Annotated in this window: 42 protein-coding genes (1 of these 42 running past the window's edge); 14 read left to right on the forward strand and 28 right to left on the reverse strand. The window is 31.3% G+C overall.

Features of this window, described 5'->3' with window-relative positions:
- From H0I28_RS09975 to H0I28_RS10025, 11 genes are all read right to left on the reverse strand, one after another.
- On the reverse strand, window positions 1-1,051 hold the 5' portion of the coding sequence (locus H0I28_RS09975; protein WP_218759011.1) for a T9SS type A sorting domain-containing protein. 953 nt of this gene lie to the left of the window's left edge; only the first 1,051 of its 2,004 coding nucleotides appear in the window; the start codon lies at window positions 1,049-1,051; its stop codon lies beyond the left edge, outside the window.
- A 19-nt stretch (window positions 1,052-1,070) separates the two neighbouring features.
- Window positions 1,071-2,624, reverse strand: coding sequence for an arylsulfatase (locus H0I28_RS09980; protein ID WP_218731319.1), 1,554 nt, complete (start codon window positions 2,622-2,624; stop codon window positions 1,071-1,073).
- 193 nt (window positions 2,625-2,817) lie between these two features.
- Window positions 2,818-3,957 carry an alpha/beta hydrolase fold domain-containing protein gene (locus H0I28_RS09985; protein ID WP_218759012.1) on the reverse strand — a complete coding sequence of 380 codons (1,140 nt, stop codon included), beginning with the start codon at window positions 3,955-3,957 and terminating at the stop codon, window positions 2,818-2,820.
- A 15-nt stretch (window positions 3,958-3,972) separates the two neighbouring features.
- On the reverse strand, window positions 3,973-5,469 hold the full coding sequence (locus tag H0I28_RS09990) for a sulfatase-like hydrolase/transferase (protein WP_218759013.1): 1,497 nt from the start codon (window positions 5,467-5,469) through the stop codon (window positions 3,973-3,975).
- A 32-nt stretch (window positions 5,470-5,501) separates the two neighbouring features.
- Window positions 5,502-7,109 carry an arylsulfatase gene (locus H0I28_RS09995; protein WP_218759014.1) on the reverse strand — a complete coding sequence of 536 codons (1,608 nt, stop codon included), beginning with the start codon at window positions 7,107-7,109 and terminating at the stop codon, window positions 5,502-5,504.
- Between the two features lie 13 nt (window positions 7,110-7,122).
- Window positions 7,123-9,003, reverse strand: coding sequence for an alpha-L-fucosidase (locus H0I28_RS10000; protein WP_218759015.1), 1,881 nt, complete (start codon window positions 9,001-9,003; stop codon window positions 7,123-7,125).
- A gap of 12 nt (window positions 9,004-9,015) precedes the next feature.
- Window positions 9,016-10,494 (reverse strand): arylsulfatase, encoded by a 1,479-nt coding sequence (locus H0I28_RS10005; protein WP_218759016.1) that lies wholly within the window; start codon window positions 10,492-10,494, stop codon window positions 9,016-9,018.
- Window positions 10,495-10,596: 102 nt separating this feature from the next.
- The gene (locus H0I28_RS10010) at window positions 10,597-12,525 is read right to left on the reverse strand and encodes a sulfatase (RefSeq protein ID WP_218759017.1); all 1,929 of its coding nucleotides are present in this window, start codon (window positions 12,523-12,525) and stop codon (window positions 10,597-10,599) included.
- 26 nt (window positions 12,526-12,551) lie between these two features.
- Complete coding sequence (locus tag H0I28_RS10015) at window positions 12,552-14,471, reverse strand: sulfatase (protein WP_218759018.1); 1,920 nt, start codon at window positions 14,469-14,471, stop codon at window positions 12,552-12,554.
- A gap of 39 nt (window positions 14,472-14,510) precedes the next feature.
- A complete protein-coding gene (locus H0I28_RS10020) occupies window positions 14,511-15,704 on the reverse strand; it encodes a putative glycoside hydrolase (protein WP_218759019.1) in 1,194 nt (397 codons plus the stop codon).
- A 12-nt stretch (window positions 15,705-15,716) separates the two neighbouring features.
- Entirely contained in the window at window positions 15,717-17,234 is a 1,518-nt protein-coding gene (locus H0I28_RS10025; protein WP_218759020.1) for an alpha-L-fucosidase, read from the reverse strand.
- A 304-nt stretch (window positions 17,235-17,538) separates the two neighbouring features.
- Here H0I28_RS10025 and H0I28_RS10030 point away from each other — a divergent pair, with 304 nt between their 5' ends.
- From H0I28_RS10030 to H0I28_RS10055, 6 genes are read left to right on the forward strand one after another with little or no spacing between them, the layout of a single operon-like run.
- Window positions 17,539-20,658: a TonB-dependent receptor gene (locus H0I28_RS10030; RefSeq protein ID WP_218759021.1), complete on the forward strand. Its 3,120-nt coding sequence runs from the start codon at window positions 17,539-17,541 to the stop codon at window positions 20,656-20,658.
- Window positions 20,659-20,705: 47 nt separating this feature from the next.
- Window positions 20,706-22,511 (forward strand): alpha-L-fucosidase, encoded by a 1,806-nt coding sequence (locus tag H0I28_RS10035; protein ID WP_218759022.1) that lies wholly within the window; start codon window positions 20,706-20,708, stop codon window positions 22,509-22,511.
- Window positions 22,512-22,522: 11 nt separating this feature from the next.
- Window positions 22,523-23,671, forward strand: a complete 1,149-nt coding sequence (locus H0I28_RS10040) for a putative glycoside hydrolase (RefSeq protein WP_218759023.1) — start codon at window positions 22,523-22,525, stop codon at window positions 23,669-23,671.
- Between the two features lie 4 nt (window positions 23,672-23,675).
- Complete coding sequence (locus tag H0I28_RS10045; protein WP_218759024.1) at window positions 23,676-25,217, forward strand: arylsulfatase; 1,542 nt, start codon at window positions 23,676-23,678, stop codon at window positions 25,215-25,217.
- Window positions 25,218-25,224: 7 nt separating this feature from the next.
- Window positions 25,225-26,613: a sulfatase gene (locus H0I28_RS10050; RefSeq protein WP_218759025.1), complete on the forward strand. Its 1,389-nt coding sequence runs from the start codon at window positions 25,225-25,227 to the stop codon at window positions 26,611-26,613.
- Between the two features lie 57 nt (window positions 26,614-26,670).
- A complete protein-coding gene (locus tag H0I28_RS10055) occupies window positions 26,671-28,509 on the forward strand; it encodes an arylsulfatase (RefSeq protein ID WP_218759026.1) in 1,839 nt (612 codons plus the stop codon).
- A gap of 192 nt (window positions 28,510-28,701) precedes the next feature.
- Here H0I28_RS10055 and H0I28_RS10060 read toward each other — a convergent pair whose 3' ends face one another.
- The 4 genes from H0I28_RS10060 to H0I28_RS10075 form a co-directional block, all read right to left on the reverse strand.
- Complete coding sequence (locus tag H0I28_RS10060) at window positions 28,702-29,178, reverse strand: DUF4625 domain-containing protein (RefSeq protein WP_218759027.1); 477 nt, start codon at window positions 29,176-29,178, stop codon at window positions 28,702-28,704.
- A 59-nt stretch (window positions 29,179-29,237) separates the two neighbouring features.
- Entirely contained in the window at window positions 29,238-30,008 is a 771-nt protein-coding gene (locus H0I28_RS10065) for a DUF4625 domain-containing protein (protein WP_218759028.1), read from the reverse strand.
- A 56-nt stretch (window positions 30,009-30,064) separates the two neighbouring features.
- Window positions 30,065-32,422, reverse strand: a complete 2,358-nt coding sequence (locus H0I28_RS10070) for a TonB-dependent receptor (protein ID WP_218759029.1) — start codon at window positions 32,420-32,422, stop codon at window positions 30,065-30,067.
- A 242-nt stretch (window positions 32,423-32,664) separates the two neighbouring features.
- Entirely contained in the window at window positions 32,665-32,907 is a 243-nt protein-coding gene (locus tag H0I28_RS10075) for a hypothetical protein (RefSeq protein ID WP_218731338.1), read from the reverse strand.
- Between the two features lie 363 nt (window positions 32,908-33,270).
- Between H0I28_RS10075 and H0I28_RS10080 the strand changes: the two genes are divergently transcribed.
- Window positions 33,271-34,155, forward strand: a complete 885-nt coding sequence (locus H0I28_RS10080) for a ChaN family lipoprotein (protein WP_218759030.1) — start codon at window positions 33,271-33,273, stop codon at window positions 34,153-34,155.
- Between the two features lie 126 nt (window positions 34,156-34,281).
- Here H0I28_RS10080 and H0I28_RS10085 read toward each other — a convergent pair whose 3' ends face one another.
- The 6 genes from H0I28_RS10085 to H0I28_RS10110 form a co-directional block, all read right to left on the reverse strand.
- The gene (locus H0I28_RS10085; protein ID WP_218759031.1) at window positions 34,282-34,452 is read right to left on the reverse strand and encodes a hypothetical protein; all 171 of its coding nucleotides are present in this window, start codon (window positions 34,450-34,452) and stop codon (window positions 34,282-34,284) included.
- 128 nt (window positions 34,453-34,580) lie between these two features.
- On the reverse strand, window positions 34,581-34,853 hold the full coding sequence (locus H0I28_RS10090) for a hypothetical protein (RefSeq protein ID WP_218731341.1): 273 nt from the start codon (window positions 34,851-34,853) through the stop codon (window positions 34,581-34,583).
- Window positions 34,854-34,870: 17 nt separating this feature from the next.
- Complete coding sequence (locus H0I28_RS10095) at window positions 34,871-35,146, reverse strand: ATP-dependent Clp protease adaptor ClpS (protein WP_165732346.1); 276 nt, start codon at window positions 35,144-35,146, stop codon at window positions 34,871-34,873.
- A 9-nt stretch (window positions 35,147-35,155) separates the two neighbouring features.
- Window positions 35,156-35,992, reverse strand: coding sequence for a 50S ribosomal protein L11 methyltransferase (gene prmA, locus H0I28_RS10100; protein WP_218759032.1), 837 nt, complete (start codon window positions 35,990-35,992; stop codon window positions 35,156-35,158).
- A gap of 78 nt (window positions 35,993-36,070) precedes the next feature.
- Window positions 36,071-36,829, reverse strand: coding sequence for a triose-phosphate isomerase (tpiA, locus tag H0I28_RS10105; RefSeq protein ID WP_218731343.1), 759 nt, complete (start codon window positions 36,827-36,829; stop codon window positions 36,071-36,073).
- 236 nt (window positions 36,830-37,065) lie between these two features.
- Window positions 37,066-37,557, reverse strand: a complete 492-nt coding sequence (locus H0I28_RS10110) for a TlpA disulfide reductase family protein (protein ID WP_218759033.1) — start codon at window positions 37,555-37,557, stop codon at window positions 37,066-37,068.
- A 103-nt stretch (window positions 37,558-37,660) separates the two neighbouring features.
- On the opposite strand from H0I28_RS10110, the gene pyrF reads away from it, so the two are divergent.
- Both pyrF and H0I28_RS10120 read left to right on the forward strand, forming a co-directional pair.
- Window positions 37,661-38,476 carry an orotidine-5'-phosphate decarboxylase gene (gene pyrF, locus H0I28_RS10115; RefSeq protein WP_218759034.1) on the forward strand — a complete coding sequence of 272 codons (816 nt, stop codon included), beginning with the start codon at window positions 37,661-37,663 and terminating at the stop codon, window positions 38,474-38,476.
- A gap of 4 nt (window positions 38,477-38,480) precedes the next feature.
- Window positions 38,481-39,263: an ABC transporter substrate-binding protein gene (locus H0I28_RS10120; protein ID WP_218759035.1), complete on the forward strand. Its 783-nt coding sequence runs from the start codon at window positions 38,481-38,483 to the stop codon at window positions 39,261-39,263.
- Window positions 39,264-39,362: 99 nt separating this feature from the next.
- Here the strand turns inward: H0I28_RS10120 and H0I28_RS10125 are convergent, their stop codons facing one another.
- The 7 genes from H0I28_RS10125 to H0I28_RS10155 all read right to left on the reverse strand — a co-directional run bounded on the left by H0I28_RS10125 (window position 39,363) and on the right by H0I28_RS10155 (window position 51,184).
- Window positions 39,363-40,718, reverse strand: coding sequence for a RagB/SusD family nutrient uptake outer membrane protein (locus tag H0I28_RS10125; protein WP_218759036.1), 1,356 nt, complete (start codon window positions 40,716-40,718; stop codon window positions 39,363-39,365).
- An 18-nt stretch (window positions 40,719-40,736) separates the two neighbouring features.
- Window positions 40,737-43,748, reverse strand: coding sequence for a TonB-dependent receptor (locus tag H0I28_RS10130; protein ID WP_218759037.1), 3,012 nt, complete (start codon window positions 43,746-43,748; stop codon window positions 40,737-40,739).
- Between the two features lie 427 nt (window positions 43,749-44,175).
- Complete coding sequence (locus tag H0I28_RS10135) at window positions 44,176-45,792, reverse strand: RagB/SusD family nutrient uptake outer membrane protein (protein ID WP_218731349.1); 1,617 nt, start codon at window positions 45,790-45,792, stop codon at window positions 44,176-44,178.
- A 39-nt stretch (window positions 45,793-45,831) separates the two neighbouring features.
- Window positions 45,832-48,957: a TonB-dependent receptor gene (locus H0I28_RS10140; protein ID WP_218754393.1), complete on the reverse strand. Its 3,126-nt coding sequence runs from the start codon at window positions 48,955-48,957 to the stop codon at window positions 45,832-45,834.
- 704 nt (window positions 48,958-49,661) lie between these two features.
- Window positions 49,662-50,366 (reverse strand): DUF4197 domain-containing protein, encoded by a 705-nt coding sequence (locus H0I28_RS10145; RefSeq protein ID WP_218731351.1) that lies wholly within the window; start codon window positions 50,364-50,366, stop codon window positions 49,662-49,664.
- Window positions 50,367-50,421: 55 nt separating this feature from the next.
- Complete coding sequence (locus H0I28_RS10150) at window positions 50,422-50,586, reverse strand: DUF5522 domain-containing protein (RefSeq protein ID WP_165732325.1); 165 nt, start codon at window positions 50,584-50,586, stop codon at window positions 50,422-50,424.
- A 58-nt stretch (window positions 50,587-50,644) separates the two neighbouring features.
- Window positions 50,645-51,184: a DUF4136 domain-containing protein gene (locus tag H0I28_RS10155; protein WP_218759038.1), complete on the reverse strand. Its 540-nt coding sequence runs from the start codon at window positions 51,182-51,184 to the stop codon at window positions 50,645-50,647.
- A 415-nt stretch (window positions 51,185-51,599) separates the two neighbouring features.
- Between H0I28_RS10155 and H0I28_RS10160 the strand changes: the two genes are divergently transcribed.
- The 5 genes from H0I28_RS10160 to H0I28_RS10180 all read left to right on the forward strand — a co-directional run bounded on the left by H0I28_RS10160 (window position 51,600) and on the right by H0I28_RS10180 (window position 57,498).
- Window positions 51,600-51,923, forward strand: coding sequence for a hypothetical protein (locus H0I28_RS10160; RefSeq protein ID WP_218759039.1), 324 nt, complete (start codon window positions 51,600-51,602; stop codon window positions 51,921-51,923).
- The gene (locus H0I28_RS10165; protein ID WP_218759040.1) at window positions 51,899-52,684 is read left to right on the forward strand and encodes a M15 family metallopeptidase; all 786 of its coding nucleotides are present in this window, start codon (window positions 51,899-51,901) and stop codon (window positions 52,682-52,684) included. Before H0I28_RS10160 ends, H0I28_RS10165 begins: the two co-directional genes overlap by 25 nt.
- 74 nt (window positions 52,685-52,758) lie before the next feature.
- Window positions 52,759-56,316: a methylmalonyl-CoA mutase family protein gene (locus H0I28_RS10170; protein ID WP_218759041.1), complete on the forward strand. Its 3,558-nt coding sequence runs from the start codon at window positions 52,759-52,761 to the stop codon at window positions 56,314-56,316.
- A 35-nt stretch (window positions 56,317-56,351) separates the two neighbouring features.
- Entirely contained in the window at window positions 56,352-56,969 is a 618-nt protein-coding gene (locus tag H0I28_RS10175) for a TonB-dependent receptor plug domain-containing protein (protein ID WP_218731356.1), read from the forward strand.
- Between the two features lie 376 nt (window positions 56,970-57,345).
- Complete coding sequence (locus H0I28_RS10180) at window positions 57,346-57,498, forward strand: hypothetical protein (RefSeq protein WP_218731357.1); 153 nt, start codon at window positions 57,346-57,348, stop codon at window positions 57,496-57,498.
- Window positions 57,499-57,671: the final 173 nt, after the last annotated feature.

A 57,671-nucleotide genomic window follows, 5' to 3' on the forward strand; every position in this document is an offset into this window, starting at 1 on the left:
TAAAACGTTTTATATAACCTTCACAATAGTTCATCCATGCTGCATGACCATCACCAGCAAAATATGTATCTACATAATTATTCCAAGCTACTGCTCCTGCTGCTGTCGCTCTATTTGCTGGACTTTGCGTATTTACATATAAAATAACTTTTTTACCTGAATTTTTAAAGATATCAATAACATCAATAATAATTTGCTCTTTGGCTAGACTAGGCACAAATTCTTCATCTACAATAGAATTTTCGGCTCCCATAACCTCATCTACATTAGGATTTGTTCTTAAAGTCCATAATTGTGCATTTGCATTATTGGTAGCATTGGTTAGTACATGCCCCATTGTAGGATAACTGTCTGCAATTTCTTGCGCTCCTGCAATATAATCATAACCTCTATTATCAACATAGTCATCTAAATCTTCACCTGCTCTTACGTAAAAACGACCTCCCCAAGAACCTTTAAGCACTTCTTCAAGGGGTACTTGTGGTATGGATCCGTGAATTTGATCTATATAATAATTTATTGTAGATGTTGATTCTTGTCCGTTTCCAAAACCAATATCTAATTGATTATACCCTCCGCTTCCTAAACCTTCTGTTGTGAAATCAGCTTTATCAAAAACAAAAGAAAACTTTTCCCATGCTTTACCTACTGTAAATTTTTTTGTTATCTGTTTAAAATCTCCAGTAGTGGTATTTCGTAAATAGATACGTAAACGATTGGGTTCAGTCGATAAATCTGAAGTGGCAACATCTATGTAAGCTTTTAAAGTTACTGTATATTTTGAAGCAGTTGTTAGCGGGGTAAACAACTGAAAATAGGTAAATCCTCTAGTAACATTTGCATCTCTAACAAACTTAGAACTTTTTGTATTTGTATTTACTCCACTAACATCTGGATTTGTTTCAGCTGTAGTAAAAGTACCATCTACTGTTCTAGAAAATGTTATATTTTCCGTTTCTGTTTCATTTTCAAACCAAAGATGTTGCGCATGAGTTTTGTTTCCTAACAAAAGGAAAAATGGTGACAGTAATAAAATCTTTAGTTTTGACATTTAATTTTTTTAGATAAAATTATTTTTTAGCCTTCTTCTTTTTATTTTTTGCTTTCTTACTCCTACTAACAGTTCTTTTTTTCCATAAAATTATATTATCAATATCATTTTGAGAAAACTCCCCCGTTGTACTTCTTCCATTTTTAATATCATTTTCTAAAAGCTGTAATAGCTTTTCAGCAATTTCTGGACGCTCTAAATATAAGTTAGTTGTTTCGGCTGCATCGTTTTCCATATCATATAACTGAGCAATAGGCATATTATCTAATGTAGTATCATCTTCTTGTGGTGAACTCCAACCCCCTGACCCTCTAGATAATAACAATTTCCATTTTCCTTGTCTATACCCAAAATGTCCAGAAATTGAATGATGGATTACACCATCTCTCGTGCTATTAATAGCTTCTCCATTTAGTGCTGGTAAAAAACTTACACTATCTTCTCCACTTTTGCTCGGCATAGCAACATCTGTTATCTCCGAAAATGTAGCAAACATATCTGTTAAACAGATTAAATCATTATTTACAGAACCGGCTTCTACTTGTCCAGGCCATCTTACAATAAAAGGCACACGATGTCCACCATCCCATAAATCAGATTTTGAACCACGATATCCCGCACTTACTATATGTCCTTTTTTAGCAAGTCCTTTTATATTTGCTGCTTTAGAAGTACCATTATCACTACTAAAAATTACCAATGTATTTTCAGACAATCCATTATCTTTTAGTGCTTTTGTAATAGCGCCTACTGTTGCATCTGTTTGCATTACAAAATCTGCATAATTCCCAAGTCCACTTTTACCTTGCCATTCTATTGAAGGTACAATTGGCGTGTGTGGCGAACCTAAAGGTACATATAGAAAAAATGGTTTTCCATCTTTATTTTTTGCTTGATTATTAATGTATTCTACAGATTTTGCTGTTAAACGAGGCAGCATATTAATTTCATCTTCATGAAGAATTACTTTGTTGTTTTCTAGAACTGCTTTCATACTACCTGCATGATGAAAACCATGATAATAATCAAATCCTCTATTAATAGGTCCATCTGGTATTGTAGCACCCACAGGTGGTAAGTTTCTTCCTTTTTTTCTTATTATTTCTTTCGAAATAGAATCTACATATTGAAAGTTTAAATGCCATTTACCTATGATTGCAGTGTTATAACCTTGATTACCAAGAAAATTTGCAACCGTTGGGCGATCTTCTTTAATTAAATCTGGAGCAAAACCAGATACCACTCCACTCTGCAATTTTGTACGCCAGCTATAACGCCCTGTCATAATTCCATAACGTGTAGGTGTACAAACAGAAGACCCTGAGTGAGCATCCGTAAAAACCATCCCTTCTTGGGTTAGTTTATCAACATGAGGTGTTTTAATTTTACTTGTTTCTGGAGCTAAACTTTGTATTTCTCCATAACCTAAATCATCACATAATATAAATACGATGTTTGGTTTATTTGATTTGTTTTGTGCAATTGCTGATTTATTTTGTGCACATGAGGACAAAACAGATACCAACGTTACTAAAAAAACTAATTTTACATTAAAAAAACTAAATTTATTCATGATTATTTTACTTTATGTTATACTTTTTAAATAGTTATACTTATGAACAGACTAAACTACTAACGTTAATAGTATTTTAAGAATGCATACACAATCGTGTCATTTATCATAATGTTTACAAGTCTATAAACAAATTTAAAGCTAAACTAAAAACAATAGTTTCTCTAATCAATCGTTTATTTGCTTTAATTAATTATAAATGAGAAACAAAATAATCAATAGTACTTTGTTCAATATTTCCTCTATTAGGATTAATATCCGCACCAACTTTTCGCCAATTATGTCCTGCATTTTTTACAATTAATGTGGTTACAGGTGCTCCAAACTCATTCGCTTTTTCTGCCATATAATAAGCGTGTTTTACTGGAATGGTAGTGTCTTTGTCTCCTTGAATCATTAATAACGGAGCACTGTTTTTATGTAAATAATTAATCGGACTCATTTCTTTATAGAGCAATAATTTGTCTTTCGGTTTGGTATCTGGTTTTGTTATTCTTGCACCAAATCTATCTTTAAAATTTGGGCTATCATCATGATTGAATAAACTAATATCTTCAAAATCGCAAGGCCCATACCAAGAAACTCCTGCAACCATTTTATAAGTATATTTTTCTAATGATTTTGCTCCTTTTAAACTTTCAGGAGCACTTAGTAATAACATTTGTGCTATTTGACCACCTGCAGAATCTCCAAATGAGAAAAAACGATTGGCATCAATTCCTAGTTCTTTGTTATGTTTAGACAAATAGCGCATAGCATCTTTACTATCTATTACACAATCTCTCATGGTAGTATTTCCGCCATTTTTCCAAAGTCTATAACTTACAGAAACCACACAAAATCCTTTTTCTAAAAGTGCTGTATGTACGGTTTTAAAAGAAGCATTCGCTGCTCCATGTCTGCTGCCTGCTGCCCATCCACCTCCATGTGTGTATATCACTACGGGTAATTTCTCTCCTTCTTTTAACGTTTTAGGATAATAAATATCTAAATATAAATCCTCTTCTTTGGTAACTTTGTACAGAACATTTAACTTTCTTTTTCCCTCTGTCTTCAAATACGGAACTTGCTTTTTAGCCGAAAATTCTTCAAAGCTAATTAGGGCATCTTCGTTACTGTCTAATAATTTATTTAAATGTTTCCAGATGCGTTTGTTATCCTCCTCCGTAAATTTACCGTCTTTGTTTTCATCTAACCTTTCCCAAGTTTTGTTAATGTAAACTTCGCGATACGCTCCGTTAGATTGATCTTCTGTTTGCGCAATTCCTTTTAAAAAAGGAAATGTGATACATAGAATTACTAATGAAAAATTAAATTTTCTAGATTGTGTCATAACTCTGCTGTCTTCCTATTTATTACTATACCCTTGTTTTTGATACTTTTCTAAAAGACTACTTAATTCTGCAACTACTTTTGTATTTTCTTTATACAAATTGTTTTTTTCTTCTGGATCATTAATTATATCATATAAAGTTCCTGTAGCTTCATTGGGTTTTGCTTCTACATTTTTTGGTTTTGTAAAACCACCTGAACCTAATTCTGGAGTATATTTCCATTTTCCTTTTCTGATAGAAAACATACCGTACATAGAATGATGTACTACAGCCTCTCTAATGGGTGTTTTTACATTAGAAGTATAAGCAGGCCACATGTTGTAACTATCATCAGCGCCTTTTTCTACTTTTGGTTGATTTAAAATACCTGATAAAGTTGCAAATAAATCGGTTGTACACATCAATTGATTAGATTCCAATCCTGCAGGAATTACACCTGGCCATTTTGCAATATAAGGCACTCTATGACCTCCTTCATAAATATCTGCTTTTTGACCTTTGTAAATATAATTTGCACGATGAGTAAATTTTTCTTTATCTCTTTCTGTCCAATTAGATCCGTTATCAGAAGTAACAATAATTAATGTATTTTCTAATTGACCAGATTTTTCTAACGCAGTAACAACTGCACCTACAGCATCATCTACCATAGTAACATAATCACCATAATCTCCTGCTTTAGATTTACCAACAGCATCACCTACCGGCAACCAAGGAGTATGAGGTGCTGTTAACGCAAAATAAAGAAAGAAAGGTGAATCTGTTTTTTTTTGATCATCAATAAAAGAAACCGATTTTTTTGTAAAATTATCTAATACTTGATCAAAAACAAAACTAGGTGCTTTTTCTCCTGGTCTCCAACTAAGACCTCTACCTTTTCTTTTCTCTGTTGTATATTCTGTAGGTAATTCTACAGCTTTTCCATTTTCGATATAAAGATAAGGAGGGATGTCTAAAGAAGCAGGAATAATGTATGAATAATCAAACCCTAAATAACTTGGATCTTTTATTCTTTTCGAAAAATCTACATTACTCAATCCATCTTTAGCTTTTATAGATTTGTCTCCTTCTTTCGGTTGCATATCTAAACCGATATGCCATTTTCCAATACAAGCGGTTGTATAACCATTGCTTTTAAGATAGGTAGCTACTGTTGGTCTGCTTTCTTCAATTAAAGCTGGTTTATAACCATTTAAAACCCCTTTTTTTAAGGAGCTTCTCCAAGCATAACGTCCTGTAATTATTCCATATCTAGTTGGTGTACAGACAGAAGAGTTTGTATGCGCATCTGTAAAATGAACGCCCTCTTTTAATATTTTATCCATATGAGGTGTTTGAATTCCTGACTCTGAATTTAAAGAGGAAAGGTCTCCATACCCCATATCATCTGCTAAAATATAAACAATATTAGGAGCGGTGTTTTTAACAATAGTATCTTGTTTTTTGATTGTAGCATGAGACTTACAAGAGATTGCTAAAACTAATATGAAAAGAAATTTTAATGTTTTCATTTGTGTTTTTATTTTAGTATTTAGAAGTGAATTTATTTTTTAAATGCAAAATTTGCTTGAGGCCACTCCCCTGTAATAGCATCGTTATCTTGTTTTTTTCCGGGAGTACTTCTTCCGTTTCTAATTTGTTGGCTTAATAGCTCTTTTAATTCTTTTACCTTTTCAGGGAATTGACCTGCAACGTTATTTCTTTCTTTGATATCTGTTTTTAAATTATACAGAATCTCATCTGCTAAAATATCTTTATGTTTTTTAGTTTCACCTGAAGCCGAAATTCCAGAATTTGGCGATACAATTAATTTCCAATCCCCTTTTCTGATGGCAAAAACGCCATATTTATCATGATGTATGGTTGCATCTCTTAGGTAATCTCCTTCATTGGTTAATAAAGGCAACATACTGTAGCTATCTTCTGCTTCATTATCTTTAAAATCATAGTTAATAATATCTGCACAAGTTGCCATAAAATCTGTAGTACAAATGGTTGCATCAGAAACCGAGTTGGGTTTAATTTTTCCTGGCCATTTTACTAAAAACGGAACTCTATGACCACCTTCTAAAAAGCTTCCTTTGTAACCGCTGTAAATATAACTAGGACTGTGTTTTTGCTGTTTTAAAGTTTTTAAATCATTGGTGGTAGCATACCCATTATCACTTGTAAAAATGACTATTGTATTTTCGTCTATTCCTTGTTCTTTTAATGTTTTAAAGATAGTACCCATTAAATCATCAATCATAATTACAAAATCTGCATAAGGACTGCCAATTTCACTTTGTCCTTTCCAAGGAGCAATTGGTAACACAGGATTATGTGGAGAAGGCAATGGAATGTACATAAAAAAAGGTTTTTCTTTATTGGCATTCTCTTTAATAAATGAAATTGATTTATTTACAACGTTGGGAAGTACTTCTTCATGTTTAAAATCATCAGCAACATCTCCTTTTATCCAACTGCTAAAAGGATATTTTTTTCTGCTTCTCTCTGTTATTTTTGTAGGAATCATAGTTGCCTTATTGTTTTCTATATACACAAAAGGAGGCATATTTAAAGAGGCTGAAATCATATAAGAATAATCAAATCCCATATCATTAGGTCCAAATTTTAAGGGTTTACTATAATCTATATTTTTGAAATTTAAACGCTCAGATTTGTCTGAAAAATGATCAAACTCTGGACTGTCATTTTTCATAGTCCAGTTTAAACCTAAATGCCATTTTCCTATACTTGCTGTTTTATAGCCATTATCTTTTAGTAATTGTGCAACGGTTAATCTGTTTTTCTGAATTAAACTCGGTGAATTCCCCCAAGTAACAAATTCTTTTAAAGGTGTTCGCCAATTGTATCGTCCTGTTAAAATACCATATCTGGTTGGTGTACACACAGCAGAAGAGGTATGTGCATCTGTAAATTGCATACCTTCTTTACCCATTTTATCTAAATTGGGCGTTTGTATTTTACTTTTTTCATTATAAAGGCTAACATCACCAATACCTAAATCATCAGCTAAAATGTAGATAATGTTTGGTTTTTTTTGATCTTCCTTTTTTGATGTCTGGCTACTAGCACAATTTGTAGTAATTAGTAATACTGTTAAAAGTAGAAATCGTATTTGAAAAATTTGAGTCAATATACTTTTCATGATGTAATTTAGTTTAATTATTTTTTAAAGTAACTTCTATAACATAACCAAGCGCATTTTTTGGTAATCCGATTACAGTAGTTTTTAATCCGTTTTTATTTTGATTCCATTTAAGGGTTTTGCCACTTCCTAATAACTTTACTTGTTCAATATCTCCCTCACCTTTTCTCAGCGATTTTATAAGAATATCTCCTTCTGTATTGGTTAATGAAATAACATATACTTTATTTTCTTTTGTTGTAAACCAAAAATCTTTGGAAGTGAATTTTCTTTCAAAACCTTTAGCAGCTCTATGACCTGTACCATCTAAAAGTGTTTCTTCTTGACCTTCATTTGGTGTTTTCCAACGAGATGTTCCATAAACAGCATCAGCATTTAGATGAATCCATTTACCCATTTCACGCAAGTTTTTTGCGCTTGTTTCTGGTACATTTCCTTTTCCATCAGGACCAATATTTAATAAATAATTTCCGCCTTTAGATAAAATATCAACAAAGTAATATAACAGTTCTTTTGGGCTTTTCCAGTCTTTATCATAAGATTTGTAACCCCAAGAATTGTTTGTTGTTCCACAAGTTTCCCAATATTTTTCTAACTTTTCTGATGCAGAAGGAATCTTATTATCTCCAGCATCTAAATAATCTCCAAACGCATAACCAACTCTTCTGTTTACTACTACATTTGGATTGATATCATAAACCAATTTATAAAACTGAAATGCTTGTTCTTCGGTGATAAAACCAGTTCCATCAAACCAAATTAAACGCAATTCGGGCAATACATTTAAAAGTTCTTTTACTTGAGGATATGCTTTGTTTTGTAGGTATTCTTTATGTGTGTTTTTACTTGGATCCCATAAGTTTTTACCTGTTGGATGTGTATATATTCCTAAAGAATCATTTACCTTTTTAACGTTGGCATAATTACCATCAGCACCATCCATCCAATCATTTCCATGAGAATAATATACCCCAAAATCGATACCTTCTTTTAAACAGGCGTCATACAATTCTTTAACAATATCTGCTTTATATGGAGTTGCATCAACTATGTCAAATTCTGAACTTTTAGAGTCGAACAAAGCAAATCCATCGTGGTGTTTTGAAGTGATGACGATGTATTTCATGCCAACATCTTTGGCTAGTTTCGCTACATTTTGTGCAAATGATTTATCAGGGTTAAACGTTTTTGCGAGCTCTTTATATTCTTCTCTTGGAATTTGAAACGCATACATTAACCATTCTGCAACTTTTGGACCTGGATAAGGAGAGTTATTAATTTTAGTTCCTTTCCAGATTCCACCAATTTCAGAATATAAACCCCAATGAATAAACATTCCTAACTTTGCTTCTTTAAAACGTTTTAGTGCTTTTTGTTTTTCATCAGAATTATGCATTGATAACCATTCTTGATGATAGTTGCCAGAACCAATTGGTTTTTTATAATGAGGAATAATTCTTACCGTTTTAAAATTTGCATCAGTTGTTATTGAAATCTTCTGTTTTCCTGTATTTTTAAATTGAATTTTGCTTTTGAATTCTGAAACGATCTCATTCGAGTTAATTAGGTAGTTTTCTGAGAGTGATTCTTCAAACTCTTGTTTATCAATCTTTACTTTTACAGATTTTTTATCTTCGGATATTGCTCCACTTGAAACCATTTGAAGTACATATTCAGAAGGATGTTTTACATTAAAGTACCAAGAATATATAGTTTCTTTTTTTTCCGCATTTGTTTTTTCCAATACAATCCAATTATTAGTTTGGTCGAATGGTTTTTCAATCGACACAGTAATATCTTCCTTTTTTTTACAGGATATAGTAACTAAAAACATAGAAAATACAATACTATAGATTCTTAGTTTGGTTTTAGACGGACGCATTATAACATTCATTTTCGTAATTTTTTAATCAACTGTAGGTTTCCATTCTAAAATCCCTTTTTCCTTTAATTGCTTATAATACTTTGCATGAAGCGGTTGCTCCCTTATTCTTTTTCTATTTTCGTTAACCATTAGAGGAATAGAATTACTCCACCATTCATCATAAGGTTGTTTAAAATTCTCTATCACATCAGGATTTTCTGAAGCCACATTTTTACGTTCTCCAGGGTCGTTCATAACATCATACAGTTCTTTATTGTTTACAAAACGCCATTGCTGACTTCTAATAGCCATTTTAGTATATTTAGCTTCTTCTACTTTTCCTGTTTTCCATCTTCCACAATGCGTAAACATCAAACGGTCTTCCCAGGTTGTTGCTGTGTTTTCTAATAATGGAATTAACGATAATCCTTTTAAAGATTGCATTGTTTCTGACAATTTAGCGCCAGCCAATTCTGTAAAGGTTTTGTATAAATCTATATGAGCTGTAAGTTGGTTGATATCTTTTCCTTCGGATAAAACGCCTTTCCAGTAAAAGAAAAGAGGTACGTGATTTCCACCTTCATTAGGCGAATTTTTTCCACCTTTAAGATTGGCATTAAAATGTTTTACTTTTTTCCCATTTAAAGTTCCTCCTAAATGTGTTGCACCATTATCTGTTGTAAAAATTATTAACGTATTATCTAAAACATCCCATTCTTTCAGTTTTTTTATCAACCTTCCAAAATTATCATCAATGTTTTCAATCATTCCATATCTTCCAGCAGTACCTTCATCATAACCCAGTTCTAAGAAACGTTTTTTATAAGATTCTGGAGCAATTAATGGAGCATGAGGCGCATTTAATGATAAATACGTAAAATATGGTTTATTAGCATCGATTTGTTGTTTTGTCCAAGCCAATCCTGCATCAAAAAACACATCCGTACAAAAGCCTTTCGTTTTTACAATCGTTTTATTGTGAAGTAAGACATTGTCAAAATATAAGTTTTCTTTATTCGCAGGGAAATCGCCTAAATTGACTTGACCAATACCTCCAGCACCATGCATCAATACTTCATCAAAACCTCTGTTTTGAGGGAGATATTCATCTCCATCTCCTAAATGCCATTTGCCAAAAAGACCTGTTTTATAACCTGCCGATTGCAACGCTTGTGGAAGTGTGTAAACGTCCAAAGCCATTCTTTCACGTTCTAATATTGTATGCGTTACACCTGCTCTAAATTCATGGTTACCACTCATTAATGCAGCTCTAGTTGGTGCGCAAGTAGGGCTTACATGATATTCTGTAAAACGTGTTGATTTTTGATAAAAAGCATCAATATTTGGCGTTTTTACAACTTGATTCCCCATACAAGAGAAATCTCCCATACCTTGATCATCTGTCATTACAAAGATGATGTTTGGTCTACTGTTTTTTAGCTTTTTTATGTTTTTTTGTGAATACGCTATTTTTGATAAAAATAGGAAACACAAAAAACAAGTAGTAACGATATTTTTCATGTTTCCTGTTTTTTATTATTTGGCTTTATGGAATTCTTTTTTCCATAAAAAATTATAACTCTATGAAAGACCTATTATCTATTTTTAACTTCTTTTAAGGGTTTAATTTTTTTTCTTTTTCTTCTTTTTATTTTTTTTCTTTCCTTTTTTAGGAGCCTTTATTAACTCATGAAATTTACTTTTTACCATAAATCTATTTTCATCAATAAAAATAACTCCACATTCATGTACATCTTTTGGTACATTAAAAGTGTATTCTAATTTGTTTTTACTAGCTTCTAAAGGTACTTTTATGTATGTTGTGTGTAATTTTTTCTTTCCTGTAGCACTTGGTTTATCAGAAATTTTAATAAGCGCATAACTTTCAATCACATTCGATTTTCCTTTTTCTAATTGAATAGTCACTGTACGAGAATTCGCATCAAAAACATCATTCACAATAACCGGAATAGCGGCTGCATCTTCTTCATTTTTAAATTTAGAAGGGTCTTTATATGGCAGCTTAGCATCGTAATCTTTTAGATACTTTTCTAGTTTAGCAGCTAACTTCTTAACAATTTCAGGAGATTCTGCTGCAATATCATGTTGTTCTTCTAAATCATATCGCTTTCCATCTTTATACAACCGATGCAATACATATTTACCAGAATTAAAGTTTTTATACAATTTATAGTCTCCAGATCTAATAGCCGATTGGTTTTTAACATCGTCTCCATAAGGATAGTGCCACCATAAATCTTCTCTAGGGTTTCCTTTGCTATCTTTTACATCCTTTTCGTTATTTAACAAGACCTTAGAAATATCTAATCCGTCTAAATCATCTCTATATTTAGAAGGTATTTCACTATTTGTCAGGTTTAAAATAGTTGGATAAAAGTCTAACTGATTGATTAAAACATCTTTTGTTTTTTCCTTTGGAATACTTGGTCCAGAAATAAGCATTGGAACTCTAATACCACCTTCTTCAGAGTATTTTTTACCTTTATCTAAAGGCGCATTGTCAGACATTACTTCTGCCTTACGAGTTTCCGCTCCACCATTATCCGATGAAAAGAAGATATACGTAGTTTCGTATAATTTTTTACCAGGATTTCTAGGGTCATCTGTTTTCTTTAACAAATCTACCACACGCCCTAAACTCCAATCTAAGGTAGTTACCATAGCACCAAAATAAGGATTGTTCTGACCTTCTTTAGTCCATTCAGCATCTACTTCTGGAAGCTCTACCCCTAATTTATCACAATAATAATCTAATAATGCGCGATTTTTTGTGTGAATAGGATAGTGTACCATCCAATGTGCTAAATATAAAAAGAAAGGTTCTTCTTTACTTTCGGTAATAAATTTAAGTGCATTTTCTGTAACGGCATCCGTTGGATAAGAAATTCCTTCAGGATTTTCCTTTGTAAAAGGAAAATATTTTTCTTTACTTAAACGGTATGGATCATTAGCATCATTTGTTGCAAAATTAGTCAAACGAGTGTCTGGTTTTTTAGGACCTGTGTGTGCCCCTCTAGATTCATGTACAAAATCAAAACCTTGATTGGTTGATTTTTGAATTTTAAGTTCTCCTGCATGCCATTTCCCTACATGAGCTGTTTTATAACCATTCATTTTTAAAGCTTCTGCGATGGTAAAGTTTTCTGGCATTAATCCTGATGGAAAATAAGGACTAATATATTTTTCAGCTCTCTGAGCCTTAGGAACTCCTCCTCCACTTACATTGGTGATGCCTGTTTTAGCAGGATGTAATCCGCTTAAAAGTGCAGAACGAGAAGGCGCACAAGTTGGTGCCGGAGAGTATGCGTTGGTAAAATTGATAGCATCTTCCGCTAATTTGGCAATGTTTGGCGTATCCCAAGCACAAGGCGCATCTAAATCGTTTAATTGTACGTCTTGCCAACCTAAATCATCCGCATAAAAAATGATGACATTTGGTTTTATTAATTTAGAATTCTTTTGACTATTCATTGTATTAGAAACAAATAGTGATAAGAATAATAAACCTAAAAGATTTGTTTTATTTTTCATCGTAAGTATTTTAAATTTTATTTGTTTTAATTATTTCTGTTTTTCTTATTTTTTTTAGATTTTTTTGGTGATTTTAAAGCATGAAATTTACTTTTAACCATAAATCTGTTTTCATCTATAAAAATGATACCCGCTTCTGTTACTCCAACTGGAAGCGTTAAGGTATATTCTGATGTCTTTTTATTAAATTCTCCTTCTAATTTTGTAAAAGGTTCGTGCACTTTTCTTTGTTTTCCATTTTTTGAAACGGCATGTAAATCTTTGTAAGATATCAATCCATAAAACTCAATAACTTTAGAGTTCCCATTTTCTAATGTAACCGTAATTTTACGTGATACAGGATCAAAAGAATCTGATTTAATTTTTGGAATAGCAGCTACATTTTCTGGTTCTCCTTTTATTTTTGAAGGATTTTTATAAGGGAATTTAGCATCGTACTCTTTTAAATACTTTTCTAATCTTGTAGATAAATCTTTAACTATCTCTGGAGACTGTTCTGCAATATCAAATTTCTCTTCTAAATCTGCTCTTTCACCATTTTTGTACAAACGGTATAATTCATAATTACCTTTTACATGGTTTTTATACAATTTATAATCTCCCGCTCTTATTGCAGATTGCATTTGAAATTCACGATTGTGAGGAAAATGCCACCATAAATCTTTTCTTGGTTCTCCATTATTATTCTTGATAACAGTTTCATTATTTAACAAAACTCCAGAAATATCTAATCCATCTAAATCGGAACTGTACTTAGTAGGTATTTTACTATTTGTAAGGTCTAAAATTGTTGGGTAAAAATCTAATTGATTTACCAACCCATCATATACTTTTCCTTTTGGTATACTTGGTCCAGAAATTAGCATTGGTACTCTAATACCTCCTTCTTGAGCATATTTTTTTCCTTCATCTAATGGAAAATTATCTGTAACTATTTCTTTACCTACGTGTTCAACAGCCCCATTATCCGAAGAGAAAAAGATGTATGTAGTTTCGTATAATTTTTTACCAGGATTTCTAGGGTCGTCTGTTTTCTTTAGTAAGTCTACCACACGTCCTAAACTCCAGTCTAAAGTTGTTACCATAGATCCAAAATAAGGATTTGTTTGACCTTCTGTTGTTACAGGGACATCTTTTGTTGGAAAATCAATTCCTAACTTATCACAGTAATATTGTAATAACTCACGGTTTTTAGTGTGAATTGGAGAATGTACCATCCAATGTGCTAAATATAAAAAGAAAGGTTCGTCTTTACTTTCACCAATAAATTTAAGAGCATTTTCAGTAATTTCATCATATGGGTATGAAATTCCTTCCGGAGAATCTTTGGTAAAAGGAGGATATTTTTCATCACTTAAACGGTAAGGATCATTCTTTGCTTTTGTTGCAAATGTATTCAAACGATTGTCTGGTTTTTTAGGTCCTTGATGTGCTCCTCTAGATTCATGAACAAAATCAAAACCTTGGTTTTTTGATTTTTGAGAATCATCATGTCCTGCATGCCATTTTCCAATATGTCCTGTTGTATATCCATTCATTTTTAAAGCTTCCGCAATTGTAAAATGTTTTGGAAACAATCCTCCTTCAAAAAAAGGTGATATATAGTTTGGACTTTGCTCTGCGTTAGGCATTTGCCCCCCAGCAACGTGTGTTACTCCTGTTTTGGTAGGATGTAACCCACTTAAAACAGCACATCTAGATGGCGCACAAGTAGGTGCAGGAGAATATCCGTTTGTAAAATTTACAGCATCTTCAGCTAATTTTGAAATATTAGGCGTTTCCCATGGGCTTGGTTCGTCTAAATTATTTATTTCTGTATCCTGCCAACCTAAATCATCAGCATAAAAAATAATAACATTGGGTTTTATTAAATCCTTTTTTTCTTGACTAATAACATGATTAGAAAAGAACAATAAAATTGCTAGTGATGTTAAAATTGATTTCATTTTTTTTAATTTGTTATATTAATTCTAGGACGTAAAGTTTTATTTATAGTTTAATTTTGATGTTTTATTTTTGATATCTAACCAGACATCTACATGTTCAAATTTTCTAGTATAGATGTAGCCTTCGCGTTTTGCAAAACCCAAAGGTTTTCCTAAAGGCTTTTCATATTGTGGAAATGTTTTTAACCAAACAGCAGATTTTTCAGTTCCATAGCCATCATGCGGATAAACATAACTGTATTTTTCTGCACAAACTAAAAAAATAGCTAATAGATACTCTAAGCGCTTTGAAAAATCTTCATGTTTACTTACTTTTTTTCTAACATCATCAATACCTGCTTCGGCATTTTTTAATTCTTTGCCAATACCAAGAGACATGGCTATTACTTTTCCTTCTCTTGCAGATTTTTGTACAGCTTCTATTCCCTGTGCTAGGTAATCTTCATAAGCCATGCCAAAACTTTCATGCTCAAAACCTTCTATATAAGAGCCGTCAAAGAATTTTAAGTATGCTCTACCCGAATCTTCAAATTCTGGTCGAACACGAAGAATATTTGCTATGAGTAAATTATCATCTCCTAATTGTGATTCTAAATCTGCCATCATTGATAAGTAACCAGATTTAATAGCTTCTTGCTTTTCTTCTCCAACACGACTATTAAAAAAACCAGGAACTAATACTTTTATATTAGCATCTAAAAAAATACCATCAATAAATGGATTTTCAGTAACCTTTTTCACATGATGTAACCAATACTTACGCACATAGTCTTCTGATATGTCAAAGAATCCTGTTTTGCCATTTGGCATTACCGAATTTTGTCCTTTAGCATTGATTAATAAAGCTTCTGGATGTTCGTATAAAAAATTTTCATCTTCAGAATAACCACCCCAATTGATAACTACATTTTTATAATATAATATTTTAGCATTCGGATTGATTTTTTTTACAGCTTTTGCCGCTTTAATAGTTCCTTTTTCTGTAGACCCAAAAGTTTTGCTTCCTGTTGTTTTTTCAAAAGTGATTAATGGAAATTTTGATAAATATTGAATCTCTTTATTAGAAAAAGAAGTTGATTTGCGTAAATGCATATACAATGGCATTTTATCCCAAGAAAATTCTGGCAACTTATTTTTTACCAAATTTATAGTAGAAGTATCTACATTTTGTGTTTTACACGAACCTAAAGTAAGTGTTAAAACAATTAATAAAAATGAAAATTTAGAATCCATTTTTGATATAAATTAGTTTAAAAATATTTTAAAACAAATAGCTGGCTGATTCGGTAATTTCTTAAAGTTATTTTTAATAATTAACCCCTCTTTTTCTTGCTGCCAAGTAACTTTTTCATCACTTCCTAATAATTTAATTTCTTTTATTTTCTTTTGTAAAACACCACCTTTATGTAGTGTTTTAATTAAAATATCTTCTGTTGGTGCTGCTAAAACAAAAGCAAAAAGATTTCCATCTTTTGTCGTAATACGAATGTCTTTTTCAGAGAATTTTTTTAGATTCTCACCGGCTCTTTTAGTAACTATTTTTAAAGGACCTTCACCATAAATTTTCCAAGGTCTGGTGTTGTAAATTCCATCTTGATTAATTTTTACAAATGCACCAAAATCAGACAACATTTTTATTTGATTATCAGGAATCGTTCCATCGCCTTTTAAAGCAATGTTAATCATAACCACACCATTTTTACTTATGGCATCAATAGCATTACCTATTAATACATCTAAAGACATTTTGGTAAAAGAATTCTTTCTATAAAACCAACTTCCAGATAAATCGGTTGCCCAAATCCATGGATATTTTTGTTGTTCACCAAACATACCTCTTTCTAAGTTGTAAGTAAATGCCGCTTTATTCTTTTTTATATCTTTAAAAGATAAAACGGTTGTTTGTTTTCCGTTATTCTCTTTTAAATCTCTATTTAAGTAATCAGAAAATAATTTAACACCCAATCCTTTTCCGGTTTTTATTGTTGGATAAGGAGAATCGTTATTAAACATATCTGGATCATATTTCTCTATCAAATCCCAAGAACGTTTGTACCAATGTTGGTTCCAACTATCTTGGCTAGCAAATTCGAAAGAATCATAATCCATGTTAAAGAATTCCCATTCAGGAGTACCTTCTTTCTGAAATTTTCTTGCAGTTCTAAAAAAACGAGGAGACCAATATAAATGAGTTGAAACTCCGAATTTTAAATCATATTTTGTTGCAGCATTTTTCCATTCTCTAAGAATGTCCTTTTTGGGGCCCATTTTAACAGAGTTCCAAGGAAAAAAAGAATCATACATATCAAAATTATCATGATGCGTTGCCACTGGCATAATAAAACGAGCGCCACATTCTTTCACAAACTTTACAATTTCATTGGCATTAAAGTTTTCTGCTTTAAAGTCTTTTATAAATTTTTCATAACCAAATTCAGATGGTTTCCCATATCTTTCTGTATGCCATTTGGTTAATTTTACAGTTCTCATTCTGTCTGGTTCGTTTCTGGCATCGTAATCTGTATCACCATACATTCTTCTTCCATAATGCGATCCATCTTCTATTCTATTTTCATCAATAGAAGAAGGAATTCCCCAATGCATCCAAACGCCAATTTTACCATCTTGAAACCATTCTGGTACCTGATAGTTTTTTGCCATGGATTCCCAATTAGGAGCAATTGTTTTTTGAAACTGATTATTCTGACAGAAAACAAAAGTTGCACTTAATGTTAAAAAAAAGATTGTTGTAAATTTCTTCATTACTTAATTCATTTATCAGGTAAACAAAGTAACTATTTACCTATTAACAAACGATTCTCTATTCCATCATTTTTTTGCTGTAAAAAATAAAGATCAATAACAATAAAGAGAAAAAGGTTTTATAGAAAACAAAAAAAAGAGGCACTATTAAAAGCAATATTTTCTTTAAACACCTTATATATAGCACGAAAACCAAGGTATATTTCTAGTTGTTTTTTAAAATGAGCAAAGAAATGATTGAAATAAGAAGACCCTTTGTTTAAATAAGTTAGAAATTAGCATCAATAAACTAAACCAAATACACATGAAAAATATATTAACTATTATTATTGTTGTTTTGATGTCTTCTTTTACTTTTTCACAAGAAAATGTAATTAAAGGTAAAGTTACAGACGAGAGTAATACACCCTTACCTGGGGTAAGTATTATTGTTAACGGAACTACTAATGGTACAGTCTCTGATATGGAAGGGGAGTATATAATAGAGGTAAAGAAAGTTAATGCAGTAATGACATTCTCTTATTTAGGCTATAAGACTAAAGAAATTGCAATAGCAGATAAAAAACAAATTAATGTTCAAATGGAAGTTGATGCGCAATCTTTAACAGAGATTGTGATTACAGGAATTCGTGCTTCTAATATATCTGAAGTGAGAGCTAAAAGAGAAGCAGCTATAGTTATAGAAGCAATTACTCCAGAAGATATTGGAAATTTTTCTGACACCAACGCAGCAGATGCTTTGCAAAGAGTTGCAGGTGTACAAATAGAAAGAGATGTAGATGGAGTTTCTGGAGATAGAGTTTCTATTAGAGGAATAGGGCCGCAATTTGTTGGTGTAACAATGAATGGACGTACACCAATCTCTGCAGGTAATGAAGGGAAATCAGATTTTAGAAAGTTTAACTTGAATGTGATTCCTACCGAAATTATTTCGGGAGCAAGAATTCATAAGACAACGCAGGCTAAAGAAGTTTCAACAAACCTTGGTGGTACTGTAGATTTTCAAACGATAAGACCGCTAGAAGCAAAATATAGAAAGAAGAATTATTTTGCCAGTGTAAATGTAAGAGGTGCGTCTAATTCAACAATTGAAGATCTTGATTTTGGTCAGAGATTTTCAGGAGTTTATGGAACGAAAATAAATGAGAAACTAGGTGTTGCACTTTCAATTATTTATGCTGATGAAGACAATATAAAAGATGAAGCTTCTTTAAGAGGAATTACACAGGGTATAAATCTTACGGATGAAAATGGGACAGAGTATTCTGATGTAATTGTTGGTAGAACCATTAATAATTCATTGTTAAGAAAAAATGAAGTGCGTTTTGCAACATCTGCAGCTATACAATGGAGACCAATAAAAGAAATAGATATGGTATTAGACTATACTAGAACAACTGTAGAAGCTAATTCGGATAGACAGCAATTTCAGATAGGTTTGGGAAGTACAGGAGGTACTCAATTATTAGGGGGAAGCCATATTTTTAATGAAGGAGATCTTGATTTTAATGGAAATATATTAACTTATATTAGTCCTTCTTCAGAAGACAATGTTAGGACTACCATTACAAATGCAAATCAATTTTATGACAATCACTCAACCAATAATATAGTTGGTTTAAATACAACATATAAACCAATAAATAAATTAAAAATCATTTCAGATGTATCGTATTCAGATTTAAATTATTTTCAAAATTTAACGCAAATAACTCACAGAGTTCAAGGACGTAACGGAGGATATGATCAAACAAGTTTGGATGTTGATTTGAGAGGGGATACTCCTGATTATGGATTACCCGTAGAGGCTTTTGATCCAGCTTCTTTCGACCTTAATAGAGTTTCACGTAGACTTATTAGAACTAAAGGGTATAATTATGCAGCAAAAGTTGATTTTGAATATGAGTTAAAGAAAAAATCAAAAATATCTTTTGGATCTAGATATTCGGTAACTGATTTTGAAGCTAGACAAACAACTTCTTCGCATACTGATAGTGATCAATTAAGTGGTTTATATGGAGGTATTGTGGCTGACCTAAATTCTAGTGGTGCTTATACTGATCTTTTAGGAGAGATTACGGGCGTAGGTTTTAATGAAGGTAATGTTGCTGGTTTAGAAAACGGATGGGTTAAAGTTCCAGGGCAAGCTGTACTAGATTTAATGCCAGGTTATTCTGATGTAGATGGAGGAAGTATTTTTGATTTTGATGTAGATTTAAAAGACGTAAAGGCAGAAGAAAATAATCTAGGTTTTGATGCTAGAAGATCCTACGGTGCAAATGAAGCGAGTACCGATTTTTATACACAAATGGATATAAAAACAGCGCTTCTTAAGCTTCCTGTAAGTTTAAATTTTGGAGTTAGAGCTGTAAGAACACAAAATAAATCAAGAGGATTTAGTGGGGTAGCATTTGAAGATGCAGATACTGGCGATGATTTGGATGAGTTTTCAATAGAGAATTTTTATTATGAAGTAGAAACTTCAAGATGGGATGTATTACCTAGCTTTAATGCCAATTTTACGTTACAAAAAAGAACAAAATTAAGATTTAGTGCTTATAGAGGAGTTTCAAGACCAAAGTTTGTAGATCTAATTCCAAACAATGAGATTACTTTTCTATCCAATATTGCCCCTGAAGATGCAGCAGACTTAGCTAATTCGGGACTAAGAGGAACTATTGTATCTGGGAACCCTGATTTAAAACCTTATACAGCATGGATGTATGATACTACTTTAGAATTTTATACTAACAACGGAGGTGCTTTTATTTTTAGTGCTTTTTATAAAGATCTCAAAAATTACATCGTAAAAGCAGTAACACCAGATCAAACATATCCAGGAGAAGAATTATTAGGGATAGCATTACCTAATGGAACAGGTGGTACTGATGATTTAACTGGTTTGTTATTTGATATAACCAAGCCAATAAACATTACAGATGGACAAATTTATGGTTTTGAAGTAGGATTGAATCAACACCTTTCTTTTTTACCTGGTTTTGCAAAAGATTTTGGTGTAAAAGCTAATTATTCTTACGTTGAAAGTGAATTTGATGGAGATTTAGGGGAGCAAGCCGATGGTTTTCCTGGTACAGCTAAGCATAATGCTAATGGAACTTTGTATTATGAGCGATCTGGTTTTTCTGTAAGATTTACAGCAGCTTACAGAGGTGATTACCTGAGTAATTTAGGAGCTATCGGAGGAAATACACGTGCAGATGAACCACACTACACTGAAGGAAATACTACTCTTGGAATTACCGTTAGAAAGAATTTATTAAATAAAAAATTACAACTTAGTGCAGGAGTATCTAACCTTACAGGTGAGGATATTCGTAGGTTTCAAGGAGGTGATACTCGAAATTTTTCAGCTTACTATGCTAGAAACCCTATTTGGAAATTAACGATGAGATATAAATTTTAATAGAAAAAATAGTTGATTCAAAATAAATTTAATTAGAATATACACATATGTTTAAAAAAGGATATTTAATTTTTTCCGTTTTAGTACTCTTTATCGGTGTCTTAGATATAAATTCTCAAGAACCTAAAGAAAAAGGAATGGAAGAAATGTGGGGAGAAACGAAAGTTTCTGGAGATGCTTTAAAAAGTGGAAAAGCAAAATTGTTTGATGAAGGTAATTACGGAATGTTTATTCATTGGGGATTGTTTTCAAACCTAGCAGGTGTTTGGGAAGATAAGACCTATTATGGTATTGGAGAATGGATTATGAATCCTAGAATGGCAGGTATTCCTGTGGAGGATTATAAGAAAGTTGCTAATAATTTTAATCCAACAGGATTTGATGCTAAAGCAATTGCTCAACTAGCAAAAGATGCTGGTATGAAATACATTATTATTACAAGTAAACATCACGAAGGATTTGCCATGTTTGATAGTAAAATAAGTGATTTTAATATTGTAGATGCCACTCCATTTGGTAGAGATCCTATGCATGAATTATCAGATGCTTGTCATGAATTAGGGTTAGGTTTTGGCTTCTATTATTCGCATAATCAAGACTGGACTGCTCCAGGTGGAACAAGAGGCCCTAAAGTTGATGAAAATGGAAAAGAAGCTACATTTGAAGATTATTTCTACAATAAATGTAAGCCACAAGTAAAAGAAATATGTTCTAACTACGGACAAATTGATTTTGTTTGGTTTGATACTCCAGGAGATATGGAGGAAAAATATGTGGTAGAATTAGCAGATATGGTAAGAGAATTACAACCAAAAGCAATGATGTGTAGTAGAGTTGGTTATGGCTTGGGAGACTACGCTAGTGTTGGAGACATGGAGGTGCCTACAAAAAAAATTAAAGGATTATGGGAAACTGCAGATACAAACAATGATTCATGGTCTTATGCTTGGTATGATAACAACTTTAAGAGTCCTAAAGTAATTTTAGGAAGAGTTATAGAAACTGTTGCAAGAGGTGGTACTTATTTATTTAATGTAGGTCCAAATCAAATGGGGGTTATTCCAGAAATTGGAGCAAAATTCTTAAGAGAATCTGGAGATTGGTTAAAGAAATATTCTCAAGTTGTTTATAACGCTAATCCATCACCTTGGAGTTACAAATTACCTTGGGGAGATGTTACAACTAAAGACAACTCTATGTTTTTAGCGGTTTCGGAATGGCCTACAGATGGTAAATTATACTTACCAGGATTAAAAACCAAAATTAAATCAGCATATATTGTTAATCCTAAAGGGAAAAACAAAAAAGTGAAGTTTAATCAAAGTGATGATACTGATTGGGTTTCTTTTGATGTGCCTTATAAAGCACCAGATGATTTAATTTCTGTTATTGAAGTAAAGTTTAATGAAGATGATACAATTTTAGTAGAAGATAATTCTTTAGGTGTGTATCCAAATACCGATACTGTTTTAATTACAGAATTTGGAGAAGCTAAAAATGCAACTCAATCTAACAAACGTTGGATGGAAAAGTTTGGTGAATGGAAACATGCTGATCAAGTTAGTGATTGGAAAGAAAACGGAACAATAACATGGAATATTGATGTTAAAGAAGCAGGTTACTATTACTTAGATTTATCGTATGCAGGTAAGGAAAGGTTGGTATGGAAAACTGTTACAGATGAAGGTGTAACAGTACAAAACCAACAAGCAGCTACAGAAAAATATGTTTTTTATAGCATGGGTATCTTAGAATTTAAAACTCCAGGGTTACATACAATTACAACATCTTTAGTTGAAGGAGATAAAAAAACATCAAGTTTAAAATCTCTAAAATTAAGACCAATCAAATAAATATAAGAATAATGAAAACCCCTTTTTCACATACATCTTTGTTCCTAATTTGTTTATTTTTAGTGCAAACAGCATTTTCTCAAAACGACTCATATTATCCAGATTTTAGTTGGGATAAAGTTCCTGTAGCTTTTCACTTTGGAAAAAAAGGAGATCTTTTAACAAAAAAAGAGGCAAAATTTATTGCTAGCCATTCCAATTTTGTGGTATTAGAAAAAGCACATGGTTTTCCAAAATATAAATATTCTGAAGAATCAATTGCTGCAGATGCTAAAGTTTTAAAAAAGCTGAATAAAGATGTAAAAGTGGTTTTTTATTGGAATGCTTTTTTAGATTATTCTATGTATAAAGCACATGATGAATATCAAACAAAAAAAGATTTGTGGCTAAAAACAGCAACAGGCGAGTTCGATTTAAAAGACAATAAAATGAAACGCTATGATTTATCTAATCCTGAGTTTAGAGATTGGTGGTCTAATGTAGCCAAAGAAAATTTAGAGAATAAAAACATAGACGGTGTTTTCTTTGATGCACTAAATCAAGTAACCAGTCCTGGGAACAAACGTTTATGGGGAATTGATAAATACAATGCAATTCAGCAAGGATTAAAAGATTTAATTAAAGAAACTAGAGCTAAAATTGGTGGTGATAAAATTATTGTTTACAACGGAATTCGTTCTACACCATTAAGAAATGCAGGAAATGATTTTCCTGAAAACACAGATGCCATTATGATTGAGCATTTTGGATATTTTAATAGCAAAACAAAAGAAAGTATGCTAAAAGATATTCAAGAAATGGAAAAAGCGGGAAAAAGTGGGAAAATTGTAGTTTTTAAATCTTGGCCAGAAAATGCTTGGTTAAACAAGAGTTTTATGGCGAAATCAGAAAAAGAAAAAGAGAAAATTTCTAAAGAACACTTAAATTTTGCTTTAGCTTCTTTTTTGGCTGGCGCTCAAAAACATTCTTATATTATTTACAATTGGGGCTATCGATTAAGTATGGGATCGCTTTTATGGTATCCAGAATTTGATAAACCTTTAGGGAGACCTTTAGATGACATGCAAACAAACGGTTGGATTTTAACCAGAAATTACGAACATGCAAGCGTTTGGGTAGATTTAGAAAAGAAAAAATCAAGAATCGACTGGAAAAAATAGAGTTATGAAATTAAGTAGCTATTTTTATTTATTCATATTGATAGTTTTATCATCTTGTCAAAAGAAAACAAAATTACCAAACGAAATAAGTAAACCTAATATTATCATTTTTTATGCTGATGATATGGGATATGGAGATTTAGCAATTCAAAACCCAGAATCTAAAATACCTACGCCAAATTTAGATCAATTGGCAAAAGAAGGCATGCTAATGTCAGATGCACATAGTTCTTCTGGTATTTGTACACCTAGTAGATATGCACTTTTAACGGGTAGATATCATTGGCGAGATTTTAATGACATTGTACATTCCATGGGCCCCACTGTTTTTAAAGAAAACCAGGTTACTTTGCCTAAAATTCTTAAAGAAAACGGTTATCATACAGCAGCTATTGGCAAATGGCATTTAGGTTGGGATTGGGAAGCCATCAGAAAAAAAGATTTTACTCAGAAAGAAAAAATAATACGAAGAAAAAAGGAATTAGAAATTTGGCCAGCACAAGCGTATGATTGGAATAAAAAAATTCCTGGTGGACCTTTATCTATAGGGTTTGATTCTTATTTTGGAGATGGAACTATAAATTTTCCTCCATATACTTGGATAGAAAATGACAAGGTTACAGAAGTACCAACATTAACATTACAACATCCAAAAGAAGATTTTGCTTTAGAAGGTAATTGGGAGTTAAGACCAGGTCCATCCGTAAAAGATTGGGATTTTTACAAAGTTTTACCTACTGTTACAAGTTCTGCCGTAACGTTTATTAAAAATCAAGAAAATGCACAAAAACCTTTCTTTTTGTACATGGCATTTCCTTCTCCACATGCACCAATAATTCCGAATGAAGAATTTAGAGGAAAAAGTAAAGCAGGTCCTTATGGTGATTGGGTGTACCAAACAGATGATGCAGTTGGACAAATTTTAGAGGCTTTAAAATTGATAAAAGCAGATGAAAATACCATTGTTATTTTCACTTCAGATAATGGCTCAGAAATATATGCTTACAATCGTATTAAAAACTACAATCACGATAGTTCACATCCCTTTAGAGGTGTAAAAAGAGATGTTTACGAAGGAGGACATCATGTACCTTTTATCGTAAAATGGCCAAAAAAAATAAAACCAGGTACTACAAGTAAGCAATTATTTAGTCAAATAGATATTTTAAATACGTTAGCAACTATTACAAATAGTAAAGTACCAAAAGGTTTTGCACATGATAGTTATAATTTTTCGGATATTTGGTTAACAGAAAATAATAAGGTTGTAAGAGAAAATATTATTCATAATACATTTACATCCAAATATGCCGTTAGAAAAGGAGATTGGTTGTATATCAATAATAAAGATGGTTATCATGCTAGAATACCTAAATGGTTTAAAGAAGGACAACGTTTTAAGGCAGATAAAGATACCGTGCAACTTTTCAATCTTAAAGACGATATCGGACAATCTACTAATTTAGCAAGTCAATTTCCAGAAAAAGTAAAAGAATTAGCAGCAGATTTAATCAATCAACAGAAAACAGAAACATTTCAAAATTAAAACTATTATGAAAATTTCTTCATTAAGATATATCACATTATTACTAGTTATATTTTCAAGTGTTTCTTGTAATAACAGTAAAAAAGAAGTTGAAAAAGCAAGTGAAATTACAAGGCCTAATATCATTTTTATTTTTGCAGATGATTGGGGTTATGGAGATTTAGGCGTATATGGCAATAAAGAAGTGGTTACGCCAAATTTAGATAAAATGGCTGTAGAAGGAACAAGGTATACGCAGTTTCATGTTACTAGTGGTGTTTGTTCTCCGAGTAGATCATCCGTTTTAACAGGACATTTTCCTGCAAGACATGGTATTCATGGTCACTTAGCAGCCCATGATTTTAATGTAAAAAGAAATATGCCAGATTATTTAGACGATTCCTTACCAGTTTATTTACCAAAAACAATGCAAGAAGCAGGGTATAAAACAGCTCATTTTGGTAAATGGCACTTAGGTGGTGGTGGTTTGCCTAACGGCGATCCTAATGCACCTGAACCAAAAGTGTATGGTTATGATGAAACCAGAGTTTGGAACGGAAATGGACCAACTTGGAAAGGTGATAAAAAATGGCCAACAACTAGATATATGGATAATGATACACTTTGGGTACAAAGTTCTAGTAGAATTGTTGTTGATGAAACCATTGATTTTATCAAAAGAAATAAAGGAAAACAACCAATGTTTATAAATCTTTGGTTGAAAGATCCACACACACCTCTTTGGCCATCAGAAGAACAACGTAAACCTTTCAAAGATTTATCTCCAAGCAAAGAAACGTATTATGCTGTTTTAAAAGATGCCGATTTTCATGTTGGAAGATTATTGAATTCTTTATCAGAAATGGGATTGGATGAAAATACATTAGTGATTTTTTCTAGTGATAATGGTCCAGCAGGATGGGGGCCTTCTAAAGAAGCAGGTTCTACCGCAGGTTTAAAAGGTAGAAAAGTAGACATTTATGATGGCGGAGTTAAAGTGCCTTTTATTGTAAAATGGAAAAATCATGTTCAGGCAAATAAAGTAGATTCTACAAGTGTACTTTCTACAGTAGATTTATTGCCAACATTTGCCAGTTTAGCACAAATAGAATTGCCAAAAGACTATGCTATTGATGGAGAGAATATAACATCTATTCTAGAAAATGAAAATTTTGAAAGAACAAAACCATTGTTTTGGGAATGGCGTTTTACAAATTTGAATACAGATCATTGGGCTGAAGGAGCCGTTAGAAAAGGCGAATGGAAAATGTTATTTAATGATAAAATTAATAAAACGGAATTATATAATATCACAAAAGATCCGTTTGAAAAAAATGATTTAGCAGAAAATAATGAAGAAATTGTAAACGAGCTTAAAAGCTTGTGGCAAGATTGGAAAGAAGGTTTGCCTAATTAGGTTTAAAACTGTTAAATAAAACAAAAGCTTATTATCTACTTTTTAAAATAAATTAAAATGAATAAAAAATTAGTATTGCTAATTACTCTTGTAGGAATTGCATTTTCGTGTACATCTCAGTCTAAAAAAATTACAGATTCTAAAGTAACCAAAAAACCGAATGTAATTATTGTTATTACAGATGATCAAGGTTATGGAGATATTGGGGCGCATGGTAATACATTGGTAAAAACGCCTGCTTTAAATAAATTTCATGATGAATCTGTTAGATTAACAGATTTTCATGTTGGGCCAACTTGTGCACCTTCTAGATCTGGTTTAATGACCGGTAGATATGCAGATAGAGTTGGTGTTTGGCATACAATTGGGGGCGTTTCTATATTAAGAAAAGACGAAGTAACTATGGCAGATGTTTTTAATGAAAATGGTTACGAAACTGCCATGTTTGGTAAATGGCATTTGGGTGACACCTACCCTTCTAGACCACAAGATAAAGGTTTTAAATACACTATTTCTCATGGAGGTGGTGGCGTTGGTCAGACTCCAGATTATTGGGATAATGATTATTTTGATGATACGTATTTTAAAAATGGAGTACCAACCAAATATGAAGGATATTGTACAGATGTTTGGTTTGATGAAGCTATAAAATATATTGAAGAAAAGAAAGACCAACCGTTTTTCGCTTATATTTCTACAAACGCACCTCACCTACCCTATAATGTTCCAGAAGAATATTATAACAAATACAAAGATTTAGACATTCCGGAGTTTCAAAAAGTATTTTACGGAATGATAACCAATGTAGATGACAATTTTGCGAAACTTCAAAAGAAACTTGAAGATTTAAATATTGCAGATAATACAATTGTTATTTTTATGACTGATAACGGTACCGCTTCTGGGTATAAAACTGTAGGTGGTAAATTATACGGTTTCAACGGTGGAATGAAAGGAACTAAAAATAGCGAGTATGAAGGTGGACATAGAGTACCGTTTTTTATATCATACCCAGGTAAAAATATTAACGGAGGAAAAGATGTTACCGATTTAACCGCTCATTTAGATATTTTACCAACATTGGCAACTTTGTGTGATTTGGATTTTCCTGAAAGACAAAAGAAAATTGATGGTTCAGATATTTCTTCTTTGCTTTTAGGAACTGAAAAAACCATTGGAAGAGAATACTTAATTACAGATTCTCAACGTGTACAAAGTCCTATAAAATGGAGAAAAAGTGCTGTAATGTCTGACAAAATGAGATTGGTGAATGGTACAGAATTGTATGATATTGCTAAAGATCCAGGTCAAGAAAATGATATTGCAAAGCAATTTCCAGAAAAGGTAGAGAAAATGCGAGATTTTTATAATGAATGGTGGAGTTCAGTTTCTACAGAATTTAATCAATTTCCTGAAATTATTCTAGGTTCTGATAATCAAAATCCAATAGAGTTAACATGCCATGATACACATATTCATGAATCTCATCTTCCTTGGAATCAAAATTATATAAGAGATGGAAAAAAGAATCCGAAAGGCGGCTTTTTTACTGTAAATTTTGAACACTCGGGTTCTTATAAAATAGAAATTAGTAGATGGCCATTTGAAGCTGGTTTAGCTATTAATGATGCTGTTGCTGGTAGAGAAGGAACATTATCTACAGAAGCCATTAATGAAGGAAATGCGATGACTTTTAAATCAGGAGTAGTTAAAATTGGAGCTTGGGAACAAAAATCACCAATAGCAAAAGGAGCAAAATCTTTAGCTTTTACTGGTAATTTTACAAAAGGAAAAACAGATATGAGTGCTTGGTTTGTAACTGATAAAAATGTAGACTGGGGAGCATACTATATTAAAGTAACAAGAATCTCTAAAAAGTTTACTTTGTTAGAATAATTATGTTAAGAGATACTGCCGAGTGTTAAAAAATTAGGCAAGCTGTGTTTTTTAACCCTGTATACAGCTCAAGAGGTTGCAGGTTTAAATCTCGCCATGGTCACCAATAAAACCAGTACTTTCCAACGACTTGGAAATTACTGGTTTTTTCATTTGTAGAAAATTTGACTACTTTTCTATAATTAAGATTCTTTAAATAATTTTTATATCTACAGAAGTTCTACTTTGCCAACCAGTTACATCTGTTACAGAATACGCACAGTGATAATCTCCGGGGTCTATATCATTGGGGATTGTAATTGAAATATTAATTTCATAACTAGTTACTCCATCTACTATCGAATAGTTTTCCATAAATATTAATGGATTTACAGCTGTTTTTATTGCTTCTAAATCACATTGCACCCCTTGATCGTCATGTGTATGGTGATCAAAATTATGATGAATATCAATACTATAAGAGGCTAATTCTTTATTATCTGTAACCTGAGCTTTAAAATTATAGGTTTCTCCTCTTAAAAGTTGAGTACAGCCCTGAGGAAATCCTTCATTATAATTAATAGTAATTGTTGGCTTATCTAAGTCCTTATCAATGCTGTTATCATCTGAACAAGCAGCAATGCATATTATAAATGATAAAAAACAAATATATTTTAGTGTAAATTTCATTTTTATAGAATTAAAACCGCATAACAACATTTAATGCTATGCGGTAATTTTATTTTTAATTAAGCCGTAACATCAATATGTGTTTCATATTCTTTCGTATTTCCATCTTCATCTTCTACTGTAAAAATGATATGATACTCACCAACTGGAGCAGTTGCAGGAACATCTATATGCTCATGAAACTCAATAGAAGTTTGCTCATGATACTTTTCTAAAAACTCTTGTTCAAAATCCCACTCTACCTCTCCATCAGCAACAGTAATTCCATGTGCATGTGCATCCACAGAAACACTGTGAATACCATTTACAGCATCAATCATAAATTCTGCATGAAAATCACTTCCTCTAGCTACTGTGCTGTCAATAGAAATATCGCTTAAAGTAATAGGGTCTAAAATTTGTATATGCCCGTCTACTTCTGTACTATTACCTAACTCATCTGTAACCGTTAACTCAACATGATATTCTCCTGCAGGAATATTTGAAGGAACATCTATATGTTCATGAAAAGTAGGATTAATTACCAAGTACTCTGTATCTGTAAATACTTGTTCAAAATCCCATTGAACCTCATCTTCTCCTAAAGCCAAATCATGACCATGTATAGAAAGCGTAATACTACTTACAATAGCCTCTGCATTAATTTCTGCTTCTAAATGAATATCCGATCCTTTATAAGCTACTTGATCGGTAGTGTGTTCACTCCCTTTTCCGTACTCAAAACCTGAGATTATTGGAGCATTTAAGTCCAAGGTTTCATCACTACTACATGATTGTAAAGTAATTCCGACAAAAGCGATTACTGCTAAAAATTTAAAATTTGTTTTCATAATTTTGGTTTTCATTTGTTTTAATTTAATTACTGTTTATTGATTATTGATTAATTTTAAAAAGGAACTGTTACAGATAAGGATAGATTTCTACCTGCTTCTGGCACATCTATCAATCTGTAAAAACTAGTGTGATTGTAATATTTTGTATCGAATACGTTATTCAACTTTACACGTAAATGCACAGGATCATCATTTTTAAATACATTTACCTCAGCTAAAAAAGACATATTTAACACCTGATAACCTGCCGTTTTTTCTTCCGGAGGTACAATTTCATATTGAGCAGCAGTAATTCTATAATCTGCCACTAATTGTGGTTTCTTAAAAAAGAGCATTTTTTTAAATTGATAATTGGCAGACAGCAAACCTGATAATGGTGGAGAAAAAGGTAGTGTAAACCCTTCTTTTGGTCCGCTAGTTTGTCTAGAATACACATACTCTACAGAAGCATCTAATTGCAAGTTTTTAGATATTGTGGTATTAGCTCTAAACTCTCCTCCTACTCTAAAAACCTTGGCTTGTGTGTATTCATAAATTTGCAAAGTTTCGTAATAATTAGAAGTCGGATTTAAATAAATATAGTTTTGAAATATATTTACAAACGGACTCACCCCAACACTAAACGATTTTCTAGTATGATCGATATCAATATCTAATTGATATGATATTTCTGGATCTAAATCTAAATTTCCTCTTTCATAACGATACATGTGATAGTTCACTCCGTCTGATGCCAATTCATTAGCCAAAGGCATTCTAAAACTTCTACCCACATTTACTTTATACGTGGTATTGTTATTAATGTAACTTAAACCAAGAGAAGCACTTAAACTACCAAAATTCAACACTTTATCTTGTGCTCTCTGTAAATACTTATAAGAAATAGAACCGTCTTCATTATTAATTGTTGACGGAAACCAATCATTATACGATTTAGTATCTATCAACCCTAAATCATAACGAACACCTGCTAAAATGTGTAAGTTATGTTTGATTTGAAAATGATCATAACCAAAAACACCTGCTGTAAAACGGTTATACTCCGGAATTAAAAACCCCCAACCACCAATATTATTATCTTGATATTCCGCATTTACACCTAAAACCATATCGTGTTGCTCATTTGGCTTAAATGCATCTTTTATATTTAAAGAATAGGTGCTTTTATTAAATACCCGTTCTTTTGTGTCTGAAGGTTTTGGCATATAACCATCCGGAACCGGCTCTGAGTGTTCTTCTCTTTGATTGTTTTGATAACCAAGATCAAAATGTATTTTATGGTTACTCGTATTTAAAGATGTATTATTAGTGATTTTAAAGTGATTTACTTTATGAAAAGGTAAATCGATATCCCTATTAGAACGATCATAATCGATACTAGAAGTTCTTACCTCTAAACCATGTGCATTTGCAAAAAATCCGTTTTTAGCATTTACATTGCTAAATGTAGTTTCTGATGTAATTTTATCAGAAACATAACCAATACTTATACTTGCATCCGCCTCATTACCCGCAGTATTTCTTAAATTATTATCATATAAATCAAAAATGTAATTTTCATAATTAATTTTATCCGTGGGCACCTTATAATCTCCGTAATCTCTATACGTTAATCTACTTCTGTAAAACCAATTCTCTTTTCTAGATTCAATCCCTGCAGAAATTCCTAATAAATCATTATTACTTTCTCCCAAAATATTTACTTCTCCACTAAAAGAGTTTGGTAACGGAATTTTATTAGGCTGAATATCTATAACACCAGCAATAGCATCTGATCCATACAACAAAGAAGCGGGACCTTTTATAATTTGAATATTATCTATTCCCTGTTGGTCTATTTCTAAACCATGATCATTTCCCCATTGTTGCGCTTCATGCTTTATACCATTTTGTACCACAGCAACTCTATTAAAACCTAAGCCTCTAATTGTAGGTTTCGATTGCCCAGAACCAATACTAATTGTACTAACTCCTGGTATTTTACTTAAAGTTTGCATCAAACTATTTTCTCTATTATTGTCTAAAAATTCTTTAGAAACAACATGAGAAACAATCGGATTCTCTTTTAGCACTCTTTTTTTTGATTTTCCAAAAACCTTAATTTCATCTAAAGCTGTAGATGATTCTTTTAAGAAAATCGGCATGGTAACTATTTTAGATTTTACAGTGACTGTAACGGTTTTAGCTTCGTAACCAACATGAGAAATTTTGAAAGTATAAATACCTTCTTTCTTAATATCTATTGTAAATTCCCCTGATTTAGATGAAATTGAAAATGAATGTTCTCCTACAACATTAACACCTTCTAAAGGCTGCAAGTTGTTATCATTTAACACAGACCCTTTTATTTGATAAGAATCTTGCGCAAACGCACTAGAGCACAAGCTAAAATATAGCCATATACTCAACATATTTTTAAACATAATTGTATACTATAAGATTTGAACATTTGTTCTTAAAAAAGAACCACGACAAAATCTATACACACATAAAGACTAACCAATAGCTTGCTTTATTAAACTGACACATAGTAACAACTAAGCTGTTTAAAACATCCATAAAAATGAATTAAATAAACCACTTAAAAGAAATCAATTGAATAAACACAGAACTAATTACTTATAGAACTTATAAATAATATGCATAGAAAAACTTATACTAAAAAAGGTGGAGGTCGAGAAAAGAGTTCTCTAGGAAAAGTATTCTTAGAAATAATACTTTTGTAGTTTGTTATTACTTCTTTCTGAATAAAAAATTCAATGTTTTTAAATTCGAGATCAGGTGCATCTGAAGTAATTATGGGAGTTAAATTGTTTACAATCGCATTATCACATACTGCACAATATAATGCATGCTCTTTATCATCTGTATGAGACAAAGCATGTAAACCTGCCATTTTCATTGATAGAAAAAGAACAAGAAACAAATAAGTGATACTATTTTTTAAGTGACTGAACTTCATTAAGACATTAAATAATAATTTAATTATTTTATCAACAAATACTTTTTACTTTTAAATATAAATAATACTCTACTGCTATTAAAGCAATCAAGTTGCATTAACGCAATTGCAAACATATTCTATTTTTTATATTATTGCAACTAAATTGCATTAAAATAATAAAAAGAAAACTTCGGTACATAAACTACCTAAAATAGCCTGTTAAAGCAATAATTAAAAAGGAATTTATATTTAACAATCCTTTAACTAGAACCTTTTATTTCATCCTCTAATTTCGCAAACCTAAACCAACAAAACATGAAATATTTAATACTTACAACTCTCTTATTTATATCTTTAATAAGTACTACCAGAGCACAAGATAAACCTGCTTATCAATTATTTAAAAATAATGGAAAGACTGCCAATTATAATAAAATGATTAAAGATCTTGCTGATAGTGATATGGTATTTTTTGGAGAGTATCATTACAACCCAATTTCACATTGGATGCAATTAGAAGTTAGTAAAAGCTTGTTTGAAATAAAAGGAGACTCATTATTCTTTGGAGCAGAAATGTTAGAAAGCGGAAATCAATTGGTTTTAAATGAATATTTATCTGGATTGTATCCAGAAAGTAAAATGATTCCTGAAATGACACAAATGTGGAACAATTATGACACAGATTATAGACCTTTAGTTGAATTTGCAAAAGAAAATAAACTTCGTTTTATTGCAACAAACATCCCTAGAAGATATGCTTCTTTAATCAGTAAAAAGGGGATAAGTGCTTTAAAAGAACTAAGCCCGGAAGCACTTGCTTTAATTGGCCCTGATTTAGAAACCTATTTTGACCCTACCGTAAAAGCGTATGCAGAAATGGCAGATAACATGGGCGGACATGTTCCTCCAAATATGTTAAACATACAAACTGCTCAAGCAGCAAAAGATGCAACAATGGCGCATTTTTCTCTTAAAAACTTTAAAAAAGGAGATTTATTACTTCATATAGAAGGTTCTTACCACTCTAACTACGGACAAGGAATTATATGGTGGATTCATCAAATTAACCCAGGTTTAAACATTAAATCAATTACAACGGTAACAGCAACTGAATGGAGTAAATTAACATCAGAGGAAAAAGAAAGCATTGCTAATTATATAATTGTAGTTGCTGATAATATGACACAAACAGAAAACTAATTTTATTTTCTACATCAACCTAAAAAGATAATAAGAATTAATATTAAAGTTACCAAATTGAGTAAATAGAAAAGACCTTGAACAAATGTCCAAGGCCTTTTCGTCTAACCAAACTTAGTATAAAAACTAACTACTACTATCTTTAAGGATCTTTCTAGACCCGTATATTATTCCTAAACTTATTAAAAACAAAATACCTATTAAATTATCTATAGGCAATCCCGGAGGTGGTGGTGGACCTGCAGGCATAGGAACAGCTTGACTATATCCTAACGCAGGAACCATAAAAATTATCACTAGTAAAAAAGTAATTTTTTTAACCATATATATTGTTTCTTATCTATAAGACTCATATTGTTTATAAAAGTCACTACAAATAAAAAATAAAATAGGTATTTCTAAAAAAATATTCGGTGAAAGGTACTTTAGTGAAGGTATTGCTTAATCATTATTCGGTGAGCAGGAATGCTCTTATCGTAGTTTTCTACTAATAATTCTAATATTTCTGGGGCATTTACTCCAATATCATTTTTTTGAAGATATCTAGATACATATAAATTATATGCATCTTTATTCTTTTCAAAAATTAAAAAATGAGTTTCATTTAATTCTGTGAAACTAATTTCATTACCAGAAAAACTATCTGATGTATCTAAAAAAAAGGGTGAAAACTCGTAATATTTAAAAACATTTTCCATAAACTACTTATTTTCAATTATACTAATTCTGCGGATAAACCTAATTGTAATAATTTAGAACATCTTGGCTCTAAATCTTTAAGTTCACCAGACTTAACTGTACATTTTCCCTTGTAGTGAACTAAAGTTGCACATTGCTCTGCTTGCTCAAAAGAATGTTCACAAACAGTAACTAGAGATTCTATTACATGATCAAAAGTATTTACATCATCATTATGCAATACTATTTCATGCTGAAAAACCTCTTGTTCTAAGACATCTACCTCTTCTTGTATTTTTTCTTTTGTACTCATTTTACAAAATTACAATTTATTGTATTTTAATGCAACCCAATTATTTCTTTCTATAACAGTTTCTAATTTTAAATTATATTTAGAAACTTCTGCATCTATCACAGGAATATCATCTTGATAAAAACCACTTAATAAAAGTACACCATTATCATTTAAACAATTCGTGTATGCTTGCATGTCCATCAATAAAATATTTCTGTTGATGTTCGCAATAATAACATCATATTTTTTATCTACTAAAAGAGCTGCTTCTCCTTCAAAAACCGAAATATTTTTACAATTATTTCTCTCAACGTTCTCTACAGAATTTTCATAACACCAATTATCAATATCGATAGCATCAATAGGATTTGCGCCTTTCATTTCAGCAAAAATTGCCAAAATTCCGGTTCCACACCCCATATCTAATGTTTTTTTCCCTTCTAAATCTAATTGTAATAAATGTTGTACCATCATGTGTGTAGTTTCATGATGACCAGTACCAAAACTCATTTTTGGCTCAATTACAATATCATATTTTAAATGAGGGTTTTCATGAAATGGCGCACGAATACTAACCACGTCTTCCACCTGAATAGGTGAAAAATTCTTTTCCCACTCTGCATTCCAGTTTGTTTGCTCAATCTCTTTTTGATCGTATTCTATAGAAAACTCTTCAGAGTTTAAAACAAAAATATCCTCTAAAACAGTAGCGCTCCAATCGTCTTTCTGAATGTAAGCTATTACTCCGTTTTCATTTTCAACAAAACTTTCAAAACCAACCTCTCCTAATTCTGCAATTAAAATTTCTGTTGCTGGTTCTTTTGGTGTTACTGTAAAATTGTATTCTATATAAATATTATCCATAAATGTCTTGTAAAAAAAATGCATCGAGATTTTAAAATCTCAATGCAAATTTATTGTAAATATTTTTAAGTACGATGCTTAAATAGCTTTAATAATTCCTGTAAAATCATCTACATTTAAAGCAGCTCCACCAATTAACCCACCATCTACGTCTGGTTTAGAGAAAATTTCTTCTGCATTTGCAGGTTTTACACTTCCTCCGTATAAGATAGAAACAGCATCTGCAACTTCTTGATTGTATTTTTTAGCAACAATACTTCTAATAAAAGCATGCATTTCTTGCGCTTGTTCTGCACTTGCAGTTTCTCCTGTACCAATTGCCCAAACTGGTTCATAGGCTAAAATAATGCTTTTCCAAGCATCTGCTCCTAAATGAAATAATGCATTAGAAATTTGGCTTTCTACTACTGCAAAATGGTTTTCAGATTTTCTGTCTTCTAATAATTCTCCAAAACAAAAAATTGTTTCTAAATCATTTTCTAAAATAGCATCTACTTTTGCTGCTAAAGATTCATCTGTTTCATTAAAATAAGTTCTTCTTTCAGAGTGTCCTAAAATAACCGTTTTAATTCCGATTGCTTTTAACATATCTGCAGAAATCTCTCCTGTATAAGCTCCATTTTTAGCTTGGTGCATATTCTGAGCAACTACTTCAATAGCAGAACCGTCTGCTACTTTTAAAGAAGCCGATAAGTTTACAAAAGTAGGAGCAACAATAACACGAGTATTTTTTAATTTCTCTTTTTTAATTGCTTTTTTTAAATCTTTGATAAGTTTTTTACTTTCTTTCTTATCATTGTTCATTTTCCAGTTACCTGCTACTATTTTTGTTCTCATAATTATTATTTTATCACCTAAAAGGCCCTTGTTAATGTTTTTATTAATTTGGATGTAAATTTAAGAAATGGAAAGACAAAAAACACCCAGAAAAGCAAATAGTTACTATAACGTTTTATATAGTTTTTTTTTAATGTATTAAAAAGATCTTAAACCGTTATCGCTGATAGAAAAAGGACTTAATAAATGACTATTTATAACGAAAAAACAAGAGTAAAAGGCTATCAAAATATTTATTATTTTAATGCTTTAATTATATTTTCATCAGAAGCATCTGTAGCATTAAATAATGTTATTTTTCCATTTTCATCAACCACAACATATCTAGGAATCCAACTAAGATTTAAAAAACCAACCAAATCTCCTTTCTTCATTCCTTGTGGTAAATTGTAATGTTCTCCAATAACATCATAACGTTTTACACCTCTTTTCCACGAGGACTTTTTTTCATCAACAGATAAAAATAAATACACTACTTCGGGAAACGCTGTTTGCAATTCTTTTACTTTAGGCATTCCTACTAAACAATCTCTACACCAAGATGCCCAAACATCAATTAAAACCTTTTTTCCTTTATATTGATCAATTACGTCTTTAAACGTACTTACTTCGTCGTTTAAATCGTACACTTTTTCTAGAAGTGCTTTTTCTGAAAATTCGGTTGGAGTTTCTAAACTACAACTCGCTAAAAACGACACGAAAACTAAGACTATTATTTTTTTGAACATTACTTATTTTTTATTTTTTGTCTCCTAAAGATCTCAATACTTACAATTAGACGCTTTGTTTAAAAACAAAAATACCTATTTTTGCAAAACTTATAGAAAACAAATGACAACACAAGAACTTATTGCCCAAATTAAAAAGAAAAAATCATTTTTATGCATTGGATTGGATGTGGATTTGACCAAAATTCCGCAACATCTTTTAAAAGAAGAAGATCCTATTTTTGCATTTAACAAAGCAATTATCGATGCTACGCATCATTTGTGTGTTGCCTATAAACCTAATACTGCTTTTTATGAAGCTTACGGTATAAAAGGTTGGCAATCTTTAGAAAAAACAATTCAGTATTTAAATAAAAACTACCCAGAAATCTACACAATTGCAGATGCAAAACGTGGCGATATCGGCAACACCTCTACCATGTACGCAAAAGCTTTTTTAGAAGACTTAGCGTTCGATTCTGTTACTGTTGCACCTTATATGGGGAAAGATTCTGTAGAGCCATTTTTAGCTTTTAAAAACAAGCATACTATTATGTTGGCCCTAACTTCTAATGAGGGTGCTTTCGATTTTCAGACTAAAGAAGTGAATGGAAGAGAACTATACAAAGAGGTTTTAGAAACCTCTAAAGGATGGAAAAATTCTGAAAACTTAATGTATGTTGTTGGCGCAACTAAAGCAGAATATTTTACAGAAATCAGAAAAATTGTACCTTACTCTTTTCTTTTAGTTCCTGGTGTTGGTGCACAAGGAGGAAATTTACAAGATGTTTGTAAATATGGTTTATCAGAAAATATTGGTTTATTAATAAATTCTTCTAGAGGAATTATTTACGCTTCTAATGATGAAAAATTTGCACAAAATGCTGCTTTAAAAGCTGAAGAATTACAACAAGAAATGGCTGTAATTTTAGCACAATAATCTTATGAACTTTCAAGATCAAATAGGTAGAATTTTAGCGTTAGAAAAAACGCCAAAACGAATTATTAGTCTTGTACCCAGTTTAACAGAATTATTGATAGATTTAGGCTTAGAAGATGCTATTGTTGGCATTACAAAATTTTGTATACATCCTGCTCACTTAAAAGAAACCAAAACAGTTGTTGGCGGTACAAAAAGTATTCATATTGATAAAATAAAGGCTTTACAGCCTGATATCATCCTTTGTAATAAAGAAGAGAATACTAAAGAGATTGTACAAGCATGCGAAAAAATTGCGCCCACTCATGTTTCTGATATTTTTACTATTGATGATAATTTAGAACTTATTAAACAATACGGAAACCTCTTTTCTGTAGAAAATAAAGCGTTAGAAATTATTGATAAAATTAATATCGAGTTAACTAGTTTTAAAGAATTTATTAAGCAGAAAGAGTCTAAAAAAGTTGTTTATTTTATTTGGAAATCTCCTTGGATGGCAGTTGGTAATACAACTTTTATCAATCATTTACTAGAATTAAACAAGTTTGATAATATCTATCAGCATAAAGAACGCTACCCTGAAGTGGATTTGGAAGAAATGAAATTAAATACCCAATTAGATTTTATTTTGTTATCATCAGAACCTTTTCCTTTTAAGGAAGAGCATATCTTAGAAATAGAAAATTTTACACCTAAAGCCAAAGCGATACTTGTAGATGGAGAAATGTTTTCTTGGACAGGAAGTAGACTTATAAAGGCTTTTGACTACTTTAAAAGTCTTCATTAAAGTAAAAAGTTATATCTAACAAAGAATCACTCAATTATAGATAAAAAAGAAAGGCTATTTAATTAAAAATAGCCTTTCTTTTTTGTTTTAAAATGTACTCTAATTAACGTATCCTGAGTTCTGAACCATTAAAGTATTTGTATCCATTTCCGCTTGCGGAATAGGTAAAACTAATTCATCTGCATCATAAGATAATGCACCAACATTTGTTTGAGTCCTCTTAATATCATGAATTAATTGACCTTCAAAAGACAACTCTAATTGTCTTTCATTAAACAATACATCTAAAGTTAATGTACTTAAAGCAGCTGCGTTAGATCTTGCTCTTACAGCATTAACTTCATCTAAAGGAGATAAACCAACACTTGTACCTTCTCTAAAGTTAGATTCTGCTCTTACCAAATGCATATCTGCTATTCTTAAAACAGTAATGTTAGCAAACTGATTTGTATATTTTGAGGTTAAAGTTCCACCAGTGTCTGAACTGATGTATGTAAAACTATACCTTTCATCATTTACAGCGTCATCAAACAATTCGAAAAAACCTGCTTGTAAATCAATATCACCTTGTCTACCTCCAAAATCTTGAGAAGCATAAAATGTGATAAAATCATTATCTCCACCTTGAGACGTTACTTGAAAAGCAAAAAGATCTTCTACACTATCTACATCATTATTAAAAGCACCACTATAAGTTGGCGCTAAAGTATGACCACTGTTTGTTATTACATCATTTGCTGCATCTCTTGCTGCTGCATAATTACCTTGTTGAAAATATACTTTAGCTAGTAAAGCTTCTGCCGCATATTTATCTGCAAAAATATCATTAGATTCTGGTAATTTAGAAAAAGCATCATTTAAGTCAGCTATAATCTGACTATAAACCTCTTCAACAGTATTTCTAGCAATATTTAAATCTATACCATAATCAATAATACCATTTAAATGCAAAGGTACACCTAACTGAGTATTACTTACTCCTGCTTCATAAGGTTTACCAAAATGACGAACTAAATCAAAATACATTAGAGCTCTTAAAAACTTAGCTTCTCCTTCTGCATTATCTGCTGCACCACTTGTAATTATAGATAAATTATCTATAACCAAATTTGCCTGGTTAATTACTTCATAAGAATTTCCCCAAACATCTTCTACAAAACCATTGTTTACTAAAACACCTTTAGAATTAAATTGCCTTGGATCTACAAAAGTACCTCCCCAACTCATTTGAGTTGTGTTCCCTAACAAATCTGCAATAATCTGTGTATCTCCACCAAATGATGAACTTTCTCCTGCCTCTGTATATGTACCTACTAAAATATTTAGAACATTATCTTCTGTAGACAATGCCTTTTCTGTAGATATACTTTGTGCTGGCTCAATATCTAGCTCTTTTTCACAACTAATAATTGTAAAAAATAAAACTAAAATTAATGTATATTTTATTATTTTCATTTTTATAAAGTTTTTAAATTAAAAAGTTACGTTAAGACCTATTGAAAGTGTTTTTGCTGCAGGAGCAGAATAGAACGTTTGACCTACACCACCTGCATCACTTCTAGATTCTGGGTCATAACCTGTGTAATCTGTTATTGTTAACAAATTAAGACCACTTAAATATAGTCTTAACTTAGATAATCCCATTTTATCAATTAATGGCTTTGGAATTGAATATCCTAATGTTATGTTTCTAAGTCTAACAAAATCTCCTTTTTCTAAAAATCTTGTAGAATGACTTGTACCATTACCAGCACCTAATCTTGCTTGTGGTACATTTGTTATATCTCCTGGGTTTTGCCATCTATCTAATTGATCTAGCGTTTGATTATCAAACCAGTCTCCATTTACAGACTGAAAACGTCCACCTCCATTATATATACTTGCTCCCCATTCTCCTTGAAAAGTCATTGTAAAATCAAAATCTTTATAAAGAACAGTATTTGTAAGACCTGCTATAACTTCTGGAAAAGGATTTCCTGCTACAACTCTACTTGCAGCATTTGGATCGTTTGTAGTACCTCTATCTAAGTTTCCATTTCCATCATCTGTATTTAAATAATACAATGCATCACCATTATCAATATCTACACCAGCATACTCTATTAAGTATAAGGAATTTACAGCCTCTCCTTCTCTTAAAATATTCTGACCATTAACAACATCTTGTCCCTCTGGTAATTCAATTATTTCATTATTGTTTGTTCCAATATTAAAACTTGTAGTCCATTTTAAATCGTTTGTTTGAATGTTTTTAGAAGTAATAGAGAATTCAACACCATCACTTTTCATTCTACCAATATTATTATTAATACCTCCTTGCTCTGGCGCTCCAGAAGATAAAGGCAAAGGTTGTTCAAATAATAATTCTTTTGTATCTTTTACATAATAAGCTACTTCCCCAGAAAGTACTCCGTTAAAAAGACCATATTCTATTGCTACATCACTTTGGTCTGATGTTTCCCAACTTAACTCATTATTACCTGCTTGAATTGGTGCAATACCTGGTTTTTGATTATATGAAACTCCACCAAATAAACCTCTAGAAGCAAAATTTCCTATTTCTGCATTTCCTACTTGACCGTAACTAGCTCTTAATTTTAAGAAAGAGATTGCAGAACTCTCTGCTAGAAAGTTTTCTTCAGAAAGAATCCAACCTGCAGAAAAAGCAGGAAAAACACCAAATCTAGAGTCGCTACCAAATCTTGAAGAACCATCTCTTCTAAAACTTGCTTTAAATAAGTATCTATCTTTATAAGCATAAGTTGCTCTGGTAAAGTAAGAAACAAAAGCATATTCTGTAAAACTACCAGAACCTGCAGTAATTTCTGCAGCTGAACTTATTGTTTGAAAATCGTCTGTTGGAAATTGCTGTCCAGTAACACTATTAAACCTTCTTTTACTCTTATTTAATTCTGTACCAAGAATAACATCTAAATCATGATTTTCGCCAAAAGTTTTATTATAACTTAAATAGTTACTAAAAATATAGTTTTCTGTATTTACATTAGAAGCAAAAGCCTCTCCGTTTGTAGATTGAAAAGGAGCTAAACTTCCTGTAAAACTATCTTCTGTCTGAGAATACAAATCGTATGCAAAATCTGAATTAAATTTTAAATTATCTGTAAATTGATATGCTGCAAAAACTTTACCTGTTACTCTTCTAATAATTGTATTGTAATATGCATGTTTATCTTGTAATAGAAAATTTGCATACGGCGTACCTTCAAAAGGTTCTCCATCTACAAAATCTGGAGAAATTGGTGGTTGTGCAATTGCTTGTAATGGTGATACAAATGCATTATCATCTGCAATCCTATCAATATTTGTTCTAGAGAAACTTAAATTCATTCCTGCAGAAAATTTATCTGTTAATTTATGAGTAACATTTAAACGAGAACTTATTCTATTTAATTCATTTCCTCTTACAATACCTTTAGTATCATTATAAGCACCAGAAAAGAAGTAAGTTGTTTTTGCATCTCCTCCAGAAATAGAAAAATCTGCATCTCTAGTATATCCTTTAACCAAAGCAAGGTCTTCCCAATCTGTATCATACGTTCCTTCTCTCCATGTATTATCAGAATACCTATCTAACCTTTCTTCTACATACCCTTCTGCTGGCCAACCCTCAACAGCTAAACCATTTTTACCAGATTCTAAAAGCAACTCAACATATTGTTCTGCATTTAACCAATCTCTAGAGTTTGCTTTTTCACTTATTCCACTAGAAATATTTACAGAAAACTTTGCTTTGCCTTCTTTACCAGACTTTGTTGTAATAAGCACAACTCCGTTTGCACCTCTTGCTCCATAAATTGCCGCCGATGAAGCATCTTTTAAAATATCTATAGATTCAATTTCATTTGGACTTAAAGTTAATAATGGATTTGTAGGAGCTCCATTACTAGACTCATTGTTGTTTATTAATGGAATTCCGTCTAATACATATAAAGGATCTGAACCAGCACTAATACTAGACTGCCCTCTAATTCTAAAATTTAAGCCACCTTCTACCTTACCGTTTGTTTGACTAATTTGAACCCCAGCAGCCTTACCTGCTAATGAATTCATAACACTAGGTGTAGGTACATCTGCTATATCATCTGAACTTAATTTTACAATATTGTCTGTTAATTTTCTCTTACTTTGAGTACCGTAACCAACAATAACCACTTCATCTAACTCACTACTATCTTCTTCTAGTAATACATTAATTGTATTAAGCTTCCCTATTTTTTTTTGATTTGATTTATATCCTAAATAACTAAAAACCAAAATATCTCCTTCAGTTACAGAAATAGTATAATTACCTTCAAAATCGGTTTCTGTTCCTACACTAGTGCCTTTTAGAGCTACACTAACTCCTGGTAGTTTTCCTGATGTATCTGAAACAGTACCAGTAACAGTTTTCTTTTGCGCAAAAGTAATTTGCACAATAAGCCCTAAAAATAGTGTTAGGGTTGCTTTTAAAATTCTTCTATCCATTATATTTTATTTGAATTAATTATATCAAAAATCTTAAATTTTTCTTAAAACAAAAAATATAACAGCACTTTTATTTAGTGATTGCCTAACAAAAAGGGAGTTTCAGTAAACAAAATTCAGTAAAAACCTAAATATAGTAACGATAATACAATTCAAACCTTCTTAAAGAATAATTAATTTGATAATTTTAATACCAACAATTTACTATATAAAAATATATTTAACCTTAATTTATCAATTACACACTTTAGACTTATAAAACAAAAAAAAAACGAATTGATAAAATTAAAATATTCTACTAAAATTTAATTTTAAAAAAAGTATCATTTACTTAAAAACACTTTTATTTTTTTATTATTAAATAAAACACGTAAAAAAGCCACCTCTTTCGAGATGGCTTTTATATTTATAAAAAAACTAAGTTTTCTTAATTTTGATCCGCTTCAGTTAAGTTTGGATTTGCATCAATTTCTGCTTGTGGAATTTTCCAAATCCAACCGTCATTTAAAGAAGGCTTTTCTTGAATAAAACCATCTCTATATAAATTATCATCAGCTCCAGAATTAGTTAAATCAATTCCTTCATCCCAACGGATGTGATCATGAAAACTAAATCCTTCTCCATAAAGTTCTACTCTTCTTTGCCATTTAATGTGATCCATTAAAGCATCTACAGAAGTAAATACAGAAGAATCATAATCAGTATCTCTTGCTGATCCAAAAGCCTGAAGAGCTGTTTGAGCACCTGAAACATCTGATAACATTGCTTTAGCTTCAGCCTCTATTAAATACATTTCTGATGAACGCATATAAAGTACATCATCTGGATCAATAGATCCTGGATTTTTCTGTAAAAACTTAACCGCCATATATGGGTGTGTGTTGTGCGCAGAAGTCATACCATATTTATCTATAACTGAATCTTTTGCTGCAAAAAATTCTTCTTCAGTATCATAATTAGGATCAGTCTCAAAACTACCACCTTCGCCATTAGATGCAGAAGAATTTGTATTTGGAGCCCATGGTAATGCCATGTTAATTCTAAAGTCTGTAGATGGAATTGCATCATAAACTTCTTTATTCATTAACTTAGGGTTTGATCTATTTTGACTTCCATTAAAAGTTGGACTAATAAAGTAGAAGAAAGATTGGAAAAAGTTTGTTTCTGACTCAATAACAGTTCCTCCCCAAATTACTTCAGAAAGATCTACTGTATTAAAACCAGATAACCAAGTAGCTTCATCTAACAAAGGAAAACCTTCACGTGCAGCTACTGCCGCATCTGCTGCATCTTGCCATTTACCTTGTGTTAAATCTATTCTTGCTTTTAAACCTTGAGCTGCATTTATAGATAAATGAGATTTATTTTCTGGACTAGAAGCACCATCAAAGAAACTAATAGAATTTGCGATATCTGAATTTATTTGATCGTAAACAACTTGAACTGTAGATCTAGGAGCACTTGTATAAGGAGTACCTGTAATTAACAATAAAGGAACACCAGCATCTGTAGCAGGATCACCAATTAAGTACCCTTTTGCAAATGTTGAAATTAACTGATGATACGCCCAAGCTCTATACGCATAAGCTTGACCAAGAATATTTCTTACATCTTCATCTGCTTTTGGAAAACCATTTGATTCAATTAAATTAATTAAATTGTTAGATGATGCTATAATATGGTAACGCATGTACCAAAAATTACTTACTGTTGTAAAATTTGCATTGGTATGTGTTAACCATCTTAATTCATTTGTCATCCAACCATTTCCTGGTGATGAATGAATCATTTGAGCGCCCATAGCATCTAAAGCTGGCATATAAAAACTCTGTCCACTTCTACTTGAAGTTCCTCCTGATATAGGATTTTGAGCATACATTACTCTATGCAGTCCGTTTAATACCAAAAACATATTGTCTACACTTGCAAAAGCATCTGCCTCTGCAATAGAATCTGTTGGTGTTGTTTCTAGAAATTCTTCTTCACAACTAGTAACAAATACTACTAATAATCCTAAAATTAATAGATTAATTTTTCGTAACATAATATAATATTTTATTTATAATTTATAATTTAATAATTTCTAGAAAGTTAAATTTAACCCTAAAGTTACTGTTCTAGAAGGACTATAATCATATCCGCCTGATGTACCAGATAAACTATATTGAGGATTTAAACCTGTTCTTTCTGTACTAATAAAAATATTTTCACCAGAAAGAGAAATACGTAAATTACTTAAACCTAATTTTTCTGCAACATCCTTATCAAAACTATATCCTAAGTTTACGTTTTTTAAAGAAAGGTAAGATGCATCTGTTAAGAAACGAGTAGAACCACCAATTGTTTGGTTAGGGTTTCCGTTTTCTAAACGAGGTACGTCTGTAATATCTCCTGGAGCTCTCCAAGCATTTTCTGCATCTACATGTAAAGCTCTACCAAAAGTACCTGGGTGCATTAATGAAGAATATCCACTATCTAAAACATCTCCTCCGATACCAAAAGTAAATAAGAAATCTAAAGAAAATTGTTTATATCTAAACGAGTTAGAAATAGATCCTAATAAATCTGGAATACTACTACTATCTGTAAATGCTTCTCCAGCTTCTTGATAATCGTTAGTAGTTGCCTGTGTTCCATCTGCATTTAAAACAGCTGTTCTTCCACCTGTATCTGTATCTTCAAACATATAGTATAAAGCATCTCCATTATCTACATCTACTCCTGCATAATGGTAAATGTAGTAATCATATATAGATCTTCCTTCTTCCCAACGTTTAGATCCGTTATCTGCAGGACTATCAATTTTTGTAATTTCATTTTTAAAAGTACTCGCTTGCACACTTAAATCCCAATTAAAATCTTTTGTTCTTAATAAGTGACCTGTTAAACTTACTTCTATACCTTGGTTGTAAAGATCTCCTAAGTTTGTAGGGAATACATCTAATCCTTCTGAAAGAGGAATACCTAATTCATATAATAAATCTTGAGAAGATTTTTTGTAAAATTCTACAGAACCATCTAATACATTATTAAACATACTAAATTCTAAAGCAACATCCCAACTAACTTGGTTTTCCCACTCTAATTCTACATTTCCTGTATTACTCCAAATAATACCAGGTGCACCTGCGTTAGGAATAATTTCATATAATGCTTGAGAAGCGTAATAAGAACCAACTCTTTCATTACCAATTTCACCGTAAGATGCTCTTAATTTTAATTGATCTATAAAAGAAACATTATCCATAAATTTTTCTTGATCAATTCTCCAAGAACCACCTAATGAATAAAAAGTTCCCCAACGTGCATCTTTAGAAAATCTAGAAGTACCATCTCTTCTTACAGAAGCACTTAAGTAATATTTGCTATCAAAATCATAGTTTAATCTAGCAAAATAACCTTCTATTCTATGATCTGTACTATTTCCATTTACATTATCTCCTGCAGCAAAATTATCAAATTCATAAATACCTGTAGCAGTTTGAGTATTAGCAATACCACCTAATGTAGAAAAGTTTCTATCAAAACTTTCATGCCCCAAAGTAACATCTATATTATGAACATCTTTTAAAGAAGTATTATAAGTTAAAATTTGATTAAAATTCTCTATAACTCTTCTGTATCTATCTTCACTATATCTACCTGTTGGTGCTCCATCACCTACTGTTTCGTTCTCATAACCTTTAGTAATATTATCTTGAATATCTCTACCATAAGTTACTTTAGCTTTTAATCCTTCTGCAAGCTTAACTTCAAGATAATTTCTAAATCCATATAAGTTTAACTTATCTTGATCTTCATTTAAAATTAACTCAGCAATACCATGTCTTCCTGGATTGTAAGGTCTTGTTTGAATATTACTATCTGGATATCCTTCTCCTAAATCGTATAAAGGGTTGCCTGAAGCATCATTTACAATTTTACCATTACTATCTACTTGATAAACAGGGTAAATAGGACCTAGACTATTAGCCCAACTAAAAGGATTTGCTGTAGAAGACCCTCCTCCACTAGTTGGTCCATGAGAATCTGTAGCTGTAATATACACACTACCACCAGCAGAAATATTATCGGTTAATTTAAAATCTGCATTTAATCTATTAGTTACTCTTTCATAATCACTTTCAATAACATACCCTTCTTCTTTTAAATAAGATGCAGAATAAAATATAGAATGATTTTCGCCACCAGAAGCAACATTTACAGAGTGATTTTTTCTACTACCAGTTCTTTCTAAAAAATCGAACCAATCTAAAGACTCATATGTAAGTTCTGCATTAGGATTTAATTTACCGTCAGTACCAACAATTTGATCATTTGCTACATTAAATGGGTTATAACCTAATTGATTAAATATTTTTGCAGAAGCTTCAATTTCTGGATTTGCACCACCTATTGTGTTCTTGTAACCTTCCCACATTAACTCATAATAAGAACCTGCTCCCACCATATCATAATTAGGTACAGATCTTGTAATAACACTGTATTGTGTAGATGCACTAACAGTTGTTTTATTATTTCTTCCTTTTTTAGTTGTAATAATAACTACACCATTTGCTGCTCTAGAACCATATAATGACGTTGAAGCCGCATCTTTTAAAACTGTCATAGAAGCAATATCATCTTGATTGATCGAACTTAAAGAACCATCAAACTGAATTCCGTCTATAATGTATAAAGGAGTTGAACTACCGTTAAGAGTACCAACACCACGAATTACAATTGAAGGAGAAGAACCTGGTTGACCTGATGCTGCAACAAACTGTACACCAGTTGCCTTACCTTCAATAGCTCCAATTGGAGACGTTACAGATCTAAGTGCTAAATCTTTTGCTCCAACAACATTTGCAGAACCCGTAAAAGCTTCTTTAGTTGTTGTACCATAAGCAACAACAATAACCTCTTCTAAAACACTACTATCTTCTTGTAAAACTACATTAATAACAGAAGAAGCACCTACTTTCTTTTGTGTAGATTTGTACCCCAAGTAACTAAAAACTAATACGTCGCCACTTTTACTAGCAATTTTGTAGTTTCCATCAAAATCTGTTTCTACTCCTATACTAGTACCTTTTACTAAAACACTTACACCAGGTAAACTCCCTGACTCATCTGAGACAGTCCCAGAAATAGTTTTCTTTTGAGCAAAAGTAACTTGCACAATCAACCCCAAAAAAAGTATTAGGGATACCTTAAAAAATTTTTTCATTGTAATATCTATTTGAATTAATTATGTTCCAAAAATCATAAAATTTTCTTAATATAAAAAATAAAGATTAACATTTATTTATTTTTTAAATAACAAACATTAATTTTATTGAATAATATTCACCCTTATCAACAAAACACTGAACATTCCTCAATAAAAAACAGTATTTTTTATTTAACAATAAGTTAATAGATATGATAATATTTACACATTAAAAGCACATAAATAATAATTTTAAAGTTAATTATTTAATGAATTAACGAATTAGGTATTACTTAAACTAAAACCTCTAACTTCATTTTCCTCAATTAAAGTAACAATCAAATTAACATGTTTTTTTTTCGTTTTGTTAATATGTTCTTAAATATTAAAAAAAAGACTAATAACGCCACTCCTACACTTATAACTTTAATTATAAGCACTTTACACACTCACCACCCTTCTAAAGTTAAAATTTATAAAAAAGACACAAACAAATTCTTTTCATTTTATTCCGCAAAAAAACAAAAGAAATCACCTAAAAAAACCATTTTAACACTTTGAAAATTAATGAGATTCAAAAAAGTATAGTTACAAAACAGATTCACTCTTTACAGAAAAAAAGATAATCTTACACAATAAATAACAAACAAAAAAAGACTCACTATTTATAAATAGTGAGTCTTAAATACCTTTAAAATGTAAAGGGATATTATTATTACTTGCTAGTCTTGCAAAGCAAACACTTGCTTTAATAAAGCAGAAGTACGTAAACTTGCTTTTTCTCTAATTCCTACTTCTTCAACTTCAATCATTGTAAATACTCCTTTTAAGGCTTGGTTTGTTACATATTTAGTTAAATCTGGATCTACCTTATTCACAAAAGGAATAGAATTATATTTACCAATTAAATTACTCCAAATTTTATCTGCTCCTACTTTAGAAAAAGAATTTTCAATTACTGGACTAAAACTAGCCGTTAAATTATCAGTAGTTTTTACTTGTAAATAAGAAGTTGCAGCATTTTGGTCACCTAAAAGAATATTCTTTGCATCTGCAAACGTCATATCCTTTACAGCATCTACAAAAATTGGAGTCGCAGTTTTTACAGCATCTTCAGCTGCTCTGTTTAAGGCTTTAATACCTTCATCTGCCAAGTTACCTAAACCAATTTTACGCAAACCATTATCTACAGCTTGTAATTCTGCAGGCAACATAATTTTTACCAAATCATTTTTATAAAACCCGTCTGTTGCAGTTAATTTAGAAACTTGATTTTTTATTCCGTTGTCTAAAGCTGCACGCAGTCCGTTACCTATTTGCTCTTCACTTAAACCTGTATTTTGACTTACTTGATTCACTACATTTTGTAACTCTGCACATCCTACAAACTGAAGGGCAACGACTAAAATTAAAATTCTTTTTATCATTTTTATTGTATTTTATCTACTCTTTAGAAACTCTTTCGATTTAAAAGTCACTTTTTTATTTAAAACTATCTGTTTTCTTATCGTATCCATAAGGACAATGTTTACAACCGCTTTTACAGCAATGACCTCTTTTAAGATGAAATTTTTCTGTAAACACTTTATAACCTTGTTCGTTTACATAAAAATCACCTTCCTCTAATGCTACTCTTTTATTATACACTTTGCAAAAATAGTTTATAATCCATAAAAAAAGCGTTCCTAAGAACGCTTTTTAATTTTTATTTATCTTTTCCTGGAGGAAATCTAGAGATAATCTCTTTTACAAACTCTTTAATTCTAGCTTCTTTTTTCTCTCTATTTTGAAGTTTTAAAGCTCCAGTTCCAATTCCTTGCCAAATCAATTCTTTTTTCTGTCTATCAATAAAATCTACAAACAATGTACCTTCTGTATATTGAGAAACACTAATATTATTTCTACCTCCCATCATCCAAGGGCTCCATCCCCAACCGTAACCATAGCCAAAATTGTTATTTTGGTTTACATCTACTTTTTCTCTAGATTTTGTAAAAATACTCACCAACATATCTGGATTTTCAGATTTTGTAAATCCTTGTGCTGATAATTCTGACTCAATAGCACGTAAAATTCTTTTTTTATCTAAATCAGAAATTTCTGCTTTATCGATACCTGGTTTGTAAAAAGCAAACGTTTTATATTGAGTAAAATCTACTTTATTATCATAATCGGTTGTAACTTTTATAGCACTACAAGATGCTAAAAGCATAGTACTAAACAGAAGTAAAAATGTTTTTTTCATGAGATTTGTTTTATATTATTAAATCGATTAAAGCACTATATGCAAAATTAAAAGCATGACAAATAAGTATTTTCACAACCTAGTTCAACTTTCAAATAGTTTACAAGACTACCTTATTATTTACAAAAAAGGTACTTAAAACAACATTGCTTCCTATTAAAAAATGTTGTTTATAAATGCTTCTAGACTTCTTACAATCAGCAATAAACATGCCAAAATAATCGTAAAATTCTTATTAACAAGCAAAATGAATCGTATAACAAATAGAAATACATTCATTGTAAAAAAAAATCTATTTCTACATTTGATTGATAATTGTAAAATCAGGTTTAAAAACTACTTACCTCATCATCTTTTGTGAAGAAGTTTACCCAAATATATTTATATTGTAATGAATATTGATTAATTTTAAGAAATGATTTTAATTACTAAACACCTAATACCAAAAGGTTTTGTTGGCATAACTTTATTTCCTTTTATTCTTCTAAAAAAGAAAGATTTAAAAGATGATAAAGTTTTAGTAAACCATGAAAAAATACATTTAAAACAGCAAGCTGAATTACTACTGATATTCTTCTACATTTTTTATAGTTTAGAGTGGATTTTAAAATTTTTAAGGCATGAAAATGCATATCTAGCTTATAAAAATTTAAGTTTCGAACGTGAAGCATATCAAAATGAAAATAATTTTAACTATATAAAAAATCGAAAATTTTGGGCATTTATAAAATACTTTTAAAACTAATTGTAATTCTTTTTTTCTTCGGATGTTTTAATGGTTGCAAGCCAGCACCAAAGAAAATTGCAATACAAACTACTGAAGTTTCTAATGAAAAAGATTCCACTTTGTTATTTCCAAAATATCTAAACATAAATTATGTTTTAGGAAAATTTAATTATACAGAAAACTCAGATTTTACAGTTGTTCCTAAAGAGAACTCATCAAAAAAAATATATTTAAGAAAAGAAGTTTTAGAAGCCTTTCTAGAAATGAATGCCGCAGCACTAAAAGAAGATATTTCATTTACAATACTATCTGGAACTAGAAATTTTGATCACCAAAAACGTATTTGGGATTACAAATGGAATGATAAATATAAAAACTTACCTCCTCTAAAAAGAGCAAAAAAGATTTTAGAATTTAGTTCTATGCCCTCCACTTCTCGCCATCATTGGGGAACAGATATGGATATTAATAGTCTTACTAATTCTTATTTCACACAAGGAAAAGGGCTAAAAGAATACAATTGGTTGTTACAAAATGCACATACATATGGTTTTTATCAAGTATACACTTCCAAAGAAAATGGAAGAACAGGTTATAGTGAAGAAAAATGGCATTGGACTTATTTACCACTCTCAGCACTCTATTTAAAATACTATAACGCAAAAGTTGATTTAAAAAACATCAACGGATTTGAAGGTTTTTCTTACGCAAAAGAACTAAACGTTGTTAAAGAGTACGTAAATGGAATCAACCCCGAAATTCTTAAAAACTAATAATACATTAAAAAAACATATACTATTTTAATAATTCATTAAATTGCAGTACTAATTTTATATAAATTTTACGAATGAAACAAATCACTCCTTATAAACCAAAACACAAAGTACGTATTGTAACTGCTGCTGCTCTTTTTGATGGCCATGATGCTTCTATAAATATTATGCGTAGAATTATTCAAGCCACAGGCGTAGAAGTAATTCATTTAGGTCATGATAGATCTGTGGAAGAGGTGGTAAATTGCGCCATACAAGAAGATGTAAATGCCATTGCAATCACTTCTTACCAAGGAGGTCATACTGAGTATTTTAAATACATGTTTGATTTATTAAAAGAAAAAGGAGCTCAACATATCAAAATTTTTGGTGGTGGTGGTGGCGTAATCCTTCCTAAAGAAATAAAGGAATTGATGGATTATGGAATTACAAAAATTTATTCTCCAGATGATGGTAGAGCATTAGGTTTGCAAGGAATGATAAACGATTTAGTGCAAAAATCTGAAGAGACCTTTACGAAAGAAAATAAAATTGTGACCCTAAAAGTTTGCAATGAATATGGCGATTGGTTACTAAAATTAGAAAGTAAAAAAGTTTTAGAAAACTTAAAAAATAAAGATGTAAATACAATTGCAAGATTAATTTCACTCGCAGAAAATAACCATACAGATTTTACAAAGATATTTTCACCTTTAGATAAACTAATAGAATTTACCCCAGTTCTGGGAATTACAGGAACTGGTGGTGCAGGAAAATCTTCTTTAGTTGACGAATTGGTACGTCGATTTTTAATTGATTTCCCAGAAAAAACAATCGGAATTATTTCTGTTGATCCATCAAAAAGGAAAACAGGCGGAGCACTTTTAGGAGATAGAATTAGAATGAACTCCATAAACAATTCTCACGTCTACATGCGTTCTTTAGCGACACGTCAATCTAACCTTGCTTTGTCTAAAAATGTAAATGAAGCTATTGATGTTTTAAAAGCAGCTGAGTTCGATTTAATTATTTTAGAAACTTCAGGAATCGGACAATCAGATACAGAAATCACAGAACATTCTGATACTTCTTTGTATGTAATGACACCAGAATTTGGTGCTGCAACGCAATTAGAAAAGATTGACATGCTAGATTATGCAGATTTAGTTGCCATTAATAAGTTTGACAAGCGTGGTGCTTTAGACGCTGTTAGAGATGTAAAGAAACAATACATGCGTAACAACAATCTTTGGCATATACACCAAGATAATTTGCCTGTTTATGGTACGATAGCATCCCAGTTTAACGATCCAGGAATGAATACTTTATACAAAAGTATTATGGATAAGCTAGTTGAAAAAACAGGAGCAGATTTAAAATCAAACATGGAAATTACCACTGAAATGTCTGAGAAGATATTTGTAATTCCACCTGCAAGAGTTCGGTATTTATCTGAAATTGCAGAAAGTAATAGAACGTATGATCAAAATGTTGATGATCAGGTAGTAGTTGCTCAGAAATTGTACGGAATTTACCAAACAATACTTTCTATTACAGAAAATAATAAGTCATTGCAAGGAACGAAGCAATCTGTTCTTACTAAAACAGGGCTTGATGAAAATGAGATTCTGAAACAAGTTCAGAATGACAAGTCGAATGTCATTCCGACAGAAAGAGGGACGAATGACGAGGAATCTGAAACCTACTTCTTAAAATTATTACTTGCTCAATTTGAAAAAACAAAACTAAACCTCCATCCTTTAAACTGGGAAATCATTTTAAACTGGAATGAGAAAGTTCAGAAATATAAAAACCCAATTTATACGTTTAAAGTTCGTGATAAAGAAATCAAGATAGAAACACATTCAGAGTCTTTATCACACACACAAATACCTAAAATAGCTTTACCAAAGTACCAAGCTTGGGGAGATTTATTACGTTGGAATTTACAAGAAAATGTTCCAGGTGAATTCCCTTACACTGCTGGATTATATCCGTTTAAAAGAACAGGCGAAGACCCTACAAGAATGTTTGCGGGTGAAGGTGGTCCCGAAAGAACCAACAGAAGGTTTCATTATGTAAGTCTTGGAATGGAGGCAAAACGACTTTCTACCGCTTTCGATTCTGTTACATTATATGGAAATGATCCTGGCAAAAGACCTGATATTTATGGAAAAATCGGAAACGCAGGAGTTTCAATTTGTTGCTTAGACGATGCTAAAAAATTATATTCTGGATTTGATTTAAGCCACCCAATGACTTCCGTTTCGATGACCATCAATGGACCAGCACCTATGTTGTTAGGTTTTTTTATGAATGCCGCTATCGATCAAAATTGTGAGAAATATATTATAGAAAACAAATTAGAAGCACAAGTTGAAGCTACTTTTATAGAGTTTTATGATTTAAAAGGTTTAGAGATACCAAAATATCAAGGTGAATTACCTGAAGGAAACAATGGTTTAGGTTTAATGCTTCTAGGTTTAACTGGTGATTTGGTTTTACCTTCTGACGTGTATCAGCAAATAAAAAAAGACACACTAGCTCAAGTTAGAGGAACTGTGCAAGCAGATATTTTAAAAGAAGATCAGGCTCAAAACACCTGTATTTTTTCTACGGAATTTGCGTTGCGTTTAATGGGTGATGTGCAAGAGTATTTCATCGAAAAACAAGTTAGAAACTTTTATTCAGTTTCTATTTCTGGATATCATATTGCAGAAGCTGGTGCAAACCCAATTACGCAATTGGCTTTAACATTGTCTAACGGATTTACCTATGTAGAATATTATTTAAGTCGTGGAATGGACATCAATAAATTCGGGCCAAACTTATCTTTCTTTTTCTCTAACGGAATTGATCCTGAATATTCTGTAATAGGAAGAGTTGCGCGTAAAATTTGGGCAAAAGCAATGAAAAATAAATACGGTGCCAACCCAAGAGCACAAATGTTAAAATATCATATTCAGACTTCTGGACGCTCTTTACACGCGCAAGAAATCGATTTTAATGATATAAGAACTACACTACAAGCTTTGTACGCAATTAACGATAATTGTAATTCTTTACATACCAATGCGTATGACGAAGCCATTACAACGCCAACAGAAGAATCTGTAAGAAGAGCTATGGCTATTCAGTTAATCATCAACAAAGAATTAGGATTGACGAAGAATGAAAACCCAATTCAAGGTGCATTTATTATTGAAGAATTAACCGATTTGGTAGAAGCTGCCGTTTTAGAAGAATTTGATAGAATTACAGAACGTGGAGGCGTTTTAGGAGCCATGGAAACCATGTATCAACGTTCTAAAATACAAGAAGAAAGTTTGTATTATGAAACTTTGAAACACAATGGAGAATTCCCAATTATTGGAGTAAATACTTTTTTAAGTTCTAAAGGATCTCCAACCGTTCAACCTGCAGAAATTATTAGAGCAACGGAAACAGAAAAGCAACATCAAATTAAAACGAAAGAAAACCTCAACAAAGCAAATCCGAAGAAAGTTGCAAAACAAATTGCAATTTTACAAGAAGCAGCCATACAAAATGAAAACTTATTTGATATATTAATGGAAGCAACCAAAGTGTGCTCTTTAGGACAAATTACAGAGGCTTTATTTAAAGTTGGAGGACAATATAGAAGGAATATGTAATAAAAAGCTATATTTAGCATTAAATATAAAAAATTATGGTAACAAAAAGACATTTTATTATTCTATTAACTTCCTTATTCTTTAGCCTTGGGATGAATTCTCAGAACAAAAACATTACAATTAGGGTTAAAGATGTTAATAACAAACCTGTTTCTGGGGCTATTATCCTTTTAGACGATGTAAAACAAAATGTATGGACAAACTCTAGCGGGGTTTTTAAGACAAAACTAAAATCGACACCAAAAGAGATTAGTGCTTTTCATCCAAAAATTGGGATTAAAAAAATAGCATACAACGGAAAAGAAAACATCATTATAAAAATTGAAAAGGGAAATGACCTACCCGTTTCTAAAAATACTAAAACACAAAAAAGTTCAGACTCAAGTCAATTTAATTCTATTTATGATTATTTAAGAGGACAAATAGCCGGAGTTAATGTATCATCTGACGAGGAAATAACAATTAGAGGATACAATTCTATAAATGGAGATATGACTCCCTTATTTATATTAAATGAAACAACTGTATCAAAAGAAATTTTTGGTAACATTAGACCTTTAGATATTAAATCTGTAACGGTTTTAAAAGGACCAGAAACTACTAGATATGGTGTAAGAGGTGCTAACGGTGTTATAATTGTTACAACTAAATAAAAGGTTTATTAAAAACAATTTTATACTTAAACTATTTACAAAATCCGTTCTTAATGAGCGGATTTTAGCTTTTACAAACTTCTTAGACCACCTTATTTCCCATTTATCTATTTCCTTTTTCTACATAAAAACAGCATAAATTAAATTTCAAAAAAGGAATATTTTATTGTGCAATAAAATTAGAATAAACAACCCAAAAAGCAAATACACCAAAACTTGGCATCCTAGTTTATGAAAAAAAACAACTATCGGGGTATGGAATTCAATATCAATTAAAAAATAACAGTTACATTTTTATCAACTAGAAAAACACAAGACCTAATGGAATGACATTGTCTTAAAAGCCTTGGTTTTAGTTTTATAAAAACCTGTGATGATGAAGTTAAAAATAGAATTTGGAGTAGATTTGACATCATCTACTTTAGATATTGCACCTATAATTCTGTTTTTTTTTATTGATAGTATGTTCAATAGAAAATTACTAGAACAAGAAGTTTCAGTAGCTTTAGGGTTTAAAAAAAGGCAGTAATATAAAATTACCACCTTTCTAACTAACTGTAATAAGAATCCCCCAATCCTTAAACAGTGTTTATTAATTATGTATTAATCTCATTATGCTTCAACAATAATATGATCTACAACAACCAAAATTAAATATATTAAAAGCATAAAAGTTTTAAAAAAAGGCAGTAATCTAAAATC

Origin of the sequence: Polaribacter sp. AHE13PA, from assembly GCF_019278505.1 — a bacterium.
In the GTDB taxonomy this organism is placed as follows: Bacteria; Bacteroidota; Bacteroidia; order Flavobacteriales; family Flavobacteriaceae; genus Polaribacter.

Coding starts and splice junctions, on each gene's coding strand:
- H0I28_RS09980 (WP_218731319.1), bottom strand. CDS start 2,624: ATGAATAAATTTAGTTTTTTTAATGTAAAATTAGTTTTTTTAGTAACG.
- H0I28_RS09985 (WP_218759012.1), bottom strand. CDS start 3,957: ATGACACAATCTAGAAAATTTAATTTTTCATTAGTAATTCTATGTATC.
- H0I28_RS09990 (WP_218759013.1), bottom strand. CDS start 5,469: ATGAAAACATTAAAATTTCTTTTCATATTAGTTTTAGCAATCTCTTGT.
- H0I28_RS09995 (WP_218759014.1), bottom strand. CDS start 7,109: ATGAAAAGTATATTGACTCAAATTTTTCAAATACGATTTCTACTTTTA.
- H0I28_RS10000 (WP_218759015.1), bottom strand. CDS start 9,003: ATGAATGTTATAATGCGTCCGTCTAAAACCAAACTAAGAATCTATAGT.
- H0I28_RS10005 (WP_218759016.1), bottom strand. CDS start 10,494: ATGAAAAATATCGTTACTACTTGTTTTTTGTGTTTCCTATTTTTATCA.
- H0I28_RS10010 (WP_218759017.1), bottom strand. CDS start 12,525: ATGAAAAATAAAACAAATCTTTTAGGTTTATTATTCTTATCACTATTT.
- H0I28_RS10015 (WP_218759018.1), bottom strand. CDS start 14,471: ATGAAATCAATTTTAACATCACTAGCAATTTTATTGTTCTTTTCTAAT.
- H0I28_RS10020 (WP_218759019.1), bottom strand. CDS start 15,704: ATGGATTCTAAATTTTCATTTTTATTAATTGTTTTAACACTTACTTTA.
- H0I28_RS10025 (WP_218759020.1), bottom strand. CDS start 17,234: ATGAAGAAATTTACAACAATCTTTTTTTTAACATTAAGTGCAACTTTT.
- H0I28_RS10030 (WP_218759021.1), top strand. CDS start 17,539: ATGAAAAATATATTAACTATTATTATTGTTGTTTTGATGTCTTCTTTT.
- H0I28_RS10035 (WP_218759022.1), top strand. CDS start 20,706: ATGTTTAAAAAAGGATATTTAATTTTTTCCGTTTTAGTACTCTTTATC.
- H0I28_RS10040 (WP_218759023.1), top strand. CDS start 22,523: ATGAAAACCCCTTTTTCACATACATCTTTGTTCCTAATTTGTTTATTT.
- H0I28_RS10045 (WP_218759024.1), top strand. CDS start 23,676: ATGAAATTAAGTAGCTATTTTTATTTATTCATATTGATAGTTTTATCA.
- H0I28_RS10050 (WP_218759025.1), top strand. CDS start 25,225: ATGAAAATTTCTTCATTAAGATATATCACATTATTACTAGTTATATTT.
- H0I28_RS10055 (WP_218759026.1), top strand. CDS start 26,671: ATGAATAAAAAATTAGTATTGCTAATTACTCTTGTAGGAATTGCATTT.
- H0I28_RS10060 (WP_218759027.1), bottom strand. CDS start 29,178: ATGAAATTTACACTAAAATATATTTGTTTTTTATCATTTATAATATGC.
- H0I28_RS10065 (WP_218759028.1), bottom strand. CDS start 30,008: ATGAAAACAAATTTTAAATTTTTAGCAGTAATCGCTTTTGTCGGAATT.
- H0I28_RS10070 (WP_218759029.1), bottom strand. CDS start 32,422: ATGTTGAGTATATGGCTATATTTTAGCTTGTGCTCTAGTGCGTTTGCG.
- H0I28_RS10075 (WP_218731338.1), bottom strand. CDS start 32,907: ATGGCAGGTTTACATGCTTTGTCTCATACAGATGATAAAGAGCATGCA.
- H0I28_RS10080 (WP_218759030.1), top strand. CDS start 33,271: ATGAAATATTTAATACTTACAACTCTCTTATTTATATCTTTAATAAGT.
- H0I28_RS10090 (WP_218731341.1), bottom strand. CDS start 34,853: ATGGAAAATGTTTTTAAATATTACGAGTTTTCACCCTTTTTTTTAGAT.
- H0I28_RS10095 (WP_165732346.1), bottom strand. CDS start 35,146: ATGAGTACAAAAGAAAAAATACAAGAAGAGGTAGATGTCTTAGAACAA.
- prmA (WP_218759032.1), bottom strand. CDS start 35,992: ATGGATAATATTTATATAGAATACAATTTTACAGTAACACCAAAAGAA.
- tpiA (WP_218731343.1), bottom strand. CDS start 36,829: ATGAGAACAAAAATAGTAGCAGGTAACTGGAAAATGAACAATGATAAG.
- H0I28_RS10110 (WP_218759033.1), bottom strand. CDS start 37,557: ATGTTCAAAAAAATAATAGTCTTAGTTTTCGTGTCGTTTTTAGCGAGT.
- pyrF (WP_218759034.1), top strand. CDS start 37,661: ATGACAACACAAGAACTTATTGCCCAAATTAAAAAGAAAAAATCATTT.
- H0I28_RS10120 (WP_218759035.1), top strand. CDS start 38,481: ATGAACTTTCAAGATCAAATAGGTAGAATTTTAGCGTTAGAAAAAACG.
- H0I28_RS10125 (WP_218759036.1), bottom strand. CDS start 40,718: ATGAAAATAATAAAATATACATTAATTTTAGTTTTATTTTTTACAATT.
- H0I28_RS10130 (WP_218759037.1), bottom strand. CDS start 43,748: ATGGATAGAAGAATTTTAAAAGCAACCCTAACACTATTTTTAGGGCTT.
- H0I28_RS10135 (WP_218731349.1), bottom strand. CDS start 45,792: ATGTTACGAAAAATTAATCTATTAATTTTAGGATTATTAGTAGTATTT.
- H0I28_RS10140 (WP_218754393.1), bottom strand. CDS start 48,957: ATGAAAAAATTTTTTAAGGTATCCCTAATACTTTTTTTGGGGTTGATT.
- H0I28_RS10145 (WP_218731351.1), bottom strand. CDS start 50,366: ATGATAAAAAGAATTTTAATTTTAGTCGTTGCCCTTCAGTTTGTAGGA.
- H0I28_RS10155 (WP_218759038.1), bottom strand. CDS start 51,184: ATGAAAAAAACATTTTTACTTCTGTTTAGTACTATGCTTTTAGCATCT.
- H0I28_RS10160 (WP_218759039.1), top strand. CDS start 51,600: ATGATTTTAATTACTAAACACCTAATACCAAAAGGTTTTGTTGGCATA.
- H0I28_RS10170 (WP_218759041.1), top strand. CDS start 52,759: ATGAAACAAATCACTCCTTATAAACCAAAACACAAAGTACGTATTGTA.
- H0I28_RS10175 (WP_218731356.1), top strand. CDS start 56,352: ATGGTAACAAAAAGACATTTTATTATTCTATTAACTTCCTTATTCTTT.
- H0I28_RS10180 (WP_218731357.1), top strand. CDS start 57,346: ATGAAGTTAAAAATAGAATTTGGAGTAGATTTGACATCATCTACTTTA.